54 protein-coding genes and 1 other annotated feature (1 of these 55 running past the window's edge) are annotated in these 57671 nt (G+C 46.3%); of the genes, 8 read left to right on the forward strand and 46 right to left on the reverse strand.

Annotated elements, in window-relative coordinates; genetic code table 11:
* Positions 1 to 615 (reverse strand): hypothetical protein (locus tag NE638_RS01460; RefSeq protein ID WP_173745699.1); only part of this gene is annotated, 615 nt, incomplete at its 3' end.
* 12 nt (positions 616 to 627) lie between these two features.
* Between NE638_RS01460 and NE638_RS01465 the strand changes: the two genes are divergently transcribed.
* Complete coding sequence (locus tag NE638_RS01465) at positions 628 to 2940, forward strand: heavy metal translocating P-type ATPase (RefSeq protein WP_329984590.1); 2313 nt, start codon at positions 628 to 630, stop codon at positions 2938 to 2940.
* A gap of 134 nt (positions 2941 to 3074) precedes the next feature.
* Positions 3075 to 3386 (forward strand): ArsR/SmtB family transcription factor, encoded by a 312-nt coding sequence (locus NE638_RS01470; protein ID WP_022427364.1) that lies wholly within the window; start codon positions 3075 to 3077, stop codon positions 3384 to 3386.
* A gap of 80 nt (positions 3387 to 3466) precedes the next feature.
* On the opposite strand, the gene NE638_RS01475 is transcribed toward NE638_RS01470, so the two are convergent.
* The 16 genes from NE638_RS01475 to NE638_RS01555 all read right to left on the reverse strand — a co-directional run bounded on the left by NE638_RS01475 (position 3467) and on the right by NE638_RS01555 (position 22247).
* The gene (locus NE638_RS01475) at positions 3467 to 5584 is read right to left on the reverse strand and encodes a glycoside hydrolase family 13 protein (RefSeq protein WP_022427363.1); all 2118 of its coding nucleotides are present in this window, start codon (positions 5582 to 5584) and stop codon (positions 3467 to 3469) included.
* A 286-nt stretch (positions 5585 to 5870) separates the two neighbouring features.
* The gene (gene ftsH / locus NE638_RS01480) at positions 5871 to 7718 is read right to left on the reverse strand and encodes an ATP-dependent zinc metalloprotease FtsH (RefSeq protein WP_022427362.1); all 1848 of its coding nucleotides are present in this window, start codon (positions 7716 to 7718) and stop codon (positions 5871 to 5873) included.
* Positions 7719 to 7734: 16 nt separating this feature from the next.
* Positions 7735 to 8262, reverse strand: coding sequence for a hypoxanthine phosphoribosyltransferase (hpt, locus tag NE638_RS01485; RefSeq protein ID WP_015527123.1), 528 nt, complete (start codon positions 8260 to 8262; stop codon positions 7735 to 7737).
* A complete protein-coding gene (gene tilS, locus NE638_RS01490) occupies positions 8259 to 9701 on the reverse strand; it encodes a tRNA lysidine(34) synthetase TilS (RefSeq protein WP_022427361.1) in 1443 nt (480 codons plus the stop codon). Before tilS ends, hpt begins: the two co-directional genes overlap by 4 nt.
* 25 nt (positions 9702 to 9726) lie before the next feature.
* Entirely contained in the window at positions 9727 to 11220 is a 1494-nt protein-coding gene (locus NE638_RS01495; protein WP_015527120.1) for a SpoIIE family protein phosphatase, read from the reverse strand.
* A gap of 119 nt (positions 11221 to 11339) precedes the next feature.
* Positions 11340 to 11654: an FtsB family cell division protein gene (locus NE638_RS01500; RefSeq protein ID WP_021650636.1), complete on the reverse strand. Its 315-nt coding sequence runs from the start codon at positions 11652 to 11654 to the stop codon at positions 11340 to 11342.
* Between the two features lie 111 nt (positions 11655 to 11765).
* Positions 11766 to 12047, reverse strand: coding sequence for a sporulation protein YabP (yabP, locus tag NE638_RS01505; RefSeq protein WP_022427360.1), 282 nt, complete (start codon positions 12045 to 12047; stop codon positions 11766 to 11768).
* 90 nt (positions 12048 to 12137) lie between these two features.
* Positions 12138 to 12377, reverse strand: coding sequence for an RNA-binding S4 domain-containing protein (locus NE638_RS01510; RefSeq protein WP_015527118.1), 240 nt, complete (start codon positions 12375 to 12377; stop codon positions 12138 to 12140).
* Between the two features lie 73 nt (positions 12378 to 12450).
* Positions 12451 to 12744 (reverse strand): HU family DNA-binding protein, encoded by a 294-nt coding sequence (locus NE638_RS01515; RefSeq protein WP_227573730.1) that lies wholly within the window; start codon positions 12742 to 12744, stop codon positions 12451 to 12453.
* 102 nt (positions 12745 to 12846) lie between these two features.
* Positions 12847 to 14580, reverse strand: coding sequence for a phospho-sugar mutase (locus NE638_RS01520; protein WP_015527116.1), 1734 nt, complete (start codon positions 14578 to 14580; stop codon positions 12847 to 12849).
* 98 nt (positions 14581 to 14678) lie between these two features.
* Positions 14679 to 15653 (reverse strand): hypothetical protein, encoded by a 975-nt coding sequence (locus NE638_RS01525; protein ID WP_022427359.1) that lies wholly within the window; start codon positions 15651 to 15653, stop codon positions 14679 to 14681.
* A 59-nt stretch (positions 15654 to 15712) separates the two neighbouring features.
* The gene (locus NE638_RS01530) at positions 15713 to 17053 is read right to left on the reverse strand and encodes a CCA tRNA nucleotidyltransferase (protein WP_022427358.1); all 1341 of its coding nucleotides are present in this window, start codon (positions 17051 to 17053) and stop codon (positions 15713 to 15715) included.
* A 364-nt stretch (positions 17054 to 17417) separates the two neighbouring features.
* Entirely contained in the window at positions 17418 to 18857 is a 1440-nt protein-coding gene (proS, locus tag NE638_RS01535) for a proline--tRNA ligase (RefSeq protein ID WP_022427357.1), read from the reverse strand.
* 158 nt (positions 18858 to 19015) lie between these two features.
* Positions 19016 to 19225, reverse strand: a binding site (T-box leader).
* 230 nt (positions 19226 to 19455) lie between these two features.
* The gene (locus tag NE638_RS01540; RefSeq protein WP_302467659.1) at positions 19456 to 20661 is read right to left on the reverse strand and encodes an alpha-L-rhamnosidase-related protein; all 1206 of its coding nucleotides are present in this window, start codon (positions 20659 to 20661) and stop codon (positions 19456 to 19458) included.
* Positions 20654 to 21328, reverse strand: coding sequence for an RNA polymerase sporulation sigma factor SigE (gene sigE / locus NE638_RS01550; protein WP_235812409.1), 675 nt, complete (start codon positions 21326 to 21328; stop codon positions 20654 to 20656). Before sigE ends, NE638_RS01540 begins: the two co-directional genes overlap by 8 nt.
* A 67-nt stretch (positions 21329 to 21395) precedes the next feature.
* Positions 21396 to 22247, reverse strand: a complete 852-nt coding sequence (locus NE638_RS01555; RefSeq protein WP_173739602.1) for a sigma-E processing peptidase SpoIIGA — start codon at positions 22245 to 22247, stop codon at positions 21396 to 21398.
* A 297-nt stretch (positions 22248 to 22544) separates the two neighbouring features.
* Here NE638_RS01555 and NE638_RS01560 point away from each other — a divergent pair, with 297 nt between their 5' ends.
* A complete protein-coding gene (locus NE638_RS01560) occupies positions 22545 to 23411 on the forward strand; it encodes a shikimate dehydrogenase (RefSeq protein ID WP_147603330.1) in 867 nt (288 codons plus the stop codon).
* Positions 23412 to 23537: 126 nt separating this feature from the next.
* On the opposite strand, the gene thrS is transcribed toward NE638_RS01560, so the two are convergent.
* The 4 genes from thrS to NE638_RS01580 form a co-directional block, all read right to left on the reverse strand.
* Positions 23538 to 25499, reverse strand: coding sequence for a threonine--tRNA ligase (gene thrS, locus NE638_RS01565; protein WP_092071309.1), 1962 nt, complete (start codon positions 25497 to 25499; stop codon positions 23538 to 23540).
* A gap of 421 nt (positions 25500 to 25920) precedes the next feature.
* A complete protein-coding gene (locus NE638_RS01570) occupies positions 25921 to 26403 on the reverse strand; it encodes a YdcF family protein (RefSeq protein WP_092071306.1) in 483 nt (160 codons plus the stop codon).
* Positions 26403 to 26912 carry an SEC-C metal-binding domain-containing protein gene (locus tag NE638_RS01575; RefSeq protein WP_021652360.1) on the reverse strand — a complete coding sequence of 170 codons (510 nt, stop codon included), beginning with the start codon at positions 26910 to 26912 and terminating at the stop codon, positions 26403 to 26405. Before NE638_RS01575 ends, NE638_RS01570 begins: the two co-directional genes overlap by 1 nt.
* A gap of 188 nt (positions 26913 to 27100) precedes the next feature.
* Positions 27101 to 27370 (reverse strand): hypothetical protein, encoded by a 270-nt coding sequence (locus tag NE638_RS01580; protein ID WP_256137098.1) that lies wholly within the window; start codon positions 27368 to 27370, stop codon positions 27101 to 27103.
* 94 nt (positions 27371 to 27464) lie between these two features.
* Here NE638_RS01580 and NE638_RS18380 point away from each other — a divergent pair, with 94 nt between their 5' ends.
* The gene (locus NE638_RS18380; protein ID WP_173745700.1) at positions 27465 to 27698 is read left to right on the forward strand and encodes an AraC family ligand binding domain-containing protein; all 234 of its coding nucleotides are present in this window, start codon (positions 27465 to 27467) and stop codon (positions 27696 to 27698) included.
* Complete coding sequence (locus NE638_RS01585; RefSeq protein WP_173745701.1) at positions 27643 to 28047, forward strand: helix-turn-helix transcriptional regulator; 405 nt, start codon at positions 27643 to 27645, stop codon at positions 28045 to 28047. The genes NE638_RS18380 and NE638_RS01585 overlap by 56 nt, the downstream gene beginning before the upstream one ends.
* Before the next feature lie 134 nt (positions 28048 to 28181).
* On the opposite strand, the gene NE638_RS01590 is transcribed toward NE638_RS01585, so the two are convergent.
* From NE638_RS01590 to NE638_RS01620, 7 genes are all read right to left on the reverse strand, one after another.
* Positions 28182 to 29003 (reverse strand): HAD-IA family hydrolase, encoded by an 822-nt coding sequence (locus tag NE638_RS01590; protein ID WP_015527102.1) that lies wholly within the window; start codon positions 29001 to 29003, stop codon positions 28182 to 28184.
* Between the two features lie 134 nt (positions 29004 to 29137).
* Complete coding sequence (locus NE638_RS01595) at positions 29138 to 30412, reverse strand: adenylosuccinate synthase (RefSeq protein WP_022426147.1); 1275 nt, start codon at positions 30410 to 30412, stop codon at positions 29138 to 29140.
* 120 nt (positions 30413 to 30532) lie between these two features.
* A complete protein-coding gene (purB, locus tag NE638_RS01600) occupies positions 30533 to 31966 on the reverse strand; it encodes an adenylosuccinate lyase (RefSeq protein ID WP_173740406.1) in 1434 nt (477 codons plus the stop codon).
* A gap of 122 nt (positions 31967 to 32088) precedes the next feature.
* Positions 32089 to 32781 (reverse strand): amino acid ABC transporter ATP-binding protein, encoded by a 693-nt coding sequence (locus NE638_RS01605; protein WP_021652351.1) that lies wholly within the window; start codon positions 32779 to 32781, stop codon positions 32089 to 32091.
* Between the two features lie 21 nt (positions 32782 to 32802).
* Positions 32803 to 33453, reverse strand: a complete 651-nt coding sequence (locus NE638_RS01610; RefSeq protein ID WP_110102491.1) for an amino acid ABC transporter permease — start codon at positions 33451 to 33453, stop codon at positions 32803 to 32805.
* A 228-nt stretch (positions 33454 to 33681) separates the two neighbouring features.
* Positions 33682 to 34572, reverse strand: coding sequence for an amino acid ABC transporter substrate-binding protein (locus NE638_RS01615; RefSeq protein WP_015527098.1), 891 nt, complete (start codon positions 34570 to 34572; stop codon positions 33682 to 33684).
* Between the two features lie 92 nt (positions 34573 to 34664).
* On the reverse strand, positions 34665 to 35387 hold the full coding sequence (locus NE638_RS01620; RefSeq protein WP_059085394.1) for a LytR/AlgR family response regulator transcription factor: 723 nt from the start codon (positions 35385 to 35387) through the stop codon (positions 34665 to 34667).
* A gap of 167 nt (positions 35388 to 35554) precedes the next feature.
* Between NE638_RS01620 and NE638_RS01625 the strand changes: the two genes are divergently transcribed.
* Positions 35555 to 36994 carry a helix-turn-helix transcriptional regulator gene (locus NE638_RS01625; RefSeq protein ID WP_173745702.1) on the forward strand — a complete coding sequence of 480 codons (1440 nt, stop codon included), beginning with the start codon at positions 35555 to 35557 and terminating at the stop codon, positions 36992 to 36994.
* On the opposite strand, the gene NE638_RS01630 is transcribed toward NE638_RS01625, so the two are convergent.
* From NE638_RS01630 to NE638_RS01640, 3 genes are read right to left on the reverse strand one after another with little or no spacing between them, the layout of a single operon-like run.
* Positions 36991 to 37770 carry a hypothetical protein gene (locus tag NE638_RS01630; protein WP_173740410.1) on the reverse strand — a complete coding sequence of 260 codons (780 nt, stop codon included), beginning with the start codon at positions 37768 to 37770 and terminating at the stop codon, positions 36991 to 36993. The two genes, NE638_RS01625 and NE638_RS01630, sit on opposite strands and share 4 nt — an antisense overlap.
* Positions 37767 to 39041, reverse strand: coding sequence for a DUF5716 family protein (locus NE638_RS01635; RefSeq protein WP_173745703.1), 1275 nt, complete (start codon positions 39039 to 39041; stop codon positions 37767 to 37769). Before NE638_RS01635 ends, NE638_RS01630 begins: the two co-directional genes overlap by 4 nt.
* Positions 39038 to 42577 carry a DUF5717 family protein gene (locus tag NE638_RS01640; RefSeq protein ID WP_244094788.1) on the reverse strand — a complete coding sequence of 1180 codons (3540 nt, stop codon included), beginning with the start codon at positions 42575 to 42577 and terminating at the stop codon, positions 39038 to 39040. The genes NE638_RS01635 and NE638_RS01640 overlap by 4 nt, the downstream gene beginning before the upstream one ends.
* Before the next feature lie 181 nt (positions 42578 to 42758).
* On the opposite strand from NE638_RS01640, the gene sigK reads away from it, so the two are divergent.
* Positions 42759 to 43388 carry an RNA polymerase sporulation sigma factor SigK gene (gene sigK, locus NE638_RS01645; protein WP_059085391.1) on the forward strand — a complete coding sequence of 210 codons (630 nt, stop codon included), beginning with the start codon at positions 42759 to 42761 and terminating at the stop codon, positions 43386 to 43388.
* A 54-nt stretch (positions 43389 to 43442) separates the two neighbouring features.
* On the opposite strand, the gene NE638_RS01650 is transcribed toward sigK, so the two are convergent.
* The 9 genes from NE638_RS01650 to mtaB form a co-directional block, all read right to left on the reverse strand.
* Positions 43443 to 44666: a peptidase U32 family protein gene (locus NE638_RS01650; protein WP_015527092.1), complete on the reverse strand. Its 1224-nt coding sequence runs from the start codon at positions 44664 to 44666 to the stop codon at positions 43443 to 43445.
* Entirely contained in the window at positions 44626 to 45318 is a 693-nt protein-coding gene (locus NE638_RS01655; RefSeq protein ID WP_021652340.1) for an O-methyltransferase, read from the reverse strand. The genes NE638_RS01650 and NE638_RS01655 overlap by 41 nt, the downstream gene beginning before the upstream one ends.
* Positions 45315 to 45719, reverse strand: coding sequence for an endolytic transglycosylase MltG (locus NE638_RS01660; RefSeq protein WP_015527091.1), 405 nt, complete (start codon positions 45717 to 45719; stop codon positions 45315 to 45317). The genes NE638_RS01655 and NE638_RS01660 overlap by 4 nt, the downstream gene beginning before the upstream one ends.
* A gap of 11 nt (positions 45720 to 45730) precedes the next feature.
* Positions 45731 to 46069 (reverse strand): YlbF family regulator, encoded by a 339-nt coding sequence (locus tag NE638_RS01665; protein WP_021652339.1) that lies wholly within the window; start codon positions 46067 to 46069, stop codon positions 45731 to 45733.
* Between the two features lie 4 nt (positions 46070 to 46073).
* Positions 46074 to 47708, reverse strand: coding sequence for a ribonuclease J (locus NE638_RS01670; RefSeq protein ID WP_044962008.1), 1635 nt, complete (start codon positions 47706 to 47708; stop codon positions 46074 to 46076).
* 281 nt (positions 47709 to 47989) lie between these two features.
* Positions 47990 to 48259 (reverse strand): DUF1292 domain-containing protein, encoded by a 270-nt coding sequence (locus NE638_RS01675; RefSeq protein WP_059086846.1) that lies wholly within the window; start codon positions 48257 to 48259, stop codon positions 47990 to 47992.
* A gap of 92 nt (positions 48260 to 48351) precedes the next feature.
* Complete coding sequence (gene ruvX, locus NE638_RS01680) at positions 48352 to 48804, reverse strand: Holliday junction resolvase RuvX (protein ID WP_015527088.1); 453 nt, start codon at positions 48802 to 48804, stop codon at positions 48352 to 48354.
* Between the two features lies 1 nt (position 48805).
* Complete coding sequence (locus NE638_RS01685) at positions 48806 to 49078, reverse strand: IreB family regulatory phosphoprotein (protein WP_015527087.1); 273 nt, start codon at positions 49076 to 49078, stop codon at positions 48806 to 48808.
* Between the two features lie 185 nt (positions 49079 to 49263).
* Positions 49264 to 50592, reverse strand: a complete 1329-nt coding sequence (gene mtaB, locus NE638_RS01690) for a tRNA (N(6)-L-threonylcarbamoyladenosine(37)-C(2))-methylthiotransferase MtaB (RefSeq protein WP_021652336.1) — start codon at positions 50590 to 50592, stop codon at positions 49264 to 49266.
* A 133-nt stretch (positions 50593 to 50725) separates the two neighbouring features.
* Here mtaB and NE638_RS01695 point away from each other — a divergent pair, with 133 nt between their 5' ends.
* Positions 50726 to 50962 carry an HPr family phosphocarrier protein gene (locus NE638_RS01695; protein ID WP_015527084.1) on the forward strand — a complete coding sequence of 79 codons (237 nt, stop codon included), beginning with the start codon at positions 50726 to 50728 and terminating at the stop codon, positions 50960 to 50962.
* Between the two features lie 165 nt (positions 50963 to 51127).
* Here the strand turns inward: NE638_RS01695 and thiI are convergent, their stop codons facing one another.
* The 6 genes from thiI to dnaK form a co-directional block, all read right to left on the reverse strand.
* Positions 51128 to 52309 carry a tRNA uracil 4-sulfurtransferase ThiI gene (gene thiI, locus NE638_RS01700; RefSeq protein ID WP_015527083.1) on the reverse strand — a complete coding sequence of 394 codons (1182 nt, stop codon included), beginning with the start codon at positions 52307 to 52309 and terminating at the stop codon, positions 51128 to 51130.
* A gap of 24 nt (positions 52310 to 52333) precedes the next feature.
* Complete coding sequence (locus tag NE638_RS01705; protein ID WP_173745704.1) at positions 52334 to 53488, reverse strand: cysteine desulfurase family protein; 1155 nt, start codon at positions 53486 to 53488, stop codon at positions 52334 to 52336.
* A gap of 3 nt (positions 53489 to 53491) precedes the next feature.
* Positions 53492 to 54235 carry a 16S rRNA (uracil(1498)-N(3))-methyltransferase gene (locus NE638_RS01710; RefSeq protein ID WP_092071274.1) on the reverse strand — a complete coding sequence of 248 codons (744 nt, stop codon included), beginning with the start codon at positions 54233 to 54235 and terminating at the stop codon, positions 53492 to 53494.
* A 4-nt stretch (positions 54236 to 54239) separates the two neighbouring features.
* Entirely contained in the window at positions 54240 to 55193 is a 954-nt protein-coding gene (gene prmA, locus NE638_RS01715) for a 50S ribosomal protein L11 methyltransferase (protein WP_173745705.1), read from the reverse strand.
* A gap of 152 nt (positions 55194 to 55345) precedes the next feature.
* On the reverse strand, positions 55346 to 56545 hold the full coding sequence (dnaJ, locus tag NE638_RS01720; RefSeq protein WP_021977659.1) for a molecular chaperone DnaJ: 1200 nt from the start codon (positions 56543 to 56545) through the stop codon (positions 55346 to 55348).
* A 21-nt stretch (positions 56546 to 56566) separates the two neighbouring features.
* Positions 56567 to 57671, reverse strand: the 3' portion of a protein-coding gene (gene dnaK / locus NE638_RS01725; RefSeq protein ID WP_015527076.1) for a molecular chaperone DnaK. 788 nt of this gene lie beyond the right edge of the window; only the last 1105 of its 1893 coding nucleotides appear in the window; its start codon lies off the right edge, out of view; its stop codon occupies positions 56567 to 56569.

The raw sequence follows: 57671 nt of genomic DNA on the forward strand, positions 1-57671 counted from the left end.
AACCATGACGAGCACTGCGGCTGTGGCTGCGAGGATCACGAGCACGAACATCATGCTCACGAGCACCTTCACAACCATGACGAGCACTGCGGCTGTGGCTGCGAGGATCACGAGCACGAACATCATGAACACGAGCACCATCACAGCCATGGCGAGCACTGCGGCTGTGGCTGCGGGGACCATGAGCACGAACATCATGCTCACGAGCACCTTCACAACCATGACGAGCACTGCGGCTGTGGCTGCGAGGATCACGAGCACGAACATCATGCTCACGAGCACCTTCACAACCATGACGAACACTGCGGCTGTGGCTGCGAGGATCACGAGCACGAACATCATGAACATGAGCATCATCATCACCATGACGAGCACTGCGGCTGTGGTTGTGAAGATCCTAAACATGAACATCATGAACACGAGCATCATCACCATGACGAGCACTGCAGCTGTGGTTGTGAAGATCCTAAACATGAACATCATGAACACGAGCACCTTCACAACCATGACGAGCACTGTGGTTGTGTTTGCGGAGATCATGACCACCACGATCACTCCCACAATGCTCTCACCGCAAAGCGTGTCTACATTCTGGAGAACCTCGGCTGCGCTCACTGTGCTTCCAAAATGGAGGAACGGATTCAGGCTCTTGAAGGCGTCGAAAGCGCTACCATTACTTTTGCAACAAAACAGCTTCGCTTAGGGGCTGCAGATCCAGACGCTCTGCTTCCGCAGATCCGCAAGATCTGCACATCCATTGAGTCTGAAGTTAAAGTTGTTCCGAGAAATCCAGCTCCGGCAGCTTCCACTGACACAACAACTAAGACCTATCTTCTGGAGAATCTAGGCTGCGCTCACTGCGCTTCCAAAATGGAGGAACAGATTGCAAACCTTGAAGGCATTTCCGAAGCAACCATCACTTTTGCAACAAAACAGCTTCGCTTAACTGCAAAGAATCCGGATCGATACCTGGATCAGATCCGTAAGATCTGTACATCCATTGAATCCGAAGTTCTTGTAAAAGAAAAGGATCCGAAGCCAAAGGCTCAGTCCCCAAAAACAGTGACTCACACAACCGCTTCCAAGAAGAAATTTTTCTCCAGGGAAAACGTAGATATCATCTGTATTATCATCGGTGCAGTACTCTTCGTTGCCGGAGAGATCATGGAACACAAAGGCTTTGGTACCAGTGCCACTCTTCCTGTATTTGTGATCGCATACCTGGCGCTTGGGGGTGTTATCGTTGTAAAAGCTGCCAAAAACATCTCTCACGGACAGATTTTTGACGAAAACTTTCTCATGAGCATTGCAACACTTGCCGCTTTTGCCATCAATGATTCTGCTGAGGCCGTAGGCGTTATGCTCTTTTACCGCATCGGCGAGCTTTTTGAGGAAAAAGCCGTTGAACGAAGCCGCGGCCAGATCATGGATGCCGTAGACCTTCGTCCGGAAGTTGTAAACCTAGTCACAGGCGATGATATCCAGGTAATTCCCTCTGAAGAGGCTCAGATCGGAGACATTCTTCTGGTCCGTCCCGGAGACCGCATCCCTCTTGATGGTATCGTAATTGAGGGAAACAGCCGTATCGACACTTCTCCGATCACAGGAGAGCCTGTACCGGTTGCTGTAAATGAAGGTGATGAGATCACTTCTGGTTGCGTCAACACCTCCGGCCAGCTTAAGATCCGCGTGGAAAAACCTCTGGAAGAATCCATGGTCACTCGTATTCTGGATTCCGTAGAAAACGCGGCAGCAAGCAAACCGAAGATCGACCGCTTTATCACACGTTTTGCCAGGGTTTATACTCCTTGTGTTGTAGGAATCGCAGTGGCAACTGCCATACTCCCATCCCTTGTTACCGGAAACTGGCATTACTGGATCTACACAGCCATTACTTTCCTGGTAATGAGCTGCCCTTGTGCTCTTGTACTTAGTATCCCGCTGGCCTTCTTCTCCGGGATCGGTGCCGGTTCTAAAAAGGGTATCCTTTTCAAGGGTGGCCTTTCCATCGAAGGATTAAGTAAGCTCGGCGCTGTGATCATGGATAAGACCGGAACTATCACAGAGGGTAACTTCCAGCTTCAGAAGGTTGTTGCCACCGGTAAATACACGGAAAATGAACTCCTTTCCATGTGTGCAGGCTGTGAACAGAACTCCACACATCCTATTGCAAACAGCATCGTTGCTGCCGCAAAGGAACGTGAGATCCAATTTGAAAAACCGATCTCCCTGGAAGAAATTTCCGGTCACGGGATCGTTGCGGAAATGCCGGAGGGAAAAGTTCTCTGCGGAAATCGCAAGCTGATGGATAAATTCGGAGTTACAATCGGAGAATTAAAGGAAGCCGCTTACGGCTCTGAAGTATTTATGGCAGTAAACGGAACCTTCGCAGGATATATGCTGATCTCCGATACCATCAAACCTGACGCAAAGGAAGCCATTGCTTCTCTGAAAAAGCTTGGTCTCCACACCGTTATGCTCACTGGAGACTCCGAAGACAGTGCACAGGCTGTAGGAAAAGATGCCGGGATCGATGAGATCTATGCAAAGCTTCTTCCGGAGGATAAGCTCAATGCCCTAAAAAAGGTCCGCCAGGCACATGGAACGGTTATGTTTGTCGGTGACGGTATCAACGACGCTCCTGTTCTTGCAGGTGCTGATGTAGGTGCTGCCATGGGAAGCGGTGCAGATGCTGCCATTGAAGCCGCAGATGCCGTATTTATGAATTCCAATGTAGATGCGATCCCTCAGTCTATCGCCATTGCACGAAGCACAAACCGTATTGCATGGCAGAACGTAATATTTGCCCTGGTGATCAAGATCGCAGTTATGATCCTTGGTCTTGCCGGACATGCCAACATGTGGATGGCCGTATTTGCAGACACTGGCGTTGCCATGATCTGCGTGCTGAATTCCATTCGTATCCTGTATAAAAAATAAGATCCGTTCTGCAGGGCAGATATCCTGCAGCGGATCCCTGTGCATCCATACAACTCCCCAGTGATGCAGAAAAGAATTTGACCGGTGCGTTTTTTTCAGCTACAATAGAAGTTAACAGTTTGGAGGATGCGCAAATGAAGAAAACACATATAGATTACCCGATCAATGATGATACACTGTACCGGCTTGCCGACCTGTTCAAGGTTTTCGGTGATCCTACCAGGATCCGTATCCTGTACGTACTTTCTGTGGAAGAGCTCTGTGTTCAGGATATTGCCGATCGTCTTTCCATGACCCAGAGTGCCATTTCCCATCAGCTCCGGGTACTGAAGCAGATGTCACTGGTCAAATTTCGAAGAGATGGAAAAACCATTTACTACTCCCTGGCAGACAGCCATGTGGCAACCATCATGAATCAGGGTCTGGAACACGTTACAGAAGAATAACTCATAAAACACAATGCAAAAAGCCAATCTGCTTCCTAATGGAAGAACAGATTGGCTTTTTTCTCTGCCTTACTCGTGCATCATTTGTATTTATCCCTCGCCCTGTGGTGAAGCACCATCGCTCCGTATGCAGGCATCTTCACCTGAAGAATCCCTGCATCTGCAATATATTCTTCCGGCATTTCCGTATAACCCTCTCCGGAAGAAAGCATCAGGCGCTGAAAAGCCGTTGCTTCTTTCCGGCTTACACCGGTTTTCCAGGCTGTTACCCTTATGTCTCTCTCTTGATCCTGATTATTAAGGATCACTATGATCTGTTCAGAATCAGAAAAACGACCATAGCTCAAGCCCTGATGATCGTTCCACAGAAATTCCAGGGAACCCTTTGCAAGAATCGGATATGCCTTGTGTATGCAGATCATGCGTTTATGAAAGTCCAGCATCTCCTGGTCTTCTTTTCCCCAGGGATAAGTTCTGCGGTTATCCGGATCTGTAAAGCCGCAGACGCCGGCCTCATCCCCGTAATATACCGTAGGCGCACCAGGCCACGTCATCTGGATCACAACAGCCTCTCTCATAATGGCAGGATTGATGCCTGCAGATGCTGCCTCTGCGCCTGCGTAGGAAAGCCTTCCTACTCTGTGATTGGTCCTTGTCAAAAATCTGGAATGGTCATGGTTTGAAAGCTCATTCATGGCTCCATAAAGCGCTCCCATATGCAAAGACTGCATATGATGCTTCATCGCCCCGATAAAGGCCTCACTGTTGCCATAAAGGTCCTCCCGGTACTCATCACTGTGCTTCTCCATTCCGGTCAGGAACCAGGTTACAGGCTCCATAAAAGCGTCATAGTTCATAACCGTATCCCACTCATCGCCGCGAAGCCAGCTTTCCGGATTTCCGTAGTGTTCTGCAAGGATCACTGCATCAGGATTGGCTTCTTTTACTGTCCTCCGGAACTCTTTCCAGAAGTGATGGTTAAAATCATTGCTGTGGCCCAGATCTGCAGCTACATCCAGTCTCCAGCCGTCTACGTTATACGGCGGCGAAACCCATTTTCTGCCCACATCAAGAATCGTCCGGCAAAGCTCCTCAGATTCTTCGTAGTTCAGCTTTGGCAGGGTATCATGGGTCCACCAGCCGTCGTAGGTTGGATTATAGGGCCAGCGGTTCTGATCCTGGAAGCAGAAGAAAGAACGATAAGGGCTGTCCGCCGAAACATAAGCCCCCTTCTCGTAGCCTTCCTGATTTTCGTAGATCCGTTCCCTGTCCATCCATTTATTAAAGGATCCGCAATGGTTAAATACCCCATCCAGGATCACTTTCATCCCTCTTCTGTGAATTTCCTCCACAAGCTCCTGAAAAAGCTTATTACTGGCCTCCAAATTCCGTTTATCGGTCACACGGCGGATATACTTAAGGGCATGACTGTTATCACTGTCTCCGGGACTTAACAGACCATCACAGTCCGCTACGATCCTTCCGATATGCGGATCGATATGATCGTAATCCTGACAGTCATACTTATGGTTGCTGGGAGAGACAAAGACCGGATTCAGATAGATCACATCTACTCCAAGCTCCTGAAGATAATCCAGCTTATCCATAACTCCCTGAAGATCGCCGCCATAAAATTCCCGGACACCCATCACAGCCGGAACCTTTTCCCAGTTATCCACTTTTACGGAAGTGTCCCCGATATAGAAATATTCCCCTGTTTCCACATCATTGGAAGGATCTCCGTTACAGAAACGATCCACATAAATCTGATACATCACAGCACCCTTCAGCCACTCAGGCACATGATATCCGGGATAGATCTCAAATTCTGTCCTTTCCTCATGTCTGGTGCTTACACCATTTGTATCATAATAACAGGTAACAAGTCCTGAATGGATCTCAAAGTAATATCGTACAAGATTTTTTCCCATTACGATCTGTGCAGTATAATAATCAAAGCTTCCGGAAGTTTTTTCCCACTTCATTTCCAGATATTCTCCGTCATACACAAGACAGACGTTGTCCACATTATTTCTCTGGGTACGAAAACGGATCGTAACTGTATCACCTTCCCGTGGCTCCACAGGTGTACGGTAATATTCCGTCCCGTCACTAAACATTGCGTCTTTATTTAATACCGGACTCATATTGAGTATATACCGCATCTTCTTTGCAGTCTCCATGCTTTCATATAACATTCTATCTTCCTCATTCCGTTTTTAGTACCATGTTTTTAAATATATTATCTTAATTTTTTCCATCCCGCAAGCATATATATCTGTTTTCTCCGTAATCCGTCTTTATTTTTGGGCAGTAAAAAAGGCAGCTGGTTAAGCTGCCTTTTTTGGAGAAGGTATTTCTTCTTATGGGGTGTAGCAAAAACTATATAATGTATTGGGGGGGTTTTACGGTATTTATAGTACCATGTGTCCACCAAAAAGTGTGCACAAAGTTCACAAAATTCAATATTTTTTTTTGTGCATTTTATTCGTTTGTTTTTGCAACCTCTTCTTTTTCTGTTGTAAAAAGTGCTTCAAACTCTTCACGATGTATCTTTTCCTTCTCGAGAAGAAGGGCCGCACAGCTGTGAAGAACGCCGATATTCTCACGGATGATGCTCTCTGCATTCTCATGGCACTCACGGATGATACGGGAAATCTCCCCATCGATCTCTCTTGCCACTTCCTCACTGTAGCCTCTGGTATGTGCCAGATCACGGCCGATAAATACCTCATCGTCATCGTTGCCGTAAGCGATCAGACCGATTTTTTCAGACATACCGTATTTCATTACCATAGAGCGTGCAGTCTCTGTGGCACGTTTGATATCATTGGAAGCACCGGTGGTGATATCTCCGAAGATGATCTCCTCAGCCACACGTCCGCCAAGAAGCGTGGTGATATCCTCCAGCATTTTGTTCTTTGTATTAAACATCTCATCATTATCCGGCAGCGGCATGGTGTAGCCGGCAGCTCCCATTCCCGTAGGGATAATGGAAATGGTGTATACCGGATCCATATGAGGAAGTACATGGAACAGGATCGCATGGCCTGCTTCATGATAAGCTGTGATCTTTTTCTCTTTATCAGAGATGACCTTGCTCTTCTTTTCTGCACCGATCCCGACCTTGATGAATGCTTTCTTGATATCCTTCTGCATGATATAAGGACGGCCCTCTTTTGCAGCATCAATAGCCGCTTCGTTAAGAAGGTTCTCCAGATCTGCACCTGTAAATCCTGCGGTTGTCTGGGCGATCTGGCGAAGATCCACATCATCTCCCAGCGGTTTGTCCTTGGCATGGACCATAAGGATCTCCTCTCTGCCCTTGACATCCGGGCGTCCCACACCGACTTTACGGTCAAATCGTCCCGGACGGAGGATCGCAGGATCCAGAATATCCACACGGTTGGTCGCTGCCATTACGATGATTCCTTCATTTACTCCAAAACCATCCATCTCTACAAGAAGCTGGTTCAACGTCTGCTCTCTCTCATCGTGGCCGCCGCCCATACCGGTTCCTCTCTGACGGGCTACCGCATCAATCTCATCAATAAAGATGATGCACGGTGCATGACGCTTGCCCTCTTCAAAAAGATCTCGTACACGGGAAGCACCGACACCAACAAACATCTCCACGAAATCGGATCCGGAAATGGAGAAAAACGGAACTCCGGCCTCTCCTGCAACTGCCTTCGCGAGAAGAGTTTTACCTGTTCCTGGAGGGCCCACAAGGATCACGCCTTTCGGGATCCTGGCACCTACCTTGGTATACTTCTGTGGGGATTTCAGGAAATCCACCACTTCCTCCAGATCCTCCTTCTCCTCCTGAAGACCTGCAACATCCTTGAACGTTACTTTCTTATCATCAGGGGACGACATCCTGGCTCTGCTTTTTCCGAAATTCATCATCTTCGCATTGCTTCCGCCGCCTCCGGACATCTGCCGGTTCATCATCATAAAGAAAAAGAGAAGGATCGCGCCGGTAAGCACTACCGGAAGTACTGTTCCGATCATGGAGCTGTCCTTGGGTACATTGCGGATCGTCGGATCGATATCATGTTCTTCAAGAAGCGCCTCCGCTTCCTTTACATCGGTTACGTAGACTGTCTTCTGACCATCTGAAACAATGTTTGCTGTTACATAACCGGTGGGCACTTCTCTGTTCTGATGGATCACCGCATCCGTCACTTTGTCTTCTTCCAGAGCCTTTTCCAGCTGGCCCATTGTGTAGCTGCCCTGGGTAGATACCTGGTCATTGAGATACAGATATCCTGCGATCAGTGCCACAATAAGCAGAAGGTACAGGCCTATCTTACCTGAATGCTTGCTCACTTGGTTAAATCTCCTTTCAGTCCTGAAGCTCCACTACTCCGATGTAAGGAAGGTTTCTGTATTTCTGGGCATAATCAAGTCCGTATCCTACTACAAACTCGTCCGGAATATTGAAGCAGCAGTAATCTACCTCTACATCTGTCACACGTCTCTCCGGTTTGTCAAGAAGTGTACAGAGTCTGATGCTTGCCGGATGTCTGCCCTTCAGGATACGCAGCAGATAGCTTAAGGTTCTGCCTGAATCAATGATATCCTCTACGATCAGAACATCTTTCCCGTCCAGTGGCTGATCCAGATCCTTGACGATCTTTACAACACCGCTGGATTTCGTATCATCACCGTAACTGGACACAGACATGAAATCCAGTGTTACCGGGCGTGTGATCCTCTTGGCAAGCTCACACATAAAGAAAACGCCGCCTTTCAGAACGCAGATCATGTGTACATCTTTTCCGTCATAATCCTTGTTGATCATATCTGCAACTTCCTGGATACGGGCATCTACCTCTTCTTCACTGAGTAAAACCCTGATTTTTTCGCTCATGCTAAAGCTCCTCCTTGGTAATGTAATTCTAACACTCTCCCTGTAGTGGAAGTGATCTTATACTTCTCGTTCATCCGTCCTCCCGGGATCCAGAGTATCTCAGATCCTACCGCAACAACCGGAAGCCTGTCTCTTATCTCCGCCGGAATCTTCTCATCAATAAAGATCCGGTTCAGCTTCTTTCTTCCGCCTTCACTGTTTACAGTAAGATAATCTCCCTGTCTTCTGGTCCGAACGCATGGACTATTTTTTATTTTATCATAATCAAACCATTTCGTATACTTTTTTTCTTCAATCTTCTGTTTCTTATAAGAAAAAATTTTCGACTCAAAAACTCCGAAAGGACTTTCCAGAATTCCAGGTACCGGAAGCTCCATAGACATTTCTCTGAGACCTGCCGATACTTTTTTTTCAGTGGAAGCATCGTTCTCTCTGTCTGATGCAGAGTTCTTTTTCAGACATACCCCCCCGTACTGTCGTATTACCCGCAGCGATTCCGGAAGGTTGATATAACGACCGTTTTCTTTTTTTTGAAGCGAAAGGACCTGGTCCACATGAAGAGATGTAAAGTCCTTACGTTTTCCTGACAGTATCTCAAACGCCTCCATCACCGCATATTCCTGAAGGATAGGATCCTGTGCAAAAAATTTTTCATCCAGAAGATAGCCATTTTCTTTCCGGCAGCCTACCAGAAGCTCCCTTCCCTTTTTCTGAAGATACGAATCTGCCTCTGCCAGAACCCGTGCGGTTTCTGCCATATGCTCCACCGCTTTTGCATTGATCTTCTGTTCCATAGCCGGAAGAATATGGTTACGGATCCGGTTTCTTGTATAGTCATCTGAAAGATTGCTGCTGTCTGTGATATAGGAAATACCTCTCTCTTTCAGATAATTGACGATCTCCTTCCGTTCTAAACACAAAACCGGCCGGATGATCTCACCATTTACCGCCTGTATCCCAGAAAGTCCCCGGATACCGGTTCCCCTTGCCAGATGATGCAGCATAGTCTCTGCCAGATCGTTGCGATTATGTGCCAGCGCAACCCGGAACTGTCCGTTCTTTTTTGACTGTTCTCCGGAAAAACCAAGTCTCTTTTTTTCCTCCTGAAATGCCTGTTTTCGCACGATCCTTCCGGTTTCTTCTTCTCCCAGCTTCCACTTTCCGGAAAGCTCCGGAACCGGATAATGCCTGGACCGGAAAGGGATTCCCCAATCCCGGCAGATTTTTTCCACAAACTGCTCATCCCGGTCCGCCTCCTGGCCCCGGATCCCATGATGGACATGAACCACTTCCATGGAAAAACCGATCTCTTTCTGAAGACTTTTCAAAATATGAAGCATTGCTATGGAATCCGCCCCTCCGGAAACCCCTGCCACAACCATATCCTCTGCTTTCAGCATCCGATTGTCTCTGATATATTTTCTTACACGTGTGATCATTTTTTCTCCTGTAACCAAAAATACTCTATTTTTTCCACAATCCTGCCACAACTACTGTCATATCATCCCTAGCATGATAATCACTGTATCCCAGGACCCTTTCCAGTATTCCCCGTCCCATCTCCCTGGGCTCTTTTTCCCGGACATCCATAATGATCTCCTTCATAGTTTCCTCTTCCCGTTCTGTAGGAAGCGCATCCAGAACTCCATCTGTCATCATGATCAGATAATCTCCATGATAAAGCTTCCTTGAGGCAGTATCAAAATCCAGCTGCTGGACCAAGCCTGCTGCAAGATTTTCCGAAGCAATGGATTCCACCCAGTGATCTCTTTTAATAAATGTGGAAGACGCCCCTGCTTTCAGAAAATCACAGATCCCGGTATAAAGATCCACCGCACAGATATCGACAGTAGAAAACATCCCTTCCCGTCCTTTCAATAGCAGTGCGGAATTCACCATTCTGGCAGCTGTCTCCTGAGAAAAGCCGGATTCCAGAAACTGTTCCAGAAGTTCTACCACGATCTCGCTTTCTTTAAACGCTTCTATTCCGGAACCCATCCCATCAGACAGACAGAGAAAAAACCTGCCATCCTCTTCCTGACGACAGATATAATTGTCTCCGGAAACCTTTTCCGCTTCTCTTGTAAGCCGCGCTACTCCGTAAAGCATCTGATAACTGACATCCTCCACAAAATGGACCATACGAAAATCTCCATTTACAATACTGCGGCTGTCGGCGTCCGGCGTCATGGAGCTTCCGCAGATCCTGGACAGGATCTGTGCAATCTCTGTCATGGAAACACACTGTCCGCTCCTGGCTCTCAGATTCAGAAATATCTGCCGTCTTCCTTCGATCTTATCCATGACCCAGACATTCTTTACAAGTACATGCTTTTTACGAAGAGCCTTTTTCAGATCTTCCTGAAACTGCGGATCTGCCGGCATGATATCATACAGCTCTTCTGCCATATGATCCATGATCCTCGAGATTTCCGTCAGCTGCTGTGCAACTGCAAGCCGGCTTTCGATCATCCGGTTATCCCACACGAGATTCTGCCTTTCTTCACGAAATCCCTCATTCAGGACCTGAAAATACTGGGCGGAACGGCCACATGCTCCCATCCATTCACTGCGTGCTCTCTGGATACTCTCTTCATTGCCTTCCTCCATGGTACGGATCATATTCTCACTGCCCCGCATGGTTTCCCCGGCACGCTCTCCCCAGCAGATCTCTCTCTGATAACATCTGGAACATACAGCCGCACTGGTGTCCGATATGATACGGTTCAGCTGTCCTCCACTCAAAAATTCCTTACGGTAAGGCATTCCGTAGAATGTATCCGCAAGCTTCCGGAAGGATGCTGCATACCGTTCCACTTTTTCCTTCTGGGGATGGCTTTCACAAAGCGGCAGCATTTCTTCTTTTTCCTTCGTTTTTCCCGAAAAGACAGTTTTTGCCATGTCCCGGAGTATCAGCAGTATGCTGACTACGAGCATGGCAATGATCCATTCCTGCATATTTTCCCCTCCCCTTATAACCTTCACTGACTGAACATTATAAAGGAAGATCCCTGAAATATCTGTCAAAGCCGCACGAAAATGTCAAAAAAAATTTCGTCGAAACCTTTGATTTTCAGCTATTTTTCTTCCTGAAACACGATCTCGTTATCTTTCACAAGTCCCAGCTTCTCACGAGCCGCCTCTTCCACATATTCGTCGGTCTTCATATGTTCTTTCTCTGCTTCGATCTCCTTGGTACGTTCCTTCTCACTTTCAATGGACTTCTCCAGTGCTGTAGCTTTGGAATCATAATAATCCCTGCGCCGTTCCAGAGTCTTACTCTGTAGCATAAGGCTTCCCAGCAACACCAGTGCGATCACCATGATCCCCGCCATGCCAAGATAATTATATCCGATCCGTTTTTTTTCTTTTCCATTTTTTGGATTTTTCAATCTGCTGCTCCTTTTTTACACAATCTGCTCTCTTTACCTTTTACGAGCTTATACATCCAAATTTTACAACTTCTTCAAAAAAATATCAACCGGTTTGCTGTCATTTTAGCTTTAATGGAACAGTCTTTTTAAAAGGGATCCTTCTTTTTTGTCCTTTTTCCTGCCAAGATAGGTAAGACTGTCGATTTTTCCCTCCAAGCTAAGCTGCCCGCTTTTCAGATCAAGATGTTTTACATGAAGTCCTTCGCCTTTTATGGATAACTTTCCTTCCTCTGTATGCAGCAGTATTTCTTTTTCATCGAAAGAGATCACCTCCCGGATTCCCGTTATGGTGCCGCCTTTCTGCCGCTCCAGCATCAGACTGTGAAATGCTGCCGTTTTCTTCTCGTCCAATCCATACCTCCCTGGGGATGATTTCTCTTTTATTTTATGAAAAATCCATCCGGAATAGACCATCACGCCCAAACGGCAGCTGTCCCTGCATCAGATATAGCGGAACATGCTTTCCACCTCATCCTTTTTTACCGTTTCCTTAACTTCCAGGACTTCAACCTTTACATTACGGCTTCCAAACTGGATCTCCACAGTGTCACCGGTCTTTACCTGTACAGAAGCCTTGGCCGGCTTGTCATTGACCAGAACTCTTCCTGCATCGCAGGCTTCATTTGCCACCGTACGGCGTTTGATCAGTCTGGATACTTTCAGATATTTATCAAGACGCATAATTTTTCCTCCTAAAAAAGCAGGGGAAACCAAAAACCGGTTTCCCCTGCCGTTATCACTCTGAACCAACAGATTATTTACCGTTGACAACGTCCTTTAAAGCTTTTCCTGCTTTGAACTTCGGAGACTTGGAAGCCTCGATCGTCATGGTCTCACCAGTCTGAGGATTTCTTCCCTCTCTTGCAGCTCTTGTGCTTACTTCGAAAGTTCCAAATCCAACCAGCTGAATCTTCTCGCCTTTTTTCAGTTCATCTGTTACAACATCGATAAAAGATTTCAGAACAGCTTCTACATCTTTCTTGGAAAGATTGGTGTCTTTCGCCATTGCTGCCACTAACTCTGTTTTATTCATGGTGTTTCCTCCTATAATTGATGTTCTCTTATTTTTGACTTTGCTTTATATATATACCGCTTTTGGCTTATAATGTCAAGGTTTTTCGCATATTACAGGCGGAATGTGACCATTTTATCATTTCATGGAATCAACCATTTCAAGAACAGCCTTGCCCATTGCATCGGATTTCTCGTCTGCATCTGCAAGAGATGTTCCCTTAACGCCATAATAGAATTTTACCTTAGGCTCTGTTCCGGACGGTCTTACGCAAACCCATGCATCATCGGTAAGCTCATAGTAGAGAACATTGGAATTCGGAAGTCCTGTCGGCTTCTTCTCACCTGTTGCAAGATCTGTGATCTCATCCAGCTTGTAGTCACGTACAGCAGTCACCTTATGTCCGGCAAACTCAGCAGGCGGATTCTGACGAAGTGTTGTCATGATCTCCTGGATCTTCTGAAGACCCTCGATACCCTTCATGGTAACTGCCTGAATGGCATCCTTATAGTAACCGAACTCCTCATACATATCGATCATTGCATCCCAGAGAGTCTTGCCCTGTGTCTTATAGTAAGCAGCAGCTTCGCAAAGTGCCATGGTAGCAACAATGGCATCCTTGTCTCTTGCATAGGTTCCGATCAGGCAGCCGTAGCTCTCCTCAAATCCGAAAAGATATGTACCCTTGCCACTGTTCTCAAATCCGAGGATCTGCTGTCCGATGTATTTGAATCCGGTAAGTACTTCGATAAGATTCACGTTGTATCCCTTGGCAATGGCATCTGCCAGGTTTGTTGTAACGATAGTCTTTACAAGAGCTCCGTCCTCCGGAAGGCTTCCGTTTACAGCCTTTCTCTGGCTCAGCTCATAGTTTGCAAGAAGGCATCCGGACATGTTACCGGTAAGATCATGATACTCTCCGTTTTTATCCTTTACGCGGACGCCAAGACGGTCTGCATCCGGGTCTGTGGCAAGTACGATGTCTGCATCCACTTCCTTCGCAAGCTTCAGGCCAAGCTCAAATGCCTCTGCTGCCTCCGGGTTCGGATAGCTGACTGTCGGGAAATCCCCGTTCGGAAGCTCCTGCTCCGGTACTACATATACATTCTCAAATCCAAGCTCTTTAAGGATCCTTCTGGCCGGGATATTGCCGGTTCCGTGAAGAGGTGTGTAAACGATCTTCAGATTCCTGCCCTCTGCCTGGATCGCATCCATATGGATGATCTGTTTCTTAAGCTCTGCCATGTAAGCATCATCGACAGCCTGTCCGATCACTTCGAAAAGTCCTGCCTTTACTGCGTCTTCCTTGTCCATGGTCTTTACGGTATTCCAGTCGGAGATTGCCTTTACCTCGCCCATGATACCGGAATCATGAGGTGGTGTGATCTGCGCGCCGTCCTCCCAGTAAACCTTGTATCCGTTGTATTCCGGAGGATTGTGGCTGGCTGTTACGTTGATACCTGCCACACAGCCCAGATGACGTACTGCAAAGGAAAGCTCCGGTGTCGGACGAAGTGTCTCAAAGATATAAGCCTTGATCCCGTTTGCTGCCAGGCAAAGTGCTGCTTCCTGGGCAAACTCCGGTGACATATGACGGGAATCATATGCGATAGCAACTCCCTGGGATTTCTTGTCAACCTTGGCAATATAGTTGGCAAGCCCCTGGGTTGCTCTTCTTACCACATAAATATTCATACGGTTGGTACCTGCGCCGATGATACCACGCAGGCCTGCCGTACCAAACTCAAGATCCATATAAAAACGCTCTTTGATCTCATTTTCGTCGTCTTTGATCGCTTTCAATTCTTCTTTTGTCGCCTCATCGAAGTATGGGTTTTCAAGCCACTGATTATAGATTTCTTTATAATCCATGTTCCAAAATACCTCCCTGTTTCTTTATATAAGATACTTAATATTATATAACAATTTTCAGAAAAAGGGAAGTTTTGTTTTTGTCACATTCAGAATCATTACTGTCTGAAGCACTGTTTTGAAAATTCCTCCCACTGTTTTTTCTGATGGATCAAGGTTCTCAGCTTTTCCACATTTTTTCCGGAGATCACAGCCTTGTTATGTGTATAATAATGATTTGCCAGTTTCCAGTATTTTTCCGGATAACAGAACCGGACTCTCAGATTCTGCCACTCAGACTCCGAGAGCGGTCGTACGGAATCATATGCAGAAAGCATCTTCTGCGCGAGGTGCAGATCCCAGCTGTATTTCTCCAGGATTTTCCGCATAAATCGGTACAGATCTGCCATCTGCACATCAAAGCTCCAGTGACTGAAATTCGTCACCGCTGTGTTTTTCCCAAGTATCAGCACATTATGCTGATTATATTCGCCATGACAGATACTGCCACTTTGAAGAGACTGCTGCCGCAGATTTTTATAATCCGTGGTTTCCAGCATAGCTGCCGCTTCTTCTCCTTTTTGCAGAAACCATTCCACGCTTTTCAGATAATCCTTCTCAAAAGAATTGACCGCTCCTTTTTTTCGGATAAAACGGCGTATTTTTTTCATTTCCTGATTATGCCGGATATATTCTTCCTGCAGATTTCTTCCCGCATAATCCATTTCCACAGGAAGCTGCATGATCTTGTGGATCTGTGCCAGAGTCCGGATGCTTTTTAAAATATCGTTTTCGGATCTCGTGTCACATTCCCGTCCCTCAAACCAGATCTGTGCAGTATATGGAACAGAATCTTTGTCCCTGCTTACCAGTACGCCTTCCCTGTTTCTGAGATAGGCGTCCACAAGACAGTTCTGTTCTTTCATTTTTTCAAGAAGCTGCTGCTGCATGGAAAGCTTTTTTTCCGAGCCATGAAATTCCCGGAGTATCACCGGACCTTTTTCTGTCCGGCACAGAAGTGCCCCCCGCACCCTGCCGGAGAATGAAGCCGTAAGCCCATACTGCTCCAGCACGCTCAACCCATAATCATACAAAAAAGTTCCCCCCTGCCTTATTTTACGTTCTATTTTATGCAGGGGGGATTTTTGTTATTCTATTCGGTTTTTATGCTATCTTTTTCTGCTGTTTCAAGAAGTTTTTCTTTTGTATTAAGGGTTGGATCTTTCAGCACACAGTCAAGAAGTCTTTCGAGCAGTGCTCCCAGTGCCGGTCCGGCCGGATGTCCTGCCTTTATAAGATCCCTTCCGGAAACTGCCAGGGTTTTCAGAGATGTACATTCACCTCTTTCAAGGATCCCCTGATAAGCTTCCGTCACACCGCTTAACCGTGCCAGCTTCTCCTCCCTCCTGTAAGTACTCTGAGATAAAAGATCTGCCTTCTGCACTTTCAGATACAGCGGAAAAAGCTCTTCTCCGATAAGATTCACAGCTCTCCGCACATCCTCGGCGTCCGGAGTGGGACGAAGATCATGATACCGGATCAGACGACAGGTATTTCGGATCGTTACATTATCAAATTTCAGACGGCGCAGGATCTTTCCTGCCAGCTTTTCGCCTGCCGGTCCGTGAGTTTTAAAGTGGTCTCTTCCATTCTCATCTGTCTTTTTTACAACCGGCTTGGCAATGTCATGAAGAAGCATGGTGATACGAAGAAGCCTGTCATTCTCGATCTCCGTAAGGCTTTTCAGGATGTGCTCGCCTACGCTGCAGCAGTGATGGGGGGTATTCTGCGCTGTTTCCATACAGGCATCAAATTCCGGAAGAAATTCCCGGGTAAGGCCTGTCTCCCAAGCTGTCCGGAGGTAATCCGGATGATCGGATACCAGAAGCTTTACAAGCTCTGTCTGGATACGCTCTGCACTGACATGCTCCAGGTTCCCCGACATCCGCGCCAGTGCCGCTTTCGTATTCTCCTCCACAGTAAAACCAAGCTGTGCGGAAAAACGCACTGCACGGAGCATCCGAAGAGCATCCTCTGTAAAACGTTCCACCGGATCCCCGACACAACGGATGATCTTCCTATTGATATCCTCCATTCCGCCAAACAGATCCACCAGTCCATGCCCCGGATGATAAGCCATGGCGTTAATGGTAAAATCTCTTCGTTTCAGATCTTCCTCAAGACTCCTGGTAAAGGTCACGGCATCCGGGTGACGGCCATCATGATATTCTCCGTCCACACGGTAGGTTGTCACCTCAAAGCCCTCTTTGCCCATCATTACAGTTACTGTTCCATGCTGGATCCCCGTATCTACAGTTCTGTGAAAAAGCTCCTTCACCTGCTCCGGAAGTGCAGAGGTAGTGATATCCCAGTCCCCAGGCACCCGGTCCAGGATAGAATCCCGGACACAGCCGCCAACAACATATGCCTCATAGCCGGCTTCATTGAGAATATGCAGGATCTGTTCTGCTTTTTGTGGTATGTTAATCGTCATAATAACTCCTCTTAATGATCGCTGCTGTCCGTTCAAAACACGTTTACATTTCGCTGTATTATCTCCATGTCAGCAGCCGAATAATATTCTGATATGTTTTCCTTAACGCTATTATAACATAGATTCATAAAAACAGCGGAGCATATTTTGCCCCGCCGTTGTTTCTGCAATATGGTTCCTGTTCACTCCGTTCTCAGTAACACGCTTCGCGATGCACAGAATTTATGCTGATCGCATAAATTCGCGCGGTATGTCTCGGGTTTTCTGTGACCTTCGCTCACACAAAACACCTCGCGGGACATTACCAGTGAACAGTAACGCAATATGATCATCCCACTTTTTTGAAGTGGCCTGCTGTATTTTTTTAGTATGCACGTCCCCAGTAAACCATTTTCTTAGCCGGTTTTCCGCAGCATACGCAAACGTCGCTTAACTGCTCCTGCTCAAACGGCATACATCTGGATGTTGCCTGGAAATCTTCCTTGATCTTGTCTTCACATGCACGATCACCGCACCACATAGCTTTGATGAATCCCGGTTTGCTGTTGATGATCTCACCGAACTCCTCATAATTCTTTGCTACGTAAGTATGTGACTCTCTGTGTGCACGTGCGCGCTCCAGCATATCATGCTGAATGGTATCCAGAAGCTCTTTTACCTTATCTGCAAGCTCCTCGAAGGATACTGTGTATTTCTCACGGGTATCTCTTCTGCAGAGAACTGCCTGACCGTTCTCGATATCCTTCGGTCCACATTCCACACGAAGCGGGATACCACGCATCTCCTGCTCAGCAAACTTGAATCCCGGGCTCTTGTCTGTCGCGTCAACCTTTGCACGGATACCTGCTGCCTTCAGTGCTGCAAGAAGCTCGTCAGCCTTCTCCATAACACCTTCTTTACGCTGCTGGATCGGGATGATCACAGTCTGTACCGGAGCGATCCTCGGAGGAAGAACAAGTCCGCTGTTATCACCGTGAACCATGATGATCGCACCGATCATACGGGTTGTCATTCCCCAGGATGTCTGGTGAACATATTTCAGTGTATTATCTTTATCTGTGTACTGGATTCCGAATGCTTTGGCAAAGCCATCTCCAAAGTTATGGCTTGTACCGGACTGGAGAGCCTTACCGTCGTGCATCAGAGATTCGATGGTATAAGTAGCCTCAGCACCTGCAAATTTCTCCTTGTCTGTCTTCTGGCCTTTGATGACCGGAATCGCAAGAACTTCCTCGCAGAAGTCTGCATAGATGTTCAGCATCTGGATGGTACGCTGCTCCGCTTCCTCAGCTGTTGCATGAGCAGTATGTCCCTCCTGCCACAGGAACTCTCTGGAACGAAGGAAGGGACGTGTTGTCTTCTCCCAACGGACAACGGAACACCACTGATTATATACCTTTGGAAGATCTCTGTGGGACTGGATCTCTTTCTGGTAGAAATCGCAGAACAGAGTCTCAGAAGTCGGACGCACGCAAAGTCTCTCCTGCAGCGGATCAAGGCCGCCATGAGTCACCCATGCAACCTCCGGAGCAAAACCTTCTACATGATCTTTCTCTTTATCAAGAAGAGACTCCGGGATAAAGATCGGCATGTAAACGTTCTCTACACCGGTTTCTTTAAATCTGCGGTCAAGCTCATGCTGGATATTCTCCCAGATCGCATAACCTGCAGGTTTGATCGCCATACAGCCCTTAACACTTGTATAGCCACAGAGCTCAGCCTTCTTAACAACGTCTGTATACCACTGAGCAAAATCCTCATCCATAGATGTGATGGCCTGTACTAATTTCTTTTCTTTTGCCATGATAAATCTCCTTTTTCTTGTGATCTGTTACATATTGCCGGCTGTCAGGCAGCCACAGCAATCCGGAATCCTTCCAGCTCACTCTTCTGTCCCATAAACCGTACACTGCATTTACAATCCCGTTTTACGGACAAAAAAATAAGCCATCCAAATCCCTCACAAGGGACCGAATGACTTCGGCGGTACCACCCCAGTTAACAGCCTGAAAAGCTGTTCTCTCAACACCCGTTAACGCCGGAAACACACGCCACGCTTCAATCACGCAGAGCTCCGAGGCCGGTTCCACAGTTCACGCACAGGATCCTTCCACCAAAGCAGATCCCTCTCTGAGATAATTCCCTGTGTACTATTCTCATCATCGCCGTATCTTTGATATATTTTAGGCGAAAACCGCCTCAAAGTCAACCCCAAACAAAAAAATATAACAAGTCTCTCTGCTATAAGTTACTGTTCACTCCGTTCTCAGTAACACGCTTCGCGATGCACAGAATTTATGCTAATCGCATAAATTCGCGCGGTATGTCTCGGGTTTTCTGTGACCTTCGCTCACAAAAAACACCTCGCGGGACATTGCCAGTGAACAGTAACTGCTATGCTCCTATTCCTTCACAGACACAGCCGGCATCTCCAGATACCTGTTCAGATCTTCTGTGAGAATATGGAGCTTAGTTCTGGTATCCTGCTCCTGATAAGTCAGCCGCCCTGCGATCCTGGTGATATAATCCTCTTCTTCGATGATCTCACAGGTCTCAGGAAAATTGATATCATAATACTGTGCAAGATAAGATACCCAGTAATCCACCGGCGCATGTCTGTCTGCGGATAACACGGATTCTCTTCTGAGACAGGACTCCCACACTGCCGGTGAGATCAGCCCTTCTCCTGCAACCTCTTCTGATACACCAAGCATGGCCTCTATTGACGCCTCCAGCTTTACTCTGCAGTTATCCAGCTTGTCTGCATCCCGGATCAGTTTTGCATGGAAAAGTGTTCTTGCATCGTGGATTCCTTCCAGTTTGAAATCACTGTGCTTCCGAATTGCTGCATCGATCAGCTCATCAAATTTATCATCCTCCACGAAGCGCCGGATCAGCTTCTCCTCCCCGAAGAGAAGTTCTGCACCGAACACGGCATGATCCATGGTTCCCGGCTCAAAGCTGTGAAATCTACGGATCTGCTCAAAACGGCCAATATCATGAAGCAGACCGATCAGCTCCGCAAGTTCCACATCTTCACCGGAACATTCCATTTTTCTGGCAATCTCTCCTGCGTATTTCACCACGCCATAGGTATGTACGATCTTCAGACAGATCTGTTCATCCTCCCGGTCGTATTCATCCAGATATTTTTCGAATTCCTGTTTTGCATGTGCAATGTCGATCATTCTGCCACACCCCTTCTTCTTTTGTTCATTCTGTAGTTCTGTAAACACTCTGTATTTATTATATCGAAGGTCTCTGACAAATTCTACTGTATTTCCCGGAATTTTAAATCTTCTCGCTGCTGCCGAATGACTTCCCTGCTCAAGGAGCCAATTATACCCTTCGTTTCCGGAAATGATATCCGGAACAACATGGGCAACACCGCCCTCCTCTGTCTGGTCTGCCTCCACATCACGGAGCCATTTTCGGTAGAAGGAATAGGTATTTTCAAGGAAGCATGCCGTACGGCAGAAGATTTCTGCATCACCGGTCCATCCAAGACGCTCATCTCTCTGTGGTGTCTCAAAAATATTTTTTGGTTTTACTTCCTCCATAAGGGAAACCTGTCCGGTAAACCGTTTTTTCCGGTTTCTTCTATTCATACTTTACGATTTCTTTCCTCAGCCGCTTCATGATCCGCTTTTCCAGGCGGGAAATGTAGGATTGCGAAATTCCTAAAAGATCCGCTACCTCCTTCTGTGTTTTCTCGCTTCCTTCCCGGTTTCCGATGCCGAATCGCAGACGGATGATCATCTGTTCCCGCTTTGTCAGTTTGCTGATGGCTTTTCCAAGAAGTGCGATCTCCACCTCATCTTCCAGACGTCTGGAGATCACATCGTCATCCGTTCCCAGAATATCCGAAAGTAGCAGCTCATTTCCATCCCAGTCCACATTCAGCGGCTCATCAATGGAAACCTCCATCTTTGTTTTGCTGTTTCTCCTCAGATACATCAGGATCTCATTTTCGATACATCGTGATGCATAGGTAGCAAGCTTGATATTTTTTACCGGATCAAAGGTATTGATAGCCTTTATGAGCCCTATGGTTCCGATGGAGATCAGATCCTCCACACCTACCCCTGTATTATCAAATTTCTTTGCAATATAAACCACCAGCCGTAGATTATGCTCGATCAGAACCGACTTTCCCTCTTTTTCCTTTTCTGTTCCCAACATTTCGATCACTTCAGCCTCCCGTTCCGCTGACAACGGCGCCGGAAGGATATCATTTCCACCAATATAAAAAACCTCTCCCGGACGATTGAACATAAATTTCCGGATCACCTGAAACGGATAGGATCTTGCAGCTGCTCTGTTCATAACATAAGCCCCCTTCTCAATTTAATAGTCTGGAATTCAAAAGTATCTCGTACTCTTCTCCCAAAGCTGAGGGCTCGGATGTTATAGCAAGCACCGGTTTTCCTACATGTACCACCCTTTCGGGAGTCTGGATCAGAAGTTCATCAAGGATCACTGCCAGCAGCAGTCCTTTTTTTCCATCTGCGGTATGACAGCTCAGAAAATGCGGCTGCAGACTGACAAATCCTGTATTTTCCAGTGCCTCTGGTTTATCTTTAATATCCATCAGTTTTTTCACCTGCTCTTTCGATATCAGGCTTCCCAAAAGTTCCTGTTTGATGATCGATACCGGCTGTTTTTTCACAGGATCCATAAGGAGATTTCCGGTATCATAAAAGCCGTATGTCTGCTGCAGCTTCCCCTGATATTTCAAAGTGACCGGAAAAATATTTCTTCTTCCAAACCGGAAGGTCTCGGTCACACATCCCAGAGTATAAAGTGTGCCATAAATCCCTGCCAGAAAAAGCAGAAATATTTTCACCGTCATGGTTCTTTCCGTTTCCAGTGCCTGATAGATCCCGCCAACCACAAAAGCTGTGAAATACAGAGCCAGAATGGTTTTTACAAGAAGGCCACCTTTTTTCAGTCGAAAAGCAAACGACGCCATAAAAAAAGCGCAGCCGCCATGGATCAGTACAGCGGCAGGAAAAATGATCTTAAAAGGTACACATACAAGCAGGCAGGATACAAAAGATCCAAAGGCAGCGGATATCACACATCTTCTGCGTTTCCCGTCAAGATGCAGAAATTTTCCCACAAGTCTTAAAAGCATGTAATCCATAAGGAAATTCGTCATAAAAACGATATCTATGTACATCCTCTGATACATAAGCTTCCCCCACTGCTGTTTCGTCTGCCATCGATTCTCAACTTTGGTAAGTGTATTTATTATAGGGCAGGCTCTTTGCATATTTTGTCAAATCCGGATGTCGATTCTTCTAACTTATCGGGTCGTTTCTGTCTGCCTCGACATTTATAGATTTTTTCTATGAATCGGCGACAAAAATGTATAAATTTTCGTACAATATTTGTATTTGTTGATTTTCGCACTTTATAGTGCTAAAATATTTTTTATTATATTTCGTAAAGAAATTCTATTATATGAGATACAGGAGGGAATCGAACAATGATCAATATTACCGGACATACCGGGCTTACCGGCCTTCTGGGAAGCCCCGTGGCACACAGCGTATCACCTTTAATGCACAATGAGGCATTCCGTTATCTTGGACTTGATTATGTGTATCTCTGTTTTGATGTAACAGAGGAGACCCTTCCCCAGGCTGTGGAAGGACTGAAAGCCTGTGGGATCAAGGGCTTTAACCTGACCATGCCAAACAAGAATAAGATCGTGGAGCTTCTGGACGAGCTTTCTCCCACTGCCCAGCTGATCGGAGCGGTAAATACCGTACGCAACGACAATGGAAAATTAAAGGGGTTTAATACGGATGGTTATGGATTTACCCAGTCTGCCAGAGATGCCGGCTGTGATGTAAAAGGACGCACCATCACCGTTATGGGCGTCGGCGGTGCCGGAATGGCAATCTGCGGCCAGTCCGCCCTAGAGGGTGCAAAAAAGATCCATGTTTTTGCACGTCCTACCAGCCGTTACTGGGAACGCGCCGCTTCCATGGCAGAAAAAATGTCTCATATGACAGAATGTGAGATGATCCTTCATGAGATGGATGATCACACTGCGCTGAAGGACGCACTGGAGGAAAGCAATCTCCTCATCAATGCAACTTCTGTGGGAATGGTTCCGGATGTGACAGGCACCGTGATCCCGGACAAGACTCTGTTCCATCCGGAACTTACCGTAGCCGATGTTGTATATGAGCCAAGAGAAACAAGACTTCTCAGGGAAGCCCGGGAAGCCGGATGTCCGACCTTTAACGGAATGTACATGCTGCTCCACCAGGGTGTAAAGGCTTTCCACATCTGGACCGGACTGGACATGCCGGTTGAACTCGTCAGGGAGAAATATTTTAAATAAAAAATATCCGGCAATACTGACCGCCTCCGCATCACAGCGTGGCCTCAATATTGCCGGATCAAAAATAAAGGCGGCCCGCCTATCACACGGGTCGCCTTTTATTTATCCGTCAATCATCTGTTTTGTTTATTTCTTCTCTTCCTGAACCTCGATCTTACGGATCGTCTTGTTCTTGATCTCTTCTTTGATGAAGTCAATGAACTCACCAAGCTCTTTCATTCCCTCATCGCCAAGATAGCGGCTTCTTACGGAAACCTTACCCTCTTCTTCCTCTTTTGCACCAACGATAAGCATGTAAGGTACTCTCTCAAGACGTGCCTCACGGATCTTGTATCCCATCTTCTCGGAACGTCCGTCTACAGAGCAGCGGATTCCTGCTTCTCTCATCTGAGCTTCAACCTTCTGTGCATAATCGTTATACTTCTCGGAGATCGGGATCACACGAACCTGCTCAGGGCAGAGCCATGTCGGGAACATTCCTGCGTATTTCTCAATGAGCCATGCCAGTGTTCTCTCATAGCATCCCATGGATGTACGGTGGATGATGTACGGACGCTGTTTGTCGCCATTCTCATCGATATAGTACATATCAAACTGCTCTGCGAGAAGTGCATCCCACTGGATCGTGATCATTGTGTCTTCTTTTCCGTATACGTTCTTTGCGTTGATATCAACCTTCGGTCCGTAGAAAGCAGCCTCGCCCACATCCTCTGTGAATGGAATGTTCAGCTCCTCAAGCATCTGGCGGATATGGCCTTCTGTCTCTTCCCATACCTCCGGCTCACCGATGTATTTCTCTTTGTTTGTCGGATCCCATTTGGAAAGATGATAGGTTACATCTTCCTCAACACCAAGTACCTGCAGACAGTACTGGGCAAGTGCGATACAGTCTTTGAACTCTTTTACCATCTGGTCCGGTCTTACGATCAGATGTCCCTCGGAAATAGTAAACTGACGAACTCGTGTCAGGCCATGCATCTCTCCGGAATCCTCATTACGGAACAGTGTGGAGGTCTCGCCGAGACGGATCGGCAGATCACGGTAGCTGTGCTGCTCTGCTTTGTATACATAGTACTGGAACGGACATGTCATCGGACGAAGTGCATAAACCTCTTTGTCCTTCTCCTCATCACCAAGTACGAACATACCATCTTTGTAATGATCCCAGTGTCCGGAGATCTTGTAAAGATCGCTCTTTGCCATAAGAGGAGTTTTTGTTCTTACGTATCCACGCTTTGTCTCCTCATCCTCGATCCAGCGCTGAAGCTCCTGCATCATGATCACACCGTTTGGCATGATAAGCGGAAGTCCCTGTCCGATCACATCTACAGTTGTGAAGATCTTCATCTCACGGCCAAGCTTGTTATGATCACGTCTCTTTGCTTCTTCCATCTGCTCCAGATGCTCTTTCAGCTCATCCTTTGTAGCATAGGCTGTTCCGTAGATACGTGTAAGCATTGCGTTCTTCTCACTGCCTCTCCAGTATGCGCTGGAAGAAGAAAGAAGTTTGAATGCCTTGATGCCTTTTACACTCATCAGGTGTGGGCCTGCACAGAGGTCTGTCCAGTCTCCCTGTGAATAGAAGGAAATCTCTTCTCCCTCCGGAAGATCCTCGATCAGCTCAACCTTGTATGGCTCATTTTTCTCTTTAAAGTATGCGATGGCATCCTCACGGGATTTTGTAAAACGCTCGATCTTTGCGCCTTTTTTGATGATCTTTTTCATCTCTTTCTCAATGGCGTCAAGATCCTCACGTGAAAATGGATCGTGGTCGAAATCATAGTAGAAGCCTGTATCAATGGATGGTCCGATGGCAACCTTTGCCTCCGGGTATAAGTTCTGTACAGCCTGTGCCATTACGTGAGATGCTGTATGACGGAGAACTGCAAGGCCCTTCTCGTCTTTCGCTGTAAGGATATTCAGCTCACAGTCGCTGTCAAGAACTGTACGAAGATCTACGACCTCTCCGTTTACTTCTCCTGCACATGCAGCACGTGCAAGGCCTTCGCTGATGTCATATGCGATATCGATCACAGCTTTTGCTTCTGCATATTCTTTTTTTGAGCCGTCTTTTAATGTAATGATCATTGTTTTTTCTCCTTTCATTTTAAATGAAGTTTCTATGGTACACAGTATGTGTCTGCTTTTGCAAGAGATTCTGCAATAAAAAAATCCCTCACAGTACATCACATACTGTAAGGGACGAGTTCATTCATTCTCGCGGTTCCACCCTGCTTGCTCTGCTGCCCGGTCATGCCAGGATGCAAAGCCTCTCAATTATGATGATAACGGAATCACCGGACCGGATTGGGGCCACTCGGAGGTAGTCTTCGGCTGTTTCCCGATAAGATGTTTCCAGCACTTCACATCTCTCTCTGTAACGTTTCACAGCTTACTCGTCTCGTCAACGTGTTTTTTATTTCTTTTTCTGTGGTTCATTATAAGCGCAGTATTTTTATTTGTCAACGCATGTTGACAAAATTTTTGAGATTTCTCTTCTCGCACAGATCTACAGATTTCCCATGAGTTTGTCTTTGATAATAGCCAAAATCTCACGGGGAATGTAGATAAAAAGACGCCAGCTTCGATACCTGGAAGGTACCATGGCCACTTCCCGGAATCCACATTTTCTTGCAATGGCTGCTCCTCTCCATACATGAAAATTGTTCGTCACCACGCCTACAGAACAGTCTGTGGTTCCGATCTTTCTGCAACTGAATTCCAAATTCTCTTTCGTACTGGTAGATTCCTCTTCCCGTATCAGTCTGTCCCCGTCTATTCCGTGACCGGTAAGGTAGCGATACATGGCCTCTGCCTCGGAAATGTTTTCTCCATCGCCTTTTCCTCCAGAGAGCACTGCCTTCGTACCCGGATTTTCTTCAAGATAAAGAAGGGCCCTTCTGGCTCGTTCCAGAAGGGCAAGTGTCATCCGTGTTCCGTCCACATGGGCACCTAACACGATAATGTAATCCAGATTCTTCTTTACGCTCATTATCTTCCGCAGCAGTGTTTGTATTTCTTGCCGCTTCCGCATGGGCACGGATCGTTTCTTCCGACCTTGTGCGGTTTCACAACTGTGCCGGATTTCTTCTGCTCCATGTAGAGGGTTTTCTTTTTCTCTTCTGTGAAGATCTTGTCCCACTGAGGAAGGTTGTAAAGCCAGTCAGCCTTGGCATCTACCATGTTCTTATAGAGTGCCTCTTTATCAAATGCAAGGTTTACCTTGGTATCCTCATCCATAGTCTCGATCGGGTTCGGAACCTTCAGACTGTCATTGATTCCGTCAAGGAACCCAACCATAGTCATAACGTCCTGACCGTATTTCTCAGCAAGCTCTTTTACAGTTCCGGAAACGATCTCATCCGGGTTCTCAAGAAGCTGCTCATAAATATTCTTCTCAATGTTAAAATAATTTGCCCAGAAGCGCTGAAGCTTATTCTTATCTGCATTCTGATTATAAGCAATGGAACGCCACTGCTCAAGAATTGTCATATCGCTCATTGTCTGATCCTCTTTTCCAAAATTTTAGATAAATAAGACGGAGATTTATATTCCGCTTCGCAATTTCTATTTATTATATCATCTTTTGGCGAAGAAATCAAATACATCTGTTTCATATCCGAGTTATTTTATCACACTGTGATTTAGTTCAAGCAGATATTCGCACCCCCGCAGGGGACTTACTTGCTTCAGTTAAAATATTTTCTGAGAAGATAAGTCGGAGTGCAGCTCCATGCGTGGCAGTAGCTGTTGACAATGCTGCTTCCATATGGAGATTCTACAGGATTTTCCGGATTATAAAGCTCCCAGAATGTATCCGCACCGTGGCTTAACATTCCGCCCCAGTAATATTTCATATATTCCATTGCCTGGTCTTTTTTACCACACATCAGAAGTGCTTCCACAAAATGATGGTTCATATACGGAGAAACCATTCCTTTTTCCGGTTTCAGTTCCACCAGACGATCCAGTATTTCTGCTCCTTCTTCGCCGCTGACTGCTTCCGCCAGAATAATCCATACCTGACTTGCTCATGATATAAATGGCAATATCGTGCTTTCCAAGCATTACCGCTATACCCCTGTTTTTCCCCATGAACATGAATTTTTTGAGATTCTCTGTCTGTATGACGGAACTGCCCACACTGCGATACAGGGGATCGAACACACTTTGCATACCGGAGATATCTGTATCATCCCACCGCATACCACTCACAGTGTGGGGATCTTTGATGACAGTGTTGCTTTTAATATTCTGGGCCATGCTGCTGCGTTTTCACGAAAATGATATTGAATCCATCCTTACAAAGGACAGCACCGGAAATTCTGTAACGGAAATCCTCAACTACCTGAACCGTCACTACCAGAGCGTTACCTTACGTGAAGCTGCGAAGCATTTTGGCTATAGTACTTTCCACTTCAGTACCCTGATCAAGGAAAGTACCGGACGGACATTTTTACAGATCATCCGGGATATCAAGCTGAACCAGGCATGTCATGCTCTGCGTGAAACCTCTCTCAGCAATCTTGCGATCTGTGAACTTGTAGGGTATGAAAGTCCGGAGCATTTCATACGTACTTTTAAAAAAACATATGGAATGACTCCCGATGAATACCGGAAGAAGAACAGGGAATAAAAGATTACAAGATCTTATATATTTTCTGTATAACAGATGCCGTTCCGGGAGATACTTATCATATCCTCCCCTTTAGAATGCAGAGGGCTTCGCGATGGTGCAGGCCCTCTGTGTTTCTCTTTTCACACTGAAGGTCATTTCACACCAAGCTTCTCAAGCGCCTTCGCCGCCTGCTTCAGATTCTCAAACTGGATGGTATGAATACCGGCTTTTCCGGCTCCCTCACAGTTCACGGCACGATCATCCAGAAATACCGATTTCTCCGGTTTCAGGCTGTAACGCTTCAGAAGTGTTTTGTAAATATCCACCTCAGGCTTGATCTGCTGCACATCACAGGAAAATACCACTCCGTCCATATATTTCAGAAAAGACATATCCTGCTTTGTACGATCCAGCATATAAGTTCCGTAGTTGGAAAGGACATAGAGATGATATCCCTGATTTTTGAGATATTTCACCCAGGTTTCCGCATAATCATACAGATGCATACACTCCGGATCACGTCGTACCACCTCACGGATATCTGCTTCATATTCCGGTGCACTTTCCACAAATTTATCTACATACCAGGACTCCTCATGCTGTCCACGGTCCTGTTCCTCCCAGATCGGGTTTCGAAATACTGCATCTGCGATTTTCTGATACTTTTCTTCCGGGAAGTCATAGCTCCGAAGATACTCTTCCCAGTCATAGCCCATCAGCACATTTCCCACATCAAAAATAATATTCTCGATCATACGGTTTTCATCCTCTCTCGGCTTCTTATTTCCCCAGATCCGGTACGCCATCCAGAAAACATACGCTACGATCGGTACCAGAACTGCTGCCGCAAAAGCCCCCCGGAACAAAGCCTGGGCGTTTTCACTGCTTCCCCAGGCAAATGCCATTGGAAGGCAGAATATAAGAAGTAATATGACAACACCTGCAAGTGCCGCGATTCTTTTAAAATTTTTCATTGAGCTTCCTTTCACATGATACATCCGCTATTCTATCTGTTATTTTAACTGAATATCTCTTTGAACCAAAAGGGCGCCGGAGAAATTCTTCCCCGGCGCTTCCTGTTGTCATAATCCTGATACTGTAAAAATAATTATCTGTAAATGATGTCGTTTCTTCCTGGTCCGTTAGAGATCATTGTGATCGGGAATCCAATATGTTTTTCTACAAACTCTACATATTTTCTGCAGTTCTCCGGAAGATCCTCATATTTTTTGATTCCACGGATATCGCATTTCCATCCCGGAAGCTTCTCAATAACCGGTTTTGCTTTCTCAAGCTGCACAGTTGTCGGGAATTCTGTTGTCACCTCTCCGTCGATCTCATAGCCGGTGCAAACCGGGATCTCATCCAGATATCCCAGAACATCCAGTACTGTAAAAGCAACGTCTGTAGCTCCCTGGAGACGGCATCCGTATTTGGATGCAACACAGTCGAACCATCCCATACGTCTCGGACGGCCTGTAGTAGCACCGAACTCACCACCGTCACCGCCACGTTTTCTCAGCTCATCTGCTTCCTCGCCGAAGATCTCAGAAACGAATGCACCTGCTCCAACTGCACTGGAGTAAGCTTTGCATACAGTTACGACCTTCTTGATCTCATATGGAGGCAGACCTGCACCGATGGCACCATAAGCAGCCAGTGTGGAAGAGGATGTAACCATCGGATAGATTCCGTGATCCGGGTCTTTCAGAGTTCCAAGCTGTCCCTCAAGAAGAACCTGTTTTCCCTCTTTCAGTGCATTCCAGAGATAGAGCGATACGTCGCATACGTATGGCTCAACCATCTTCTTGTATTCCATCAGCTCATTCATGATGTCTTCCGGTTTCAGAAGAGGCTTATGATAGAGATGCTCAAGTGTTACATTCTTGGTCTCGCAGATACGTACAACCTTCTCTTTCAGTGCTTCCTCATCAAAAAGCTCACTTACCTGGAAACCGATCTTTGCATATTTGTCAGAATAGAACGGAGCGATTCCGGATTTTGTGGAACCGAAAGCCTTGCCTCCAAGACGCTCCTCTTCATACTGATCGAACAGAATGTGGTAAGACATTACCATCTGTGCTCTGTTGGAGATCAGGATCTTCGGTGCCGGTACTCCACGGCCTACTACTTCGTTGTACTCCTTGAAGAATACCGGAATGTTCAGTGCAACACCGTTTCCGATGACACTTGTTGTATGTCCGTAAAACACACCTGACGGAAGTGTATGAAGTGCGAATTTACCGTAATCATTTACGATGGTGTGGCCCGCATTGGCTCCACCCTGAAATCTTACGATGATATCAGCTTTCTCAGCAAGCATATCTGTGATCTTGCCTTTACCTTCATCTCCCCAGTTTGCTCCTACTACTGCAGTTACCATAACACAGTTCCTCCTTGTGTCTTTCTCTATTATTCGGAACGGCATGTTCTCTGCCTGTAATACACAGAGACACGTCATTCCTGTCTGTGTTCATTTCTTAATGTTTATAACATCTTGGAATTATACGTTGATCTCAACCTTAACGCCAAGCAGATCCTTATGTGCATCCAGAACCGGCTGTACCACATTGGCGATAAATGCCTCTGTCTGCTCTTTGGCACGTCCTGTATATCTGGACGGATCCATGGATTTCTGAAGATCCTCAAGAGTCAGGTTAAATGCCGGATCCGCTGCGATCAGCTCAAGAAGATTGTTATCTTTACCCTCTACCTTCACGTTCTTTCCTGCTTCCATGGAAAGCTCACGGATACGCTCATGAAGCTCCTGACGGTCTCCGCCTGCCTTAACTGCATCCATCATGATATTCTCAGTTGCCATAAATGGAAGCTCAGACATCAGTCTCTTCTCGATAACCTTCGGATAAACAACCAGTCCGTCTACAACATTGAGGCAGAGATCCAGGATTCCGTCGATCGCAAGGAATCCTTCCGGAACGCTGAGACGCTTGTTTGCAGAGTCGTCCAGAGTTCTCTCAAACCACTGTGTCGCAGATGTGATCGCCGGGTTCAGTGCATCAATCATCACATATCTGGACAGGGAAGCGATTCTCTCACTTCTCATCGGATTTCTCTTATATGCCATAGCGGAAGATCCGATCTGGGATTTCTCAAATGGCTCCTCTACTTCTTTCAGATGCTGAAGAAGACGGATATCGTTGGACATCTTATGTGCACTTGCAGCGATTCCCGCAAGGATATTCAGCACACGGGTATCAACCTTTCTGGAATAGGTCTGTCCGGAAACCGGATAGCAGGATCTGAATCCCATCTTCTCTGCGATCATCGGATCGATCTTGTCGATGGTCTCCTGATCCCCGTCAAAAAGTTCCAGGAAGCTAGCCTGTGTACCGGTTGTTCCCTTGGAGCCAAGAAGCTTCATAGTGCTTAATACATACTCAAGGTCCTCAAGATCCATCAGGAATTCCTGAGTCCAGAGAGTTGCTCTCTTACCTACGGTTGTCGGCTGTGCCGGCTGGAAATGAGTAAATGCCAGAGTTGGCTGGTCCTTATACTGCGCTGCAAACTTGGAAAGCTCTGCGACCACGTTCACAAGTTTCTTGCGGACAAGTTTCAGTGCCTCTGTCATAACGATGATATCCGTATTATCTCCTACATAACAGGAGGTCGCTCCCAGATGGATGATACCTTTTGCCTTCGGGCACTGTACACCAAACGCATACACGTGAGACATTACATCATGGCGAACCTGACGCTCACGCTCCTTAGCCACATCATAGTTGATATCATCCGCATGAGCTTTCATCTCGTCAATCTGCTCCTGGGTGATGTTAAGGCCAAGCTCACGTTCCGTCTCAGCAAGTGCGATCCACAGCTTTCTCCATGTGCGGAATTTCATGTCCGGGGAAAAAATGTACTGCATCTCTTTGCTTGCGTACCGCTCTGACAGCGGGCTTACATATCTGTCTGTATTCATTATTATCCTCCTGCTTACATACATCCGGGCCGGAATGGCGAATGATCCGTTATCTGCCCGAATCTGGTTAATTCACGCCTCTTGAAATTATATAACATTGCCTCTTTAAAAGCAACCGTTTGTTACTCCATACCCTGATGGAATTTTCCCAAAAATTCCTTCATTCTGCCATTTTCGGAAGAAAATACCTCCTGCGGCGTTCCCTCCACTGCGATCACACCCTTATCCATAAAGATGATACGGTCGGAAATATCTCTTGCAAAATTCATTTCATGAGTAACAATCACCATGGTAATATGCTCCTGAGCAAGATCCTTGATAACCTTCAGGATCTCACCGGTCAGCTCCGGGTCAAGTGCAGATGTAGGTTCATCAAAAAACAGGATCTTCGGATTCATACAGAGCGCACGGGCAATGGAAACTCGCTGCTGCTGTCCTCCGGAAAGCTGAAAAGGATATGCCTTCTCCTTGTCTGCAAGGCCCATTTTCTTAAGAAGGCTTCTTGCCTGGGCGTAAACCTCATCTTTCTTTCTCTTCTGCACCTTCAGAGGTGCATCCACTATATTTTTCAGTACGGAAAAATGCGGAAACAGATTGAACTGCTGGAACACCAGTCCCACATCACCGTTTTTGATGATCTCGCCGCTGTCCGGCGTCTCAAGTCCTGTGGCACAACGCAGGATGGTTGACTTGCCGGAACCGGAAGGACCGATGATACTTAAAACTTCTCCCTCTTCCACGTCAAGAGAGATATCTTTGAGAACTTCCAGTCCGTCAAAGCTTTTTTTGATATGTTTCATTTCAAATAATTTCATATTTTATACTCTCCATTCCGGTTAGCGGTAGTAATTCATACTTTTCTCAACCTTCTGCATCACAACAGCCACGATCAGGTTGAACACATAATAAAATATCGCAGCGATCACAAATGGCATCATTGTTGTCTGTGCACTTGCGATCTGCTTGGCAATGGTAAACATCTCCGCAACTGCCACAACAAACGCAAGGGAAGTATCCTTGACCAGCGTAATGACCTCATTCGTAATAGACGGCAAAATCCTCTTAATCACCTGTGGAAGGATGATGCGGAAAAATGTCTGCACCTTATTGTATCCAAGGATCTTTGCAGCTTCATACTGTCCCACCGGCATGGATTCAATGCCGCCGCGATAGATTTCTGCAAAGTAAGCTGCATAGTTGATGGCAAATGCGATAAATACAGCGATCAGACTATATCCCATGGAAATACGGATCCCGAAGATAAAATAAGGGCCGAAATATACCACCATCAGCTGCAGCATCAGCGGCGTTCCTCTCATGATGGATATGTACCCGGATACAATGGTACGGATCACTTTGTTTCTGGACATTCTGCCAAAACAGATCAGAAGTCCCAGCGGCAGAGAAAACAGCAAGGTTATAAAAAAGATCTCAATAGAGACCAGCATTCCTCCTGCCAGCTGCTGAAGCATTACACTAAAACTCATTTTTTTCCTCCTGGTTCGGAGTATCAGTCCCATTTATCGGACTGATACCTGTAATTCCTGTAAACAACAGGAAATGAGCGTGTACGGCAGCTCTTTCTGCGCCGAAGCACCCTCATTTCCTTTTTATGCGGAAGCTTCAAAAGCTTCTGCTATGTTTCTTATTTCTACTGCTGTTGGATAGCTTAAAAAATATCTTCACAGCTTTTACTGTACCGGATCTGTACCGGATCATTTGGATTCAGAATCGGTTTCTTTCTCTGTGCTGTCTGCACTTTCTTCTGTGTCAGCTTCTGCTGAATCAGAATTCTCTGTCTTATCCTTGTCCTCGCTGATGCAGAGCATGCTCTTATCCAGTTCATACTTATCTGCAAGCTTGTCAACCTCACCGGACTCGTCAAGCTTCTTGACCTCATCCCATACGAGATCCTTCAGCTCATCATTTCCCTTCTTGAATCCGATGCCATACTGCTCGTTCTGGATCGGCTCGTCAAGGATCACATATTTATCCTTGCCTCTCTGGGAAAGCTGATAGTTAGCAACACCGATATCAACAGCAACAGCGTCTGCAGCTCCGGAATCAATATTCATAAATGCAGTGTTGTAGTCCGGATTCTCTGTAAGAGATGCAAAGCTGTCCTTCAGTTCCTTATTGTCATCGTTGTTCAATGCGTCCAGTGCAGCGGATGCAGCCTGTACCACTACGTTCTTGCCCTTAAGATCCGCAAGCTTCTCAATTTCAGAATCCTTGGCAACTACGATCACCTGCTCATTGTTGATGTATGGATCACTCCATGTATAGTCATCCTCACGTCCGTTGATAGTAAATCCATTCCATATACAGTCGATCGTTCCGGAGTTCAGCTCCATATCCTTGGAATCCCAGTTGATAGGCTTCTTAACAAGTTCCCAGCCAAGATTATCACATACTTCCTGGGCAAGGTCAAGGTCAAATCCTACATATTCTCCGTTATCATCCTTATATCCGAACGGAGGATATTCAGCATCAAATCCTACGATCAGGGTCTTATCCTCAACACCTGCCTGTACACTCACTCCTGTTACCATCATTCCTATTGTCATCGCTGCCGCCATTACTACTGCAACTGTTCTTTTCTTCATGGTCATTCTCCTTTTTTCGGTTATCTCTTTATCACATGGTCACTCTACCACGTGAAAGCGTATGGTTATAGTAACATACCCAAAAGGAGCTGTCAAGAGCAAACCTTCTGCTCTGCCAGATAATCTTTGTATTTCTTTCTGGCCGTTTTCAGATATGTTCTGGAAATTGGGATTTCCGTCTGTCCGACCACAAAACTGTTCTTCTTAAGTGAAGTTACCTTCTCCATGTTGATACAAAAGCTCTGATGACATCTCAGAAAGCTGCTGTCTGACAGCTGTCCCGAAAAATCCCCCAGCCTGGCTCTGCAGCTGATCTTTTTTCCATCGGTAAGATGAAATGTCACACTGTGAAGACTACTGGATATATATGCCAGATGATCGTGCTGCAGTGTATAAACCTGTTTCCTGTAGCGAAAATACAGCGCTCTTCCGCCTTCACGCCTGCATACCTCCAGGATATGTACCAGAACATGTTCCAGTTCTCCACTTTCAACCGGTTTGACCAGATAGTTATAGGCAAACACTTCAAATGCTTCTTTATAGAATTTTTCATTCTCTGCCACCAGCACAACCGGGATATAATGTCCTTTCAGGCGCATTGTCCGTACAGTTTCCAGACTCCTGCCCTGATCACCATCCAGCCCCAGAAATATCAGATCGCAGATCTTGTGTCCCTCTGCCAGTCCTTTCAGAAGACTCTCTCTGGTCCGATACAGAAGGAGCTCTGCATCAGGGACCAGTGTGGAAAGCTGCCTGTACAGCTTCTGTGCATCCTTTCGTATTTCATCACATATCGCGATCGTCATCACTGCCATTGCCGTGTTTTCCTCCCTCATGCTCTTTCTGATATTAACATTTTATTTTCAAAGAAAGACCTGCGCAATATGTGCTTCTAATTGTGCCTTGTTTTTTTACAAATTATTGTAATTCATGATCTGTTTTCGTATAATAATGTCATATAAGCACCAAAAGGAGTACTACTATGTCTGATTTCAGCAACAAATGCCGGGAATACCTAAAGGATACAGGAGAAAACGTTTATCAGTTATCTGCTTCTTCGGGACTTGACCGTACCTCGCTACAACGTATGATCACAGGGAAACGTCTTCCCGGTATTGATTTTGTGCGCCAGTTCTGCGATTCCCTCCGGATCAATCCTTCCCAGCGCAGGGAACTGATGGAATTATATAAAATAGAAAAAATCGGAAAAGAAATATATTACAACCGCAAATATATACAGGAGCTTCTGGGTGTTATCAGCTCCCAGCAGGTCATTTCCCGGGAGGGTTTTCTCAGGCTTCCATCCTTTCCCTTTTACCGTGGAACTTTTTCTCTTGATGTGGAAAAGAAGGTCCTGAACCTTTTTGAGGACATCCTGTCTTCCGGTTCTTCTGAAACGATCCGTACCAACCTTCCGGCCAACTGCCGGCTTCTTGTACAGATCTTTTCCCATCTTTATCCCAAATATGAGAAACTGCCACCGGTGATCCAGATCCTGCCGCTTCACCAGAACCCGTCCGCCTCACCGGATTACAACATGAATCTGGAAACCTTTCTCTGCACACTCCTTCCGATCCTGTCAGGTTTTGTGGGCTACCAGCCATATTATTACTATACTCAGACAGGCCGAGAGTTTTCCAGCTATGAACTGTTTCCTTTTTTCTTACTCACTGAAAAAAAGCTACTGCTGTTATCCTCGGATATGATGACCTGTATTTTTACTGAAAATCCGGAAGCGATCCACGCATATCAACAGGAATTCCAACGGGCTCTTGAGAATTCCAGTCAATTCTTCCTGCAGTCGGATTCTCCGGACAGGATCCTTAATATCTTTGGTTCTATCATGCAGACAAAGATCTCAACAAATTTTGCACTGGAATCTCATCCCTGCCTTGCACTGATGTCCTATGGTCCGGGCTTTATTCAGTCATTGTTTGATAACAGGGATATCGATCTTTCCGATCCGGTCTATACCCAGCTGGCAGCGGTTCTGAACCAGACTTCCTTTTCTTTTACAGAAGCTGCCTTTTCCTGCAATTATTTTACACTGAGCGGGATCCGGAAATTTGCCCGTACCGGACTCCTTGACGGACCTTATTCCTACCATCAGACCCCTCTTCCGAAAGAAGAACGAAAAAAAGCCCTCAAGCATCTTCTTGACACAGATATGGGACATGAAAAATGCAGGATCCTGAAGCCTTCCGTACTTCCTGAAACCGGGATCCATCTGGAAGTTCTGTCTGACTATTCCGTTTTTCTCTGCTTTCTTTCCGAAAAAGATACTTTTCTCTGTATCTATCTGAAAGAGACCAGTATCGGACAGGCCCTGAATGATTACCTCTGTTCCCTGTCTGAGGAAGAATCCGTATATACAAAAAAAGAAGCCCAGCAGATCCTGCTGGGACTTCTTGAACAGCTTTAAGAGCCGGTACTTCTGTGATATTCTCTTGTAAGATCCTCCAGGATCCTGTCGGTTTCTCCGGATGCGATATGCTGCTCCGGGAGACCGGCAAAGCTTTTCAGAGCCTGGTCTGTTTCCTGTCTTACTATTTCACCCGTCTTCAATTCTTCCTGTCGTTTCCTGTATTCTTCTTCACTGTGAACACTGCGGTAGGCCAGAAGATAAACCTTCATCGCTTTCTCTGAATGCTTCTCCTTCCATGCTTTCCAAAAGCAATCCAGCGCTTTATCCATCTGGAACAGGTAACTGTATGCGCATCCCTGATTATGCAGGATCCTTTCACGCATCTCTCCAGTGATTTCTTTCCCGCCATGCTCCAGAAGCTTCTGATAAACACGGAGTGCATTCACATACATCCGATTCTCCATCAGCGCATCACCTTTGCGTTTCTCCCGTATTTCTTCAGGTTCACGTTTTCTGGCTTCAATGCGCCCGTTTAAGGTCTTAAGCTCTTCATAAGCCAGATAATTGATCTCTTTAAATATCGGATACAGTACTTCTTCAAGTCCGGCCTCTCTTCCAATATAAGGTTTCAGCTTGGCCGCAAGCTTCGGAAGCTCCAGTTCTTCCTCCAGCCAGGTACAGAGCTTACTGCTGATCAATGAGCTGTCCACAAGATAAAGATTGTTATAAAGATAATAGCAGAGTTCTTCTATAGAATAGATATTGGTACTGATATTTTCGATATAAAACGGCTTCTCTGCCTTTTTTACCTGACATAAAATATATCCGCTCATGCCTGCTTCCTTTCTTCCTGCTCATCCCATCGTACCAGTTCCCTCCAGATCTTCCCACTGGAAGGATACATTTCGCCAAAGCCCAGATCCTCTACTGTGATCTCACAGTCTCTCGGCGATACGTATTTCAGCGTGAGGGAAAGCCTTGAAGTCCGATTAGGCCGCTTTGGCAGACCCTCAAGTGCCATGGCCACACGTTTCTTCTCGATTTCTTCCGGAATACTTACTACAAATACCAGTTCACTGGTATCATCCAGGATCAGCTCGCAGGATGCACTGCATTCATACCAGTTGCTGCCGCTTTCGATCAGCGAATAGTAAGCCGGAGAGCCCATCACCCGCATATCCATTCCTACGTCCGCAGTCACCAGCGAATCACTTAAATAGCGGTAACCTTTGAGTTTTTTATCCTCCAGCTTGTCCTTACCGGCTATGCAGGCTCCCTTTGCAAAAAGATTGTTTCCGTAAAAAACCTTCCGTCCCTGATGACACAGGAGCTTTACAGACTGCTGTGCCCACTGCTGGTCAAATCCTTCTCCCGTGATCTGCACACTGGAGAAGAGCTCTTTGCCGAGAGTCTTACTGATAAAACGGTAAAATTCCACATCACGGATCTCTTCTTCCGGTTCAAGCTTTGTACTGACCGGATCCTCCAGTTTTACAAGCACCGGTCTGGAAGAGCCGTTGATAGTCAGCTTCCGGAAAGTTACCGTATCGCCTGCAAAGGCATACCAACCTACACTTCGATTCCAGGTTTCCCGTTTCTGTCCCAGTGCATAATAATAAAAGCTCTCGCCATAGTCCATAAGCATATATTTCTCACGGGAAAAACCTGCAAGGCTGCAGGCCTTCTGATAATTCCGTACCTGAAGTGTACTAAGCTCCGGCGATGTGATACAAAGGCACCGGGTATTCTTTACGATATCCTGGATTCCCAGAAATTTCAGGATTCCCCTTAGAAAATGTGCCAGAAGCTCTGCCGGCTCTTTTTCCTCTCCTGCCACCTGGATCTTTTCTTCCTTCTGACAGATATCATAAATATTTCCGATCATGATCCCGCCCTTTTCCCTGGCAAAATACTCTGCTTCCAGGCCTACGCAGTAATCACCGTGATCGGTACGATAGCAGATACAGCCCGGAGCTTCGTACTGACTGGCTCCTACCTTCATGGAAAGAGAACGGGCTTCTTCTGCTTTTCTGTCATAATAACAGATCTGTGTGTATTCTTTTCCAATATCAATTCCTATGATCAAGTCACGAATTTCATTCATCTTTCCGGTTCCTTCTCTATGACAAACATTTCATTAACGTACTGTTCCTGCCGGAGATACTGTGCCAGCTTCTCCTTCACTTCCGTGTCTTTCTCCAGTTTCCTTGCACAGAGTATCTGATTGATCAGCTGATATTTGCTGGATGCCTGGTCATTACTCTGACTCATGGTCAGTATTTTTTCTTCCGTTTTGTGTACACCGGTTTCATCTTCTGTCTGGAAATAATATCGCAGGGTCTCTCCATAAAACAATGTAAATGCTCTGGCAAAAATTCCCTCATAGATATTTTTGAGCGGTTCACTTTTATAGTCCGGTACAGTTCCAAGACCTGTATCCAGGCAATAATACAGTGTGACCGAAGCCTCCGGTAAAGTATGATACTCTACAAAAGTCTTATCATCCAGCTGATACGGTCGCAGGATACTCTGATCCAGATTCCGGAAAAACTCAAATATCATTCCTTCCTTTACACAGGAAGAGAGGATTTTTTCCTCCATTTCCAGATTTTCTTCATCAGAAGTTTTTTCTTCGGAAAGCAGTTTCAGAAGAGTCAGGTCACAGATCCGGTCTCCGGGCCACTCCTTTTCTCTTCGATTTTTCAGATACTCCTTAAGTCCAGGCATCTCCGGCATTTCTTTTACAAACATTCCGTAAGACATCAGAGTCAGATACGCACCGATCACACTCTCTTTTCCGGAATGGCGGATATATGCTTTCAGGATATCCGCACCCTCTGGCCGGTAATCCCAGTTAAACATCAGAAGAGAAAGGATCCTCTCCTCCAGATTATAAGTATCCATCTCAAACCCACAGGCACTTTTCCAGATATCCAGAAGTTCATCCACAGGTCCAAACCGGAATTTCATCAGATACATGAGGATCACTTCATCATAGATTCCCTGTCGGTATACATGAGAGGAAAGTGCGATCAGCTCTTCGTCTTCCGCGCAGTCACAGCGGATGATCATACGGCTTACCAGCTTCAGGAGAGCACGCTCCTCTACTCCTTCAAATCCAAATGCTTCCACCACGCTCATAGCCTGCGGAAACAGTCCCCGCTGGATCAGGATCTCCAGAAGGGTTTTCCGGTCGACCATGGCATATTCCCGATAATCCATCATCTCCAGACAGGCATCCAGATCTTCTCCCTGCACGTGATCCCGATAATAATCCAGGATCTTTTTGCGGATCAGCCTCTTATATTCATCGGTAAACGCCGGTGAAAGGACCAGTTTCTGAAAAATTCCCAGATTCTTACGACTGATCTCCTGACCCTGACAGTAATACAAAAGCACAGCCGGTTCATCCGCCCCTTTTTCCAACACTGCCGGAACCATCTCACGATCATCAAAAAGTGGTGTCAGATTATAATCTACCGTAGCAGCATAACGTCTCTGTTTTTCATCCTGAAATACAACGGCCGCATCTTCGCTGCAGATCCTTGGGTAAGCGATCCCATGGATACACGGATAGATTTCTTCCTGTTTCATCTGTCTGTGACGAACGATCACACTGCGGACCTTCGGATCATCCGTATACAGCCGGCAGGTAAACATTCTGGAGGCGATCACCTGCGCTTTTTCGCTGTCCGATGGTTCCCGCATGAATTCCTGATAAACAGCAGCATAATTTTCATTCATCCGGCCTTCCCGTAACTTACGGAAAGCAAATTCCTCCATGCTTTCACGATAACTTTCGTATGTCTGTGGATCACGTTCCTTCCCTGCAATGATGCATGCATACAGATAGGCACGCTTGGAATCACCGAGAGTATTGTTGTTATAGGTAAAATACATCAAAAGCGGTTTCGGCAGGACTCTCCGATAAGAAGTATCCAGTGTTTCCACATAATATTCATACAGCCGTGTGATCCGGATCCCGCGGTCCACGGCAGCGGAAAACCACTGAAAATATTCCGGTTTTCTTGGATTTCCCTTCATAATATATTTACAGATAGCTTCCACGGTATCATCCGACGGAAAGGCTTCACATCCCATGGCCATAGCACGGTACAGACTTTCGTTAAAAGCTTTCTCATAACCGGAAAGATATGCCAGGCGCATGACCAGCTCTTCCGTCAGCATCTGTTCTTTTCCTGCAAAAAGGAATACCTGGGCCCAGAACCCATTGATCCGATGCAGCAGAGACATATCTGCACAAATACGGTTCCATGCTTCCAGATACAGAAAAGGACTTGTACATCCCCGCTCAAAAAGTTCCTCCATCAGAAAGATCTTTTTTGACGGAGAAAGCGTATGATCCATTTCAAATACCAGTTTCAGAAGGATAAAGCTGTCTTCCTTCTGCATCTGGAAATTCTGTACCTTGCGGAGGGCCTGTTCCTTATCCCGGTACAGCCCGGTCTGTGTACATAGATACAGATAAATCCCTGCCAGTTCCAGTTCATTGTGATGAAAGGATTTATTCTGATAACGCTCAAGGATTTCTGAAGCCTGGTCATCTTCTCCTTCCAGATGAAGAAGATAGGCTTCCAGAAGCTGATATTCCGGATATTTCAGTCCGTTTTCGCCCATACGGTCAAGCTTCTCATGAGTAGAGGCTGTCCAGGCCTGAAAATCTGTTCTTTTACAGAGATATCCCAGGTATTCCTTCATCAGAGATATCCGGTACTGTTTTTCCAGAAGATCCAGGTTCACGGCACTCTCAGTTCCTCTGGATGCAAGAACGTGATATACCAGTTTCTGGTATGGGGTTTTTACAATGATCTCGCCGTACTGATTTCCTTTTCCCAGTTTTTCCTGGCGGATCACATAGTTTATTTCACAGGTACTTCCGATAAAATCCTCTTCTGTGACCACATGCTTGCCTACCTCCAGAAAATCCCCGTTTACCTCAATATCTGCCCGCAGGTGTCCCCATCCGCTCCTGTGGATATAAAGGGATTCCTGAACAGATTCACTGACATCATAAAAACTCGCCTCTTCTCTGTTCAGACTCAATGTCACCTTTTCCTTGGCACCGGCTGCGATCAGAAATTCCTCCAGATGCTGATAGGTCACCGGCTGCTGTGACATTCCTGCATAAAGAGAACGGATCTTCTCACTCTGATCACTCAGGATCAGAGAAAAATGTCGTTCTGTAAAGATCCGGTAAGCCTCATGGAAATCTTCCCTTGCAATGTGCAGAAATTCTTCCAGAGAAGATACCTTTCTGCCTGCACTCTTCACCTCTTCCGTCTGTACCTGTACAGTGAACGGCAGCTTATATTCTCCGATACTGGTAGTAAAACACAGCCAGCCTTCAAAGCTCTCTCCCGGCTTCATTCCCTCTGCATCTACCCCATAAGGCATGCGCACTGTGGTTCCGGAAAAGCGGTCAAATCCGGGCACCAGTCTCCGGTCAGATGAAGTCACAAAGCCACTGATCCTGCGGTTGTCATCGGTACCGAAATAAATCTCATCCTTTGTAGTCTCTCCTGCCTTCAGCGTAGCGAAAATACGGTCCTGTGAAAACAGAAGCTCAGGCTGTTCATAAATAAATTTTCCGTTAAGAAGCTGTTCTATCCTCTTTTTCAAAATATATACTCCTCATCAATATACACTGATTGTTGTCACTCGTATTTTATGATTATACACCAGATCAGAATGTGGCGCAACAGGTGTTCGCCTCTGTCCTTTTTATAAAGTTTCTGTTGGAAAAGCACGAAAAGCACGTCCGGCTCATAAGCTATAAGGAAATCCCCTTTGAGGTGAACCCTTGAAAACCTTTCTGAAACCGCTTTCTTTTGCGGAAGAGCAGTTCTATCTTCTGCAGCTCCAAAGGGGCGATCCGGAAGCAAAAAATATCCTTATCGAACACAATCTCCGCCTCGTAGCACATGTTGCAAAAAAATATCAGGGATGTGACGAGGATCAGGATGATCTGATCTCCATAGGCACCATAGGTCTGATCAAAGCCATTTCCACCTTTGATCCCAGCCGGACTTCCAAGCTTTCCACTTATGCTGCACGGTGCATTGACAATGAGCTTCTCATGATGTTCCGTGCCCGCAGGAAACGTTCCAGAGAAGTTTCTCTCTATGAACCCATCGGCACAGACCGGGAAGGCAACGAGATCAGCCTTCTCGATATCATTGAAAGTCCACCCGTTGATGTTGTGGATGATTGTTTCAAAAGGGACAGCATTTCCTATCTTCTCCGTTATATCCGGACAGTACTCTCCCCAAAGGAATACCAGGTAATCTGCTGCCGCTACGGTTTGAATGGTCAGGAGCCACTGACCCAGCGAGAGATTGCTGAAAATCTCTCCATCAGCCGCTCCTATGTATCCCGTATCGAAAAGAACGCTCTTCGAAAACTCCGTACTCTTTTTCCTGAAAATCAGTAAAGGGGAGAACGTTCTTTTCGTTCTCCCCTTTACTCTCTTATCCACCCTTTCGGATCATTCACCTCTTCGGAGAATATCAAATACCTCCGGCATCTCAGTCAGTTTCACATAGATCCTCTGCTGAGCATGTGGTGCACTCTCCATAGCTTCGCCCTCTTCATTATAAATGGCTTCCACTGTGACCGGAATATTCCTTCCGTCCGGTTTCATGATCTCGATGGTCTCTCCTACAGAAAACTTGTTTCTCTGTGTCAGTCTTGCCAGACCTCTCTCATCGATTTCTTCTGCAAATCCAAGATATGTGTATTCTCTTACATATGTGTTGCTGTCATAGATCTGGGTATTCTCATCCGGCTTTCCGTAGAAAAATCCGGTGGTAAACTGACGGTAGGTACAATTTGAGATCTGCTCCTGATACCACGGCATATTTGCATGATATTTTTCCGGACTTTCCATACAGTCGTCAATGGCTTTGCGGTAGGTTCTTGCCACTGTTGCCACATAAAGAGCTGTTTTCATACGTCCTTCGATCTTCAGGCTGTCAATACCGCTTGTAAGGATATCTTCCATATGTTCTACCATACAAAGATCCTTGGAATTAAAAATAAAAGTTCCTCTCTCATTTTCAAATACCGGCATATATTCTCCCGGACGCTTCTCCTCCACAACAGAATATTTCCATCTGCAAGGATGGGTACAGGCTCCCTGATTGGCATCTCTTCCTGCCATAAAGTTACTGAGAAGACATCTTCCGGAATAGGAAATGCACATGGCACCGTGAATAAACGTTTCAATCTCCATATCCTCCGGAATATGTGCCCGGATCTCCCGGATCTCTTCCAGAGAAAGCTCTCTTGCACTTACCACACGTTTGGCACCAAGGTTATACCAGAAACGGTAAGTCTCATAATTGGTATTATTTGCCTGTGTACTGATGTGACGCTCGATCTCCGGGCAGATTTCCTTTGCATACATAAAGATTCCCGGATCTGCGATGATCAGTGCGTCCGGTCCGATCTCCTTCAGTTCCTGAAGATATTCCCTTACACCCTCAAGATCACGGTTATGCGCCAGGATGTTTACTGTCACATAAACCTTTACACCATGGGAATGGGCAAATGCGATTCCCTCACACATATCTTCTTTTGAAAAATTCTTAGCCTTTGCACGAAGTCCAAAAGCTTCTCCGCCGATGTAAACAGCATCTGCACCATATATGACGGCAACCTTTAAAACCTCAAGGCTGCTCGCCGGAACCAATAGTTCTGGTCGTTTCATAAACCTGTTCTCCTGTTTTTACACTTACAGCCGCTCCGTCTCCAAGAGGAAGCACCGATGTACGAAGCACCGGACTGTGAGTCAGCTGCCAGAGATATTCTCTCATTCTTTTATAGATTGTACGGTTACGCCGTTCCACAAGATAATGAGATTCAATAATATCCCCTTCCTGCAGCACGTTGTCAGATACCAGCACGCTTCCCTCTTTCATCAGTCTCAGCACGTCAGGAAGCCAGTGGATATACTGGCCCTTAGCTGCGTCCATGAAGATCATATCAAAGGTTCCGGTAAGATTCTTCAGGATCTCTCCGGCATCTCCCTCCAGAAGCGTGATCTGTGACTCTCTTCCTGCGCGCCTGAAATTATCCTTTGCGACAGGAATTCTTTTTTCATAATTCTCTATGGTAACAATTTCCATATCTTCCGGCCCATACTCACACATAAGAAGTGTGGAGAAGCCTACGGCAGTCCCCACCTCCAAAATGCGCTTCGGTTGTTTCAGTGCCAGAAGCATCCTCATAAAGCTCTGCATATCTCTCCGGATGATCGGCACCCGGTCTGCAAGTGCCTTTGTCTCCAACTCCTGCAGAAATGGAGTATTCCCCATATCCAGTGAATTGATATAGGTCTGCATGCGTTCTTCTACGATCACTGGCTGTTCGATCCTTCCTTGCTCTCTTCTCCTGACAGCACTGCAATGATCCTGGTCGGTGTATAAGCTGTACTGAGAAGGTATGTACCTGCTTTGATCTGTCCGTGATACGCGGACATTCTTTCCTGTATGGTAAATGCAAGCGCATCCTTGATAAGACCCTTCTGCTCCAGTGTCTTGCCTACTTTATATGCAGAGGCACCTTCTTTTATGACTACCGTGACCTGCTGTCCCTCTCCCGGGCTCATAGCCTGCTGGTTAAACACATCGTAGCCAAACTGATATGCTGATTTTCCAACCCAGATCAGAAATACGATAATAAAGATATATACAGCGGTTTTAAATACCCCTCCAGCCAGAAAAACGCCGGCCCTGCCAACCTTGTCTCTTGTGTCTGCCATAGTCTTTCCTCCTATAAGTCAGGAATCTGTATGTCGATTCCGTCCACCAGCGTCCTGCATATCCGCTGCATCAGTCTGCACAGCGCAAGCTCTGCGTCGAGATAGGCATTTACTTTCAGGTTCTGTCTCAGACTTGCAGACTCCTGATTGAGCTGTTCCGCAATATGGAACAGCTCATCCTTGTCTGAATGATTCTGCAGTCTGAAATTATCTCCACGGAATCTCATCACTCTGGCTTTCAGCTCAGGATCCCCTTCAAGCTGGGCTGCCTGTTTCTGATATTCCTGATATTCATCGCTTCTGTGCACAGCATCGAGAAGCTTCTCGATCTCCATGCTGATCTCATCCATGAACCTACGCCTCCATAATGATAGGCAGGATCATAGGATTTCTCTTGGTCCGTTTCCACAGATACTCTCCAAGGGCATCCTTGACCTCGGTTTTGATCTTGCCCCAGTCCGTGATATTGTTCTCCAGGCAGGAATCCAGTGCAGTTTCCACAACCTGTCTGGCATGCTCCATAAGATCCTCAGATTCTCTTACATACACAAAACCTCTGGAAACGATATCCGGACCTGCGAGAACTACATTACTGTGGCGCTCCAGTGTCATAACTACGATCATGATTCCATCTTCAGACAGGTGCTGACGGTCACGGAGTACGATATTTCCCACATCGCCAACGCCAAGTCCGTCTACGAAGATCGCACCTGTATGAACGCTTCCTGTCACCTTGGCATCCTGTCCGTCCAACTCCAGAACATTTCCGGAAGAAAGGATAAAAATATTCTCCTTCGGGATTCCCAGATCTTCCACAATGTGTTTCTGTGCAGTCAGATGACGGTACTCACCATGGATTGGAATGGCATATTTCGGTTTTACGAGGGAGTAGATCAGCTTGATCTCCTCCTGGCAGGCATGTCCGGAAACATGGACATCCTGGAAAATAACCTTGGCTCCCTTCATAGACAGTTCGTTGATGACCTTGGAAACTGCCTTTTCATTTCCGGGGATCGGATTGGAGCTGAAAATGATGGTATCGTTAGGCTTGATCGTGATCTTTTTATGGATATTGGCTGCCATACGGGAAAGTGCCGCCATGGACTCACCCTGACTTCCGGTTGTGATCAGAACCACCTTGTCGTCCGGATAATTCTTCACCTGATCGATCTCGATCAGTGTGTTCTCCGGGATCTGCAGATAGCCAAGCTCTGACGCTACGGAAATAACATTGACCATACTGCGGCCTTCCACAGCAACCTTTCTTCCGAACCGGTATGCAGTGTTAATGATCTGCTGCACACGATCCACGTTGGATGCAAAGGTTGCAATGATGATCCTGGATGTACGGTACTCATTAAAAAGATTATCAAATACATGTCCCACTGTACGCTCGGACATTGTAAATCCCGGTCTCTCTGCATTGGTACTCTCACACATCAGTGCAAGCACACCCTTTTTACCGATCTCTGCAAAACGCTGCAGATCGATGGCATCTCCAAATACCGGTGTATAATCAACTTTAAAGTCTCCTGTGTGTATCACGATTCCCACCGGTGAATAAATAGCAAGTGCGGATGCATCCTGGATACTGTGATTCGTTTTGATAAATTCCACAGCGAAATCCCCAAGATTGATCACCTGCCCGTGTTTTACCTCTTTCAATTTGGTAGAACGCATAAGGTTATGCTCTTTCAGTTTGTTGCGGATCAGTCCCAGTGTCAGCTTGGTAGCATAGATCGGAACATTGATCTCTTTCAACACATACGGAAGAGCTCCGATATGATCCTCATGTCCATGAGTGATCACAAATCCCTTCACCTTGGAAATATTTTCCTTAAGGTATGTTACATCCGGAATGACCAGATCGATTCCCAACATATCGTCCTCAGGGAAAGAAAGACCACAGTCTACAACTACAATACTGTCGCCATACTCAAAAGCGGTAATGTTCATTCCGATCTGCTCCAGACCGCCAAGTGGTATGATCTTAAGCTTGGATGTTGTTCTGCGGCCGGTTTTCCGACCGGATGGCCTGCCGCCGGTCTTTGCCGGTTTCTGTGTGTTTCTGCTGTTTTTTACAACGCCACCGGCTGCTGTTTTCTTTGCTGTTGGCCGGAAAGGCTTATCCTGACGGTTTTTGCTGCCACCACGATACTGTCTTGTTCTTGATCCGGCATTCTTTTGTCTTGCTGCGGTTCTTCTGGTACCGCCTGCGGAAACTTGTACTCTGCTCTCCGCATTTTTGTTGTCATCGTTGTTCTCGCTTTTCAAAAATCGCTCCTCCATTCAAAATTCACGTCATCCAGCATCTGCTGAAAAACTGCATATACAGCCTGAAGTTCGTCATCATCCTCGACCATCTCATAACAGGCTTCTGTGCTTCCCGGAGCTGAAATATCCTTCAGAATATATGCGTCTGCTTCCTCATCCTGTGAATCGGACACCAAAAGATAAGTCACACCCGCAATATTGGTCTGCTCCTCTACGTAAAACTCAGCAGCTGTGCCGTCGTCTGACTGAAATATTATTTTTTCCATATTTAATTCTTCCTTATCCGTTCTTGTCAAGCGGATATTCACAATCCGCATTTGCTACCTGATCCGCTCAAAATATCTATTTGCGTTTCCGATCATTCTTCCACGCCTTCCTGCTGCTCTCTTCTGTATGCGGCAGCATCCAGATATCCCTGCAGGATAAAGACTGCTGCTACCTGATCCAGATACTGTTTACGGTCTTCCTTATGCACACCGGTCTCCTCCAGAGTACGGTCTGCCGCCATGGTAGTCAGTCTCTCATCCCACATAACAACAGGCAGACCCGTACGTTTCTCCAGCATTTCCTTAAACTCCAGAGATTTCTCGGCCCGCTCTCCTACTGTATTGTTCATATTTTTCGGGTATCCCAGAACGATCTCCGTAACCTGATACTCCGAAATGATCTCTTCAATACGTGCCAGAGTACGACGAAGCTTGTTTTCCTGCTTGCGCCATACGGTTTCCACACCTTGGGCTGTCAGGCCAAGGGGATCGCTCACTGCAACCCCAACGGTCTTCGAGCCATAGTCCAGTCCCAGTACTCTCATATTACCGTTCCCAGGACTTATTCTTGATATACTCGGTGAGAAGCTCCTCTACCAGCTCATCACGCTCCACCTTCATGATCATGCTTCTCGCACCCTTGTGGCTTGTGATGTAGGTCGGGTCTCCGGACATAATATATCCTACGATCTGATTCACCGGATTGTAGCCCTTCTCATCCATTGCATTGTACACCAGATCCAGGACTTCTTTTACCTGAAGCTCCTGATCCGGTTTTGTTCTGAAATACTGTGTATTTCCCAGATTATTCTCTGCCATTGTCTCTCACGTCCTTAAAATATATTCTTTTTTATTTTAATATAAATTTACATAAATTACAATCTTAAATTTAACGAGGATTGCGAATACAAACTGTCAACGTTACTGTTCACTCCGTTCTCAGTAACACGCTTCACAAAATATTACCAGTGAATAAACAACCTTTCAACATACGATCCCGTTCTTCACTCCACGGCTTCACCGGTCATGATATGCTCTTCAAGAAAGCCTTCTGCCTTTACGATTACGATATCATTTACGCCATAAGCTTCCGATTTCGGTACAGCAGTTTTTATATACTCCCGGCTGTGTCCCAGATACCAGGTCCGTCCATCCTTTGTATACTCTTCCTCGATCAGTACCTCCAGGTTTTTGCCAAGCATGGATTTCTCATAATCCCCTGCATGACGATGATGCAGCTCGATCATCTTCTCACTGCGGAAGGATTTCTCCGCCTCTGTCAGCTGTCCGTCCATGGCAGCCGCCTTTGTTCCCTGTCTTCTGGAATATTTGAAGATATGAGTCTCATAAAAACGGATGCTGTCCACAAAATCATAGGATTTCCGGAATTCTTCCTCCGATTCCTGCGGAAAGCCTACGATCACATCCGTTGTCAGTGCCGGATTTCCATACACTTCTCTTAAAAGCTCACAGCGCTCTCTGTATTCCCCGCTTCTATATCTGCGGTTCATCCTCTCCAGGGTCTCATCACAGCCACTCTGCAGGGAAAGATGGAAATGCGGGCATACCTTCGGCAGCGCCGCGATCCCTTCCGCAAATTCTCTTGTAACGATTCCCGGTTCCAGCGATCCCAGACGGATACGCCTGATCCCTTCGATCTCATGCACAGCACGGATCAGAGAAAGCAGTGTCTCTTTTTTCTCCTCCGGGAAATCCACTCCATAGGAGCTTAAATGGATTCCTGTAAGGACCACTTCCTTATACCCTTTTTCCGCAAGTGCACGGACCTCCTTCAGCACACTTTCAATATTCCGGCTTCTGACACGGCCTCTTGCATAGGGAATGATACAGTACGTACAGAACTGATTGCATCCGTCCTGAACCTTGATATATGCCCTTACATGTTCTGCTGTATGATCAATGGAAAGTTCCTCATACTCTTTTGTCTGATTGATCTTGATCACATGGGAACCATGGCCCGGTTTGTTTTCCGCATATTCGGCCAGTGCCTCCACAATATTGATCTTCTGGTTATTTCCCAGAACAAGATCAATGGCTTCGTCTTTTTCCAGTTTCTCGCCACCGGTCTGTACATAACAGCCCGTTGCCACCACGATCGCTTCCGGATTCATTTTTTTTGCTTTGTGGAGCATCTGTCTTGATTTTCTGTCTGCAATATTGGTTACTGTGCAGGTATTGATCACATAAATATCCGCTCCCGGCTCAAAAGGCACGATCTCATATCCCGCCTCCTCCAGAAGCTGCTGCATGGCCTCGATCTCATAGGCATTTACTTTGCAGCCCAGGTTGTGTAATGCAACTTTATTTCCCATTTTTCCTCACTTTTTTTACACTTTAACTAATTATTAAAACAATTTTTATCTCTTTTCACCTTGACTTTTTGGGTACTGACAGGTAAGATGAAAGCTGTAAAACAACAAAAATTTATCAAGGGAGGTTATTATAATGAAAACAGCTAAAATCTCACTGAATTCCATCGATAAGGTGAAAGCATTCGTAAACGAGATCAGCAAATTCGACTGCGATTTTGATTTAGTATCCGGAAGATATGTGATCGATGCAAAATCCATCATGGGTATCTTCAGCCTGGATCTTTCCAAGCCGATCGACCTCAACATCCATGCAGATGGCGCTGCTCTGGATAACGTAATGCAGATTATTTCCAAATATACAATCGACTAATCTATACTGTATATTTGAGAGGAACTGTATCGGATACAGTTCCTCTTTTTTCATGCTTTCAGAATCCTTCTGTTCTCAATGAACTCCCTTTTCCTGATATATCGGTAATTCCAGGGAACCTCTGCAGCGAGGTTCCCTGTTTGTTTTTTCTTATCTAAAAACGGATCACTGAATTTCAATGATCTCTGTGGTATTCAGAGCCGTTTCCATAAGCTCATCGATCTTCTCAGAAAGCTTCTGCTCAGAACGGCGGATCACCTTAAGATTCGGCTTTGTTACAGGATGTTTCGCTACAAAGATGGTACAGCAATCCTCAAACGGCTGAATAGAAGTCTCAAAGGTATCGATCTTTCTGGAAATACGGACGATCTCCTCTTTATCAAAGCCAATCACCGGACGATATACCGGAAGTGTGCAGACCTCATTTGTAGAAGCAAGGCTCTGTAAGGTCTGGCTTGCAACCTGTCCGATGCTCTCACCTGTGATAAGTCCGAGACAACGGTCTTTTTTAGCGAAATGCTCGGCAATACGCATCATATATCTTCTCATGATAATAGTAAGCTCATCATGAGGACACTGATCATAAATATAAAGCTGTATATCTGTAAAGTTAACTACATGGAGACGGATCGGTCCGCTGTATTTGGCTACCAGGCGGGCAAGATCCACTACCTTCTGTTTTGCGCGCTCACTGGTGTAGGGCGGTGCATGGAAATATACCGCATCGATCTTGACACCACGTTTTGCGATCATATAGCCGGCAACCGGACTGTCGATCCCACCGGAAAGAAGAAGCATGGCTTTTCCGTTTGTTCCGATGGGCATTCCGCCTGCGCCCGGAATGGTCTGGGAATATACGTAAATCTTGTCACGGATCTCAACAGAAAGATCCAGCTCCGGATGATGAACATCTACACTTGCCTCCGGGAACGCATCCAGGATACGTCCGCCAAGCTCAGCGCTGACTTCCATGGAGCTGATCGGATAGGATTTCTTTGCGCGGCGTGTCCAGACCTTGAAGCTTCCGTTAAAATCCGGATGCCACTGCTTCATATAACCCACAACATCTTCGGCAAGCTTCTCAAATCCCTGTTCTTCATAGATCATAACCGGGCAGATGCCTACAATACCGAATACATGCTGCAGCGCATCTACAGCCTCATCGTAATCATAATTCTCCGGGCAGAATACATAAACTCTTCCCTGCTCTTTTTTTACCTCAAAATCTCCCTCGATCTTGGAGAGTGCGATCTCCATCTGATGTACGAGAGCATCTTCAAAACGATAGCGGTTTTTTCCCTTAAGGGCAATTTCCGCATATTTGATCAGAAATGCATGTACTAACATAAAAATCCCTTTCTTCTGTATTCTCTATCGACGTGCATACTTGCGCAGCATCGGAATTGTTTTTCCCAGTGCTTCCAGGCAGTAATCTACCTCTTCAAAGGTATTTTCCTCACAGAAGCTGATGCGGACGGTGCTTTCCACATCGGCTCTGCTCAAGCCTATAGCTGTCAGTGTTGCACTTGGTTTTCTCTTATGACTGGAGCATGCACTTCCTGCGGAAATATATACTCCGAATTCTTCCAGCGTATGGAGAAGAACCTCACTCCGTACTCCGTGGAAGGTTACACTCATAATGTGTGGCGCTCCCTCCATTAACGGCATTCCGTTGACAGTGATATCGCCAAGCTTTGAAAGTCCCTCTGCCATCCGCTCCTTCAGAGCATAGAGGTGCTGTATCTTTTTATCAAAATCTGTGTATACCATATCTGCGGCAACGCCAAGGCCTGCGATCCCCGGCACATTGTCTGTTCCGGAACGCATACCGTTCTGCTGTCCGCCGCCAAGGATCTGCGGCTGTACTCTTACTTTTTCGTTAATATAGAGAAAGCCTACGCCCTTTGGTCCATGGATCTTGTGGCTGCTCACAGAAAGAAGATCGATCCCCAGCTTTTTCGGATAGATACGATACTTTCCGAATGCCTGGATGGCATCTACATGAAAAAGTGCTTTCGGACTTTTTTCATGGACAAGCTTTCCGATCTCTTCTACCGGCATCACAGCTCCCACTTCATTGTTCACATACATCACAGACACCAGGATCGTATCCGGGCGCAGAGCTGCTTCCAGTGCATCCAGTTTCACAACTCCCTGATGATCAACAGGAAGAGTGGTCACCTCATAGCCCTGTTCCTTCAGATAAGCAAAAGGCTGGGCCACTGCTGCATGCTCTACTGCAGTTGTGATGATATGGTTTCCCATACGCTTATTGGCTTCCACACCACCGATGATAGCAAGGTTATCCGATTCTGTTCCACCGGAGGTAAAAAGAATCTCTTTTTCATTCACTTTCAGTAATTTTGCAAGGGTCTGAGCGCTTTTGCGGACGTAATTCTCCGCTTCCATTCCCTTTTTATGCATGGCAGAAGGATTTCCGAAATCTTCTGTCATGGTTTTGCAGACAATATCCTTTACTTCATCGAAGCATCTCGTTGTCGCGGAATTGTCAAAATATGCTTCCATAATTTATTCATCCTCCAGTTGAAACATCAGAACAGAAAGTACTGCGAGTCCCGCAGTTTCTGTCCGTAAAATCCGGTGTCCCAGGGTGATGGGTTTCGCACCGGCTTCCATGGCATCTGCCACTTCCTGCTCTTCAAAACCACCCTCAGGGCCGATAAAGACACCGATGCTTTTTCCCGGTTCGATCGACCGGATCAGTTCTTTCGTCTCTTTCATTCCCTTTGCAAGCTCATAAGGGATCAATAGAACGTCCAGTTCTTTTGCATAGACAAGGGCTTCTTTAAAGGTCATCACAGAATGTACCTCCGGCACCAGCATACGCTTGGACTGTTTTGCCGCACTTTCTGCGATCTGCTGCCAGCGGGATACTTTTTTTTCTGCTTTTTTGTTATCCAGTTTTACCACGCAGCGCCTGGTTGAAACAGGAACTACGGAATATGCTCCAAGCTCTACTGCCTTCTGGATGATCAGCTCCATCTTATCAGCCTTCGGCAGTCCCTGAAAAAGATAAATACGGTTCTGCAGCTCATAATCCGGCTCCTGTACATAGAGGATATGAAGCAGGACTTCATCCTCCCCTGCGTTTTCGATCACACAGTGATATTCTTTTTCCTTATCGCTGATCCAGAGCTCCTCGTCTTTTTTCATGCGGAGCACATTGACAATATGATTGACATCATTTCCTGTGATACGGATCTCATGTCTGTCCCTGTCGATCTGATGAGGTTCCACAAAAAATCGCTGCATGAGATCAGTCCTTTCTTGCTGTCACAGATACCCACTCGCCCTGATGAGTCACCTCAACAAGCGTCAGTCCGGCGTCTTTTACAGCCTTCACTACGACATCCTCCTTTACATCCAAGATGCCTGATGTAATGTAGTAAGCGCCTTTTTTCATCTGTGCAACGATCACCGGAGTCAGCGGTACCAGAACATCTGCCAGGATATTTGCAGTTACGATATCATATTTCTCATATCCGACCTGTTCCTGAACTTCTTTGTCATCGATGATGTTTCCGATCATCATGTCAAAGGATTTCTCCTCGATCTGGTTGGCCTCCTTGTTCTCAGCCACTGCCGGAACTGCACAGGGATCAAGATCTGTACCAACCACATGACCTGCACCAAGCTTCAGTGCAACGATCCCCAGGATTCCACTTCCGGTTCCCACATCAAGGATCTCCATTCCCGGCTTCACAAATTTCTTCAGCTGACGGATCACAAGCTGTGTGGTCTCATGCATTCCTGTACCAAAGGCAGTTCCTGGATCAATGTGGAGGATCATCTTGTCCTTATCTTCTGCCTTCACTTCTTCCCAGGACGGTACGATCAGAATGTCGTCTACATAGAACTGATGGAAGTACTGTTTCCAGTTATTGATCCAGTCCTTGTCCTCTGTCTGGGATTCTGTGATGGTTGCCTCTCCGATATCCACAAAGCTTCTCAGATCCTCCAGTGCAGTCTTCACATCTTTCAGGATTGCCTCGGTATCCGCATCCTCTTCCAGATAGAAGTTCAGATATGCGATCCCGTCATCTGCTGGTCCTTCCGGCATGATATCCACGAACATCTGCGCTTTGTCCTCATCAGTCAGCGGCTGTTTATCCTGGATTTCCACACCTTCAATTCCCACCTCGGCAAGTGTACAGATCACAATATCCTCTGCCTCTGTTTTTGTCTTAAGTGTAAAACGGTTCCATTTCATATTTCTATATCTCCTTATGCTGTATACACATTTACGGATTTCTTTTCCTGTCTGTTGCCTGTTTTCCTGAAAACGGGCACTTCTTTTAATATACACGAATACAGAAAAAAAAGAAAGAGGCTTTTTGCGCCTCTTTCCTGTTTTATGTTCATTTATTCCTCAAACATTTCCTTTACTTTCTCACGGAAACCTTTTTTCTTCTTTTCTGTTTTTTCAGATTTTTCGGAAGTCTCGGCTGTACTGTCTGCTGCCGGACGGTTGCCGCATGCCGCATCAAAAGCCTCCAAAGCTTTCTTTGCCTCCTCATTAAGGTTAGTCGGAGTCTGGACTACCAGTGTTACATAGTGGTCACCACGAACGTTCTTGTTACGTAATGACGGAACACCTTTGCCCTTCAGGCGGATTCTTGTATCCGTCTGTGTTCCCGGTTTCACCTCATAGGAAACCTCACCGTCAACGGTATTAATACGCATCTCACCGCCGAGTGCAGCCTGTGCAAATGTGATCGGAGCTGTTGAAAAGATATTCATATCCTGTCTCTGGAAGATCGGATGACGGGCTACATTTACCTCCACCAGCAGATCTCCTCTCGGTCCGCCGTTGGTTCCCGGCTCACCTTTTTCACGGATACGGATGCACTGGCCATTGTCGATACCGGCCGGTACAGATACCTGGATCTTCTTTCTGGAAGAAGTATATCCGGTTCCACGGCAGGCACTGCATTTATCCTTGATCACCTTACCGGTTCCATTACAGTCCGGACAGGTCTGAACATTACGTACCATACCAAACATGGACTGCTGAGTGTAAACGATCTGACCCTGGCCTTTACATTTCGGACATGTGACCGGTGATGTTCCCGGTTTCGCTCCGGTTCCGTGACATGTGGTACACTCATCCTTCAGAACGATCTCCAGCTCTTTCTCGCATCCGAAAACCGCTTCCTCAAAAGTAATGTTCACACGTGCACGAAGGTTGGCACCCTTCATCGGTCCATTGTTGGCCCGTCTGGTTCTGCCTCCGCCGCCGAACAGGTCTCCGAAGATATCTCCGAAGATGTCTCCCATATCCGCACCGTTGAAGTCGAATCCACCAAAGCCGCCGGCACCGCCTCCGCCGCCGTTTTCGAATGCTGCATGACCAAACTGATCATACTGTCTTCTCTTGTCGGCATCACTTAAAACGGAGTAAGCCTCTGTCGCCTCTTTGAACTTCGCCTCAGCCTCTTTATCACCCGGATTTACATCCGGGTGATATTTCTTGGCCAGCTTACGATATGCTTTTTTTAATGTTGCGTCGTCGGCGTTTTTATCCACACCTAAGACTTCATAATAATCTCTTTTATCAGCCATTGTAATTATTTCCTACTTGTCTTAGACTTCCTTGTAATCAGCATCTACAACATCATCGCCGTATCCTGCTTCATTTCCGCCCTGGGCACCAGCGTTTCCGCCCATGTTGCCCATATCCGGTCCAGGACCAGCCTGACCCTGAGCTCCCTGAGTCTGCTCATACATCTTGGAGAACAGTTTCTGAGCGCTCTCCATCATCTTCTCCTGTGCAGCCTTGATATCTGCAACCTGAGAATCAGTAAGCTCCTGAGCATTTGCTGTCTGTGCAAGAAGATCTTTCAGTGCATTGAGGTCAGCCTCAACACTTGCTTTATCGTTTGCGTCAAGCTTGTCGCCAGCTTCCTTCAGAGCATTCTCAACCTGGAATACCATGGAGTCTGCATTGTTTCTTGTGTCGATCGCCTCTTTACGTTTCTTATCCTGAGCCTCGAACTCAGCTGCTTCTTTGACAGCTTTGTCGATATCGGAATCGGACATGTTAGAACCAGCTGTGATTGTGATGTGCTGCTCTTTACCTGTTCCAAGGTCTTTAGCGGATACATTAACGATACCGTTGGCATCAATATCAAATGTTACCTCGATCTGCGGAACACCACGACGTGCTGGCGGGATTCCATCCAGACGGAACTGACCGAGGGATTTGTTGTCTTTCGCGAACTGACGCTCACCCTGTACAACGTTGATATCTACAGCTGTCTGGTTATCTGCTGCTGTAGAGAAGATCTGGCTCTTCTTTGTAGGAATTGTAGTATTTCTCTCGATCAGACGAGTTGCGATACCACCCATTGTCTCGATGGACAGTGACAGTGGAGTAACATCCAGAAGAAGGATATCACCGGCACCTGCATCACCTGCAAGTTTACCACCCTGTACGGAAGCACCAAGTGCAACACACTCATCCGGGTTCAGGTTCTTGCTCGGCTCTTTGCCTGTTAACTGTCTTACCTTATCCTGTACAGCCGGGATACGGGAAGAACCACCAACCAGAAGTACCTGGCCAAGCTCAGAAGCTGTGATACCTGCATCAGACAGTGCACGGCGAACCGGCTCTGCTGTCATCTCTACAAGATCATGTGTCAGCTCATCAAATTTAGCTCTTGTAAGGTTCATATCGAAATGCTTCGGT

Source organism: Blautia sp. MSK.18.38, assembly GCF_024460535.1.
GTDB lineage: Bacteria > Bacillota > Clostridia > Lachnospirales > Lachnospiraceae > Blautia_A > Blautia_A fusiformis.

What these genes read in the sequence shown, in the direction of transcription:
- NE638_RS01465 (WP_329984590.1), top strand. Translation starts at nt 628, where the DNA reads ATGGAGGAACGGATTCAGGCTCTTGAAGGCGTCGAAAGCGCTACCATT.
- NE638_RS01470 (WP_022427364.1), top strand. Translation starts at nt 3,075, where the DNA reads ATGAAGAAAACACATATAGATTACCCGATCAATGATGATACACTGTAC.
- NE638_RS01475 (WP_022427363.1), bottom strand. Translation starts at nt 5,584, where the DNA reads ATGTTATATGAAAGCATGGAGACTGCAAAGAAGATGCGGTATATACTC.
- hpt (WP_015527123.1), bottom strand. Translation starts at nt 8,262, where the DNA reads ATGAGCGAAAAAATCAGGGTTTTACTCAGTGAAGAAGAGGTAGATGCC.
- tilS (WP_022427361.1), bottom strand. Translation starts at nt 9,701, where the DNA reads ATGATCACACGTGTAAGAAAATATATCAGAGACAATCGGATGCTGAAA.
- NE638_RS01495 (WP_015527120.1), bottom strand. Translation starts at nt 11,220, where the DNA reads ATGCAGGAATGGATCATTGCCATGCTCGTAGTCAGCATACTGCTGATA.
- NE638_RS01510 (WP_015527118.1), bottom strand. Translation starts at nt 12,377, where the DNA reads ATGCGTCTTGATAAATATCTGAAAGTATCCAGACTGATCAAACGCCGT.
- NE638_RS01520 (WP_015527116.1), bottom strand. Translation starts at nt 14,580, where the DNA reads ATGGATTATAAAGAAATCTATAATCAGTGGCTTGAAAACCCATACTTC.
- NE638_RS01530 (WP_022427358.1), bottom strand. Translation starts at nt 17,053, where the DNA reads ATGACGATTAACATACCACAAAAAGCAGAACAGATCCTGCATATTCTC.
- proS (WP_022427357.1), bottom strand. Translation starts at nt 18,857, where the DNA reads ATGGCAAAAGAAAAGAAATTAGTACAGGCCATCACATCTATGGATGAG.
- NE638_RS01540 (WP_302467659.1), bottom strand. Translation starts at nt 20,661, where the DNA reads ATGAATAGAAGAAACCGGAAAAAACGGTTTACCGGACAGGTTTCCCTT.
- sigE (WP_235812409.1), bottom strand. Translation starts at nt 21,328, where the DNA reads ATGTTCAATCGTCCGGGAGAGGTTTTTTATATTGGTGGAAATGATATC.
- NE638_RS01555 (WP_173739602.1), bottom strand. Translation starts at nt 22,247, where the DNA reads ATGTATCAGAGGATGTACATAGATATCGTTTTTATGACGAATTTCCTT.
- NE638_RS01560 (WP_147603330.1), top strand. Translation starts at nt 22,545, where the DNA reads ATGATCAATATTACCGGACATACCGGGCTTACCGGCCTTCTGGGAAGC.
- thrS (WP_092071309.1), bottom strand. Translation starts at nt 25,499, where the DNA reads ATGATCATTACATTAAAAGACGGCTCAAAAAAAGAATATGCAGAAGCA.
- NE638_RS01570 (WP_092071306.1), bottom strand. Translation starts at nt 26,403, where the DNA reads ATGAGCGTAAAGAAGAATCTGGATTACATTATCGTGTTAGGTGCCCAT.
- NE638_RS01575 (WP_021652360.1), bottom strand. Translation starts at nt 26,912, where the DNA reads ATGAGCGATATGACAATTCTTGAGCAGTGGCGTTCCATTGCTTATAAT.
- NE638_RS01585 (WP_173745701.1), top strand. Translation starts at nt 27,643, where the DNA reads ATGACAGTGTTGCTTTTAATATTCTGGGCCATGCTGCTGCGTTTTCAC.
- NE638_RS01590 (WP_015527102.1), bottom strand. Translation starts at nt 29,003, where the DNA reads ATGAAAAATTTTAAAAGAATCGCGGCACTTGCAGGTGTTGTCATATTA.
- NE638_RS01595 (WP_022426147.1), bottom strand. Translation starts at nt 30,412, where the DNA reads ATGGTAACTGCAGTAGTAGGAGCAAACTGGGGAGATGAAGGTAAAGGC.
- purB (WP_173740406.1), bottom strand. Translation starts at nt 31,966, where the DNA reads ATGAATACAGACAGATATGTAAGCCCGCTGTCAGAGCGGTACGCAAGC.
- NE638_RS01605 (WP_021652351.1), bottom strand. Translation starts at nt 32,781, where the DNA reads ATGAAATTATTTGAAATGAAACATATCAAAAAAAGCTTTGACGGACTG.
- NE638_RS01610 (WP_110102491.1), bottom strand. Translation starts at nt 33,453, where the DNA reads ATGAGTTTTAGTGTAATGCTTCAGCAGCTGGCAGGAGGAATGCTGGTC.
- NE638_RS01615 (WP_015527098.1), bottom strand. Translation starts at nt 34,572, where the DNA reads ATGAAGAAAAGAACAGTTGCAGTAGTAATGGCGGCAGCGATGACAATA.
- NE638_RS01620 (WP_059085394.1), bottom strand. Translation starts at nt 35,387, where the DNA reads ATGGCAGTGATGACGATCGCGATATGTGATGAAATACGAAAGGATGCA.
- NE638_RS01625 (WP_173745702.1), top strand. Translation starts at nt 35,555, where the DNA reads ATGTCTGATTTCAGCAACAAATGCCGGGAATACCTAAAGGATACAGGA.
- NE638_RS01630 (WP_173740410.1), bottom strand. Translation starts at nt 37,770, where the DNA reads ATGAGCGGATATATTTTATGTCAGGTAAAAAAGGCAGAGAAGCCGTTT.
- NE638_RS01635 (WP_173745703.1), bottom strand. Translation starts at nt 39,041, where the DNA reads ATGAATGAAATTCGTGACTTGATCATAGGAATTGATATTGGAAAAGAA.
- NE638_RS01650 (WP_015527092.1), bottom strand. Translation starts at nt 44,666, where the DNA reads ATGAAACGACCAGAACTATTGGTTCCGGCGAGCAGCCTTGAGGTTTTA.
- NE638_RS01660 (WP_015527091.1), bottom strand. Translation starts at nt 45,719, where the DNA reads ATGGCAGACACAAGAGACAAGGTTGGCAGGGCCGGCGTTTTTCTGGCT.
- NE638_RS01665 (WP_021652339.1), bottom strand. Translation starts at nt 46,069, where the DNA reads ATGGATGAGATCAGCATGGAGATCGAGAAGCTTCTCGATGCTGTGCAC.
- NE638_RS01675 (WP_059086846.1), bottom strand. Translation starts at nt 48,259, where the DNA reads ATGGAAAAAATAATATTTCAGTCAGACGACGGCACAGCTGCTGAGTTT.
- ruvX (WP_015527088.1), bottom strand. Translation starts at nt 48,804, where the DNA reads ATGAGAGTACTGGGACTGGACTATGGCTCGAAGACCGTTGGGGTTGCA.
- NE638_RS01685 (WP_015527087.1), bottom strand. Translation starts at nt 49,078, where the DNA reads ATGGCAGAGAATAATCTGGGAAATACACAGTATTTCAGAACAAAACCG.
- mtaB (WP_021652336.1), bottom strand. Translation starts at nt 50,592, where the DNA reads ATGGGAAATAAAGTTGCATTACACAACCTGGGCTGCAAAGTAAATGCC.
- NE638_RS01695 (WP_015527084.1), top strand. Translation starts at nt 50,726, where the DNA reads ATGAAAACAGCTAAAATCTCACTGAATTCCATCGATAAGGTGAAAGCA.
- thiI (WP_015527083.1), bottom strand. Translation starts at nt 52,309, where the DNA reads ATGTTAGTACATGCATTTCTGATCAAATATGCGGAAATTGCCCTTAAG.
- NE638_RS01705 (WP_173745704.1), bottom strand. Translation starts at nt 53,488, where the DNA reads ATGGAAGCATATTTTGACAATTCCGCGACAACGAGATGCTTCGATGAA.
- NE638_RS01710 (WP_092071274.1), bottom strand. Translation starts at nt 54,235, where the DNA reads ATGCAGCGATTTTTTGTGGAACCTCATCAGATCGACAGGGACAGACAT.
- prmA (WP_173745705.1), bottom strand. Translation starts at nt 55,193, where the DNA reads ATGAAATGGAACCGTTTTACACTTAAGACAAAAACAGAGGCAGAGGAT.
- dnaJ (WP_021977659.1), bottom strand. Translation starts at nt 56,545, where the DNA reads ATGGCTGATAAAAGAGATTATTATGAAGTCTTAGGTGTGGATAAAAAC.